The sequence below is a fragment of the Acidovorax delafieldii genome (genome assembly GCF_007993815.1).
GTDB lineage: Bacteria > Pseudomonadota > Gammaproteobacteria > Burkholderiales > Burkholderiaceae_C > Acidovorax > Acidovorax delafieldii.
On the sequence record NZ_VJWE01000013.1, the window covers coordinates 227,815 to 284,602 of the forward strand.

Below are 56,788 nucleotides of genomic sequence, written 5' to 3' on the forward strand. Positions count from 1 at the left end.
CCAGGCCCCACTGCAGGATGCCCTGCCCTCAGCCACCCTGCAGACAGCCGCCCGACTGACCCACTGGGTGTGCGAAAACGCCAAGAGCACGCGCGCCTACCTCAAGCGCATTGACGCGCTGCACCCCCTGGCCCTCTCTCTGCAGCAACAGCAGATCACTGAGTTGCCGCGTGAAGTGCACAAAAAAGGCGACCACGGCGACAAGGGCTCAGCGTCGTTCGACGCCCGCCCGCTACTGGCTGCGGCCCTGAACGGGCACGACATCGGCCTGGTCAGCGAAGCGGGCATGCCCGCAGTGGCTGACCCTGGCTCGTCGGTGGTGCGGGCTGCGCACGACCTGGGCCTGCGCGTGGTGCCGTTGGTAGGGCCGGTGTCGCTGCTGCTGGCCCTGGCCGCCAGTGGCCTCAATGGACAAAACTTCGCCTTCGTCGGCTATCTGCCACAAGACGGACAAGAGCGCACACAGCGCATCAAGGAGCTGGAAGGCATCGCGCTGCGCACGGGCCAGACCCAGCTGTTCATCGAGACCCCGTACCGCAACCCGGCCCTGTGGCAGGCACTGGTTCAGACCCTGCAGCCGCACACCCGGCTGGCGCTGGCCAGCGGGCTGACCCTGCCCGACGCGCGGGTGCAAAGCCAGCTGGTGCGCCAGTGGAAGCAGCAGCCCGCACCACCGGACAACCGCACCCCCGTGGTGTTTGCGCTGGGGCGTTGAGACAGCGACGGGGTAACACGCTACGGGCGAGGCGCCTGGAATGCTACATATTCAGGAGCATTCCAGGCATATTCCACTAGCGCAACCGCCCCAAAACACCCCCAAACCCCTCAGACCGCTGCACAACGGCCCCACACCGGCACCGCAGCACAGCGCAACCAGGCCCAACAAAAAAGCCCCGGCAGATACCTCTGCAGGGGCTTCGAATAGACATCTGCCGTCGATGCAAGGGCTTGCGCGGATGATCACGCCCCTGCCGACTCCGAGGCGAGTATCAGCGCAACTGTGGCCCCGATATGGCCAGTGACTTGACGGCGCCCATGCCCACCGCCGCGCCAAACCGCTTGGCCAGGCGCTCGGCCACGTTGTCGCGGCGGGTGTAGTCGATGATGTCTTCGGCCTTGACCACTTCGCGCGCGACATAGTCCAGGTTGCCCAGCTTGTCCGCCAGGCCCATTTCCACGGCCTGCTGGCCCGTCCAGAACAAGCCGCTGAAGGTATCGGGCGTGGTCTTGAGACGGTCACCGCGCCCTGCTTTCACCACGGCAATGAACTGTTGGTGGATCTGGTCGAGCATGGTCTGCGCGTAGGCGCGCTGCTTCTCGGTCTGCGGGCTGAAGGGGTCCAGAAAACCCTTGTTCTCGCCTGCGGTGAGCAGGCGGCGCTCCACGCCCACTTTTTCCATGACGCCGGTGAAGCCGAAGCCATCCATCAGCACCCCGATGCTGCCCACGATGCTGGCCTTGTCCACGTAGATATCGTCGGCGGCAGCTGCAATGTAGTAAGCAGCCGAGGCGCAGGTTTCTTCGACCACCGCGTAGATCGGCTTGTTGTGCTTGGCTTTCAGGCGCACGATCTCGTCGTTGATGATGCCGGCCTGCACCGGGCTGCCACCGGGCGAGTTGATGAGCAGCACCAGCGCTTGCGAGCCCTCATCCTCCAGCGCGCTGCGCATGGCGGCCACCACAAACTCGGCACTGGCCTCGGCGCCACTCGCGATCTCGCCCTTGATGTCCACCACGGCGGTGTGCGGCGTGCTTTTGCTGGTGCTGGGCGATGCCTGACGCAGGGCCACGAACGCAACAGCAGCAAACAACACCAGCCATATCAGGCGGAAAAAAATCTTCCAGCGGCGGGCGCTGCGTTGTTCGTTGAGGGCGGCAAAGGCCAGCTTTTCCAGCGTGGCGCGTTCCCACCCGGGTTCACGCGATGAATCGCTCACAGGGGCTCCTGAATTAGTAGCTGCTTGCGCCCACAGATCGGGGGCGGAATTGCTTTTGGGGTCAAAGCCCGACGAGGCGGGCTGCTGGGGGTCAGTCATGTCATGCGTCCTGGGCACTGCACCGCTGCGGCCCGCGCTTTGCGGTGGCCCACATCGGGCGGCAGCACATCAGGGTAATTCATCTGGATTTTCTAGAACTCTGCAGGCTGCAGGTTGTAGGCAGTATGCCAGCGCACCACACCATCGCTCTCCGACAGGGCAATTTTGACCAGCCCACCGCGGCAGGGACCGCCCGCACACTGGCCGGTATGGGGCAAGTAGGCCGCCCCGTGGGTGGCACACAACAGCCAGTTGCCTGTGTCATCAAAAAAGCGGTTGGGCTGGTAGTCCATCTCCATCGCCACATGGGTGCAGCGGTTGAGGTAAGCGTGCGGCAGGCCTCGGTAGCGAATCGCAAAGGCCCTGCACGTCTGGCCTGTGTACTGCACATCAAACGGCACGGCCAGGCCTCCATCGACAAGGTCGGCACTGTTGCACAGCGCGATAGGCTGATCAGTGGAGGGTATGGTCATGGGCTCGTCCCGCTCCGATACCCGCGTCAAGCGTTGTGCAGCAGCCAGTCGTGCAGCTCGCGCACCGAATGCACAACCGCCAGCGGCTGGAGAGCATGAAAGGCGTCGGGCTCGTGTGCGCCATAGCTCACCCCTACGCTCGCACAGCCCGCGTTGACCGCCATCTGCAGATCATGGGTGGTGTCGCCAATCATCAGCAGGCGCTCAGGCGCCACGTCAAATTCGGCCATCAGCTCCTGCAGCATCAGGGGGTGCGGCTTGCCAGCGGTCTGGTCGGCGGTGCGGGAGCCGTCGAACACGCCGCGCAAATCCACCGAATGCAGCGCCTCATCCAGCCCGCGCCGGCTTTTGCCCGTGGCCACGGCCAGCAGGTGCCCACGTTCACGCAGATCGCTCAGCAGCGGCAACACGCCATCGAACAGGCTCAGGTCGTCCTGGTGCTGGATGTAGTGGAAGCGGTAGCGGTTGCCCAGCTCGGTGTACTTTTCGGGCGGCACATCGGGGGCAGCATGGGCCAGCGCCTGCATCAGGCCCATGCCAATCACATAGGCGGCCTCCTTGTCTGTGGGTACCGTGCCGCCCACGTCGCGCACCGCTGCCTGGATGCAGCGCACGATGATGGCGGTGGAGTCGAACAGGGTTCCATCCCAATCAAAGGCGATGAGGTCGAAGCGGCGCGGACGGAAGTTTTTGGCAGACATGGAGGGGGTTCTTCGCGCAGGATCGTCAGGCAGGGGACACAAAATCGGCCAGCTCAGGGGGTAGCTCGGCAATCAGTTGCACACGCTCGCCCGACGCGGGGTGGTTGAACTGTAACCGCCATGCGTGCAGGAACATGCGCTTCATCGAGAGCTTCTGCAGGCGCTTGTTGAGGTCAAAGTCACCGTATTTGTCATCACCCACGATGGCGTGGCCCTGGCTGGCCAGGTGCACACGGATCTGATGGGTGCGGCCGGTCTTGATGGTCACCTCCAGCAGGGACATCGCCGGCAGGCCTTGAGCGGGGCGCGCGGGCACGGTGCTGCGCACCTTGACCAGCGTGATGGAGCGCATGCCATCCGGGTCATCGGCCGTGGTCACACGCACGCGGCGCTCGCCGTCGGCCTGCAGGTACTTGTGCAGTGGCAGGTCGATGACCTTTTTGTTGGCAGGCCAGGTGCCCGTGACGAGTGCCAGATAGGTCTTGCCTGTCTCGCGCTCACGGAACTGGTCTTGCAGGTGAGTGAGCGCTGACCGCTTCTTAGCCACCAGCAGGATGCCCGAGGTCTCGCGGTCCAGGCGGTGCACCAGTTCCAGGAACTTGGACGCCGGCCGCGCCTGGCGCAATTGCTCGATCACGCCAAAACTCACGCCGCTGCCGCCGTGCACCGCCACGCCCGCGGGCTTGTCCAGGGCGATCAGGTGCTCGTCTTCGAGCAGGATGGGAAATTCGCGCGCAGGCGCCGGACGCTCGGCCTTCTCGGCCACCTTGTCGGAGATGCGCACGGGCGGCAGGCGCACCACATCCCCTGCTTCCACGCGGGTGTCGGCACTCACGCGGCCTTTGTTGATGCGGACCTCACCGCTGCGGATGATGCGGTAGACATGCGTTTTTGGCACGCCTTTCAAGTGGCGTATCAAAAAGTTATCGAGCCGCTGGCCAGCGGAGTCAGCATCCACTTCCACCAGGCGGGCTGCGGGAAGCCCCGCAGGGGCTGTGGGCGGTTTGGCCCCTATAATGTGTTTCACCTGCGCGTTGTTATGTAAGTGGTTGATTTGTCTGGAGTTTAGTCCACACAGCCCTTGCCCCTCACGCAGGCAGGTCGATGCCACCGGGCGTCGTGCGCGCAGATTGCAGGCCAGATGCCTGTGGTGGCCAGCACGCCGTGCGGCGGGCTGACAGATTGAAACACTGATACGGAATCCCCCAAGCTGGCAGATGTTCCCTACCCGGGCGCAGCCTGTCAGCGGATCAAAGCGAGCATGTGGTTGTTGATGAGCTGGATGGTGACCTTGTGGCGGTGGCTGATGCCCCCGGCTGCACGCTCCAATTCAGCCCCAACGCCCAGCCAGCAAGCGCAATCAGCTACTCTTTTGCTAGCAAAACTGCGCTCCTACCACTCGCCCCCATCCACGCGCCCCTGCCTCACGATGCTGCGCTAGAGCGCGGCAGATCATTGGCATTCCCGGCAATTCCCTTCGTTTCGATGCGTCAGTCCAGGCATTCACAGCTCCTGTAGAGCTTGTTGTATTGGTTTGGAAACTGTGGGCAGCAGCCCGCGCAGCCCTCCCTGTGGGTCAGGTGGGCTGCACCGCTGCTGTCCGCGAAACACTGAAGGAATCGCATCATGAAGCGGATGCTCATCAACGCCACGCAGCCCGAAGAACGGCGCCTGGCCATCGTCGACGGACAAAAGCTCCTCGACTACGAAATCGAAATCGAAGGGCGTGAACAGCGCAAGGGCAACATCTACAAGGCCGTCGTCACCCGCGTCGAGCCTTCGCTGGAAGCCTGTTTTGTGGACTACGGCGAAGACCGCCACGGTTTCCTGCCGTTCAAGGAAATCTCGCGCAGCTATTTCACCCCCGGTGTCTCGCCCAGCCAGGCGCGCATCAATGAAGTGATCAAGGAAGGCCAGGAACTGCTGGTCCAGGTCGAAAAAGAAGAACGGGGCAACAAGGGCGCGGCCCTGACCACCTTCGTCTCGCTGGCCGGCCGCTATGTGGTGCTGATGCCCAACAACCCCCGTGGCGGTGGCGTTTCACGCCGCATCGAGGGCGAGGACCGCGCAGAGCTCAAGGAGGCGATGGACCAGCTGGAATACCCGAACGGCATGTCCATCATCGCGCGCACCGCTGGCATTGGCCGCACCGCGCCCGAGCTGCAGTGGGACCTGAATTACCTGCTCAAGCTGTGGAACGCTATCGACGGCGCCGCCAAGGGCGGCAAGGGCGCCTTCCTGATCTATCAGGAATCGAGCCTGGTGATCCGCGCGATCCGCGACTACTTCAACAATGACATCGGTGACATCCTCATCGATACCGACGACATCTACGAACAGGCACAGCAGTTCATGGCGCACGTCATGCCCGAGCATGCCGCCCGCGTGAAGCGCTACCGCGACGACGCCGCCCTGTTCAGCCGCTTCCAGATCGAGCACCAGATCGAATCGGCCTACGCCCGCACCGTGCAGCTGCCCTCGGGTGGCGCCATCGTGATCGACCACACCGAAGCGCTGGTCAGCGTGGACGTGAACTCGGCCCGCGCCATCAAGGGCGGCGACATCGAGGAAACCGCCACCCGCACCAACCTGGAAGCCGCCGACGAAGTGGCGCGCCAGATGCGCCTGCGCGACCTGGGCGGCCTGATCGTGATCGACTTCATCGACATGGAAGAGTCGAAGAACCGCCGCGAAGTGGAAAACCGCCTGCGCGACGCGCTGCGCCAGGACCGCGCCCGCGTGCAATTCGGCACCATCAGCAAGTTCGGCCTGATGGAAATGAGCCGCCAGCGCCTCAAGCCCGCCTTGAGCGAAGGCTCGTCCATCCCCTGCCCACGCTGCGGCGGCTCGGGCCACATCCGCGACACCGAATCGTCGGCCCTGCAGATCCTGCGGATCATTCAGGAAGAGTCGATGAAGGACAACACGGCCGCTGTGCACTGCCAAGTGCCGGTGGAAGTGGCTTCGTTCCTGCTGAACGAGAAGCGCACCGAGATCGCCAAGATCGAACTCAAGCAACGCGTGGCCGTGCTGATGGTGCCCAACAAGACGCTGGAAACCCCCAACTACCGCCTGGAACGCCTCAAGCACGACGACCCGCGCCTGGACCACATCGAAGCCAGCTATAAGCTCGCCGAAGAAGTGGAAGACCCCACCGCCGTGACGCGCCGCTCGCAAGAGCCCACCAACAAGCAGACCCCGGTGATCAAGGGCGTGCTACCTGACGCACCCGCCCCCGTGGCAGAGCCCCGCCCCGAAGGCGCCGCACGCCCACCCCGTGGTGGCCAACGCCCTGCAGCCGCTGCCACCCCTGCACCGGCACCAGTAGCCGCTCCAGCACCCGCCCCAGCCGCACCGCAAGAGCAAGGCTTCTTCGCCTGGCTCAAGAGCCTGTTTGGCTTTGGCAGCGCGCCGGCAGCCCCCACCCCGGTCACAACGGCATCGCCCGCTGCCGCACCTGCCGCTGCCGAAACCACCAGCCGTGGCGAACCGCGCCGCGAAGGCCGCAACGGTGAAAGCCGTGGCCGCCGTGGCGGCCGCGATGGCAACCGGGACGGTCAGCGCGAAGGCGCACCACGTGATGGCAACCGCGAAGGCAGCTCTGGCGAAGGCCGTGGCCGCCGTGGCGAACGCTCGGCCGAAGGCCGCGCTCCCCGCGATGCAGACAGCCGTCCACCCCGCGACGCAGAGCGCCGTCCCGAAGGCGAAGGCCGTGAAGGGGGCCGCAACGGACGTGGCGAAGGCCGTGAAGGGGGCCGTGGCCGCCGCGACAGCGAGCCGCGCAACCTGAACGCTGGCGTGAATGGTGACAACACCAACGCTGCAACCACTCCGGTGGAAGGCCCCAACGCAGGCAACACCGGTGGCGCAGAAGGCCAGCCGGCGCAGCAACCCCGTGGCGAGCGCGGTCCGCGCCGCGAACGTGGTGATCGCGGTGGCAACCGTGGTGAACGCGGTGAACGCGCTCCTCGCGCGGTCGAGGCCCAGGAGGCAAGCGCCACGGCCGCCGCTGGTGACTTTGCGGACACCGCTCCACTGGCATCGCTGCCGGACCTGGACCTGAGCGGCAATGACGCACCCGCCAACGGCAATGGCGCCACCGAAGAGCAGCGCCGCGAGCGCCGCTCCCGCGACCGCTATGGCCGTGACCGCCGCGAACGTGGCGAGCGTGGCCCGCGCGACAACAACGGCAACGCCGAAGCAGCTGCGCCAGCGATGCTGGACTTTGACCCCACCCAGGCCGAGCCCACACCGGCACAGGACGAGGCGCCGCGCCGCAGCTACTTCAGCAACGCACCCGCCGCCGAGCCCGTGGCACCGGTGGCAACCCCTGTCGCAGCTCCTGTGGCAGCCCCAGCCGCTTCAGCCACTGAGCCAGCCGCAGCGCCTGTTACCGCGGCAGCTGTTGCAGCGCCCGTTGCAAACCCTGCAGCCGCCCCGGTGGCTGCACCGGCGCCTGTCGCAGTACCCGCACCGGCGGTAGCCGCCCAGGCACCCGTAGCAACAGCTGCGCAAGCCAAGGGACTGCCCCGCGTTCAGGCGTTCACGCTGCCCATCGATGAACTGCAGCAAGTGGCTGCCGCATCGGGCCTGCAGTGGGTGAACTCTGACGCGGACAAGATCGCTGCCGTGCAGGCCGCCATCGCTGCCGAGCCCAAGCCCATCCGCGTGCCCCGTGAGCGCCCCCCTGCGGTGGTGCTGGACGAAGGTCCGCTGGTGCTGGTGGAAACCCGCCGCGACCTGTCGGCCATGGCGCTGCCGTTTGAGCAGCCCCCAGCAGCCTGATGCGCTGCAATGGCTGCTGCCCTCAGGGCCGCAGCCCACGCAAAGAAGGCGGCTCAGGCCGCCTTCTTTTTTTTGGGCAACTGAGCAAGCACCGTGCTGGGCGCCAATACCCGCAAGCGACAGAAGACGGTCGTCCAGCAGGTACCATTTCAGGCCGCTGGCGCAGCCAGCAACCCGCGCTTTCCAGGCCACACTTCACCCCCGAGATCCACGGACCCTTTGCCCCCATGCTGTTCCTGCTGTCTCCCGCCAAATCGCTCGACTACGACACGCCCGTTCCCGAAGGCCTGCCGCACACCACGCCCCAGTTTGTGCCGCAGTCCACGGCCCTGATCGAAGTCCTGCGGGAGCAGTCGCCGCAGCAGATCGCGTCGCTGATGGAACTGAGCGACACGCTCGCGGCGCTGAACGTGGCGCGTTACCAGGCCTGGCGCCCCCGCTTCACGGCCCACAACTCGCGCCAGGCGGTGCTGGCCTTCAATGGCGACGTGTACGAGGGGCTGCAAGCCCGCAGCCTGAGCGCTGACGACCTGGACTGGGCCCAGAGCCATGTCGCCATCCTCAGTGGCCTGTATGGCGTGCTGCGGCCGCTGGACCGCATGCAGCCCTATCGCCTGGAGATGGGCACGCGCCTGGCCACCGAGGCAGGCAGCAACCTGTACCAGTTCTGGGGCCGCCAGATTGCCGAGCACCTGAACACCCGGCTGCGCGCCGACACCACGCCGGTGGTGATCAACCTCGCCTCGCAGGAATACTTCAAGGCCGTGGACCGCAAGGCACTCAAGGCCCGCGTGATCGAATGCGTGTTCGAGGACTGGAAGGGCGGCAACTACAAGATCATCAGCTTCTTTGCCAAGCGCGCACGCGGCCTGATGGCTCGCTATGCCATCACCCACCGCCTTGCCACGCCCCACCAGCTCGAAGGGTTTGACCTGGACGGCTATGCCTTTGCCCCGGCATCATCCGAGCCCGAGCGCCTGGTCTTCCGGCGCAAGACTCCGCCCTCCGCATAAATCCGCCCACCACCCTGCTCTTGTTGAAGGACCGCCATGGCATCGCGTTCTGACCAGCACCCGGACAGCACCACCACCCAGCACGCCAGCGCAGCGCGGCAGGCCATCACCCCCGAGTTGCGCCGCTGGATCATCGAGCAGGCCCAGGCGGGCTACGCTGCGCCCGTGGTGCTGCAGTCCATGCGTGACGCAGGCTGGGACGAAGACGTGGCGGCGGATGCGCTGGAGATCACGCTGCAGGAGCACCTGAACGACCTGGCTGTGCAGCAGGGCCTGCCCTCGGCCGTGCGGGTGCCCGAGCCCCGGCTGGATGAATCCCCCGCCCAGGTGGACTGCGGAGACCGCACCGTGAATGTGCTGCTGGCCATGGCACAGCCGCGCATCGTGGTGTTTGGCAACCTGCTGTCGCCTGAGGAGTGCGATGCACTGATAGCCGCTGCAGAGCCCCGCATGGCACGCTCGCTCACCGTGGCCACCAAGACCGGGGGCGAAGAGATCAATGCCGACCGCACCAGCGACGGCATGTTCTTCCAGCGCGGGCAAAGTCCCCTGATCCAGCGCATCGAGGAGCGCATTGCGCGCCTGCTCCACTGGCCCATCGAAAACGGCGAAGGCCTGCAGGTGCTGCACTACCGCCCCGGCGCCGAATACAAGCCGCACTACGACTACTTCGACCCCGCCGAGCCCGGCACGCCCAGCATCATCCAGCGCGGCGGCCAGCGCGTGGGCACGCTGGTGATGTACCTGAACACACCTGACAAAGGCGGCGGCACCACCTTCCCCGACGTGCACCTGGAGGTGGCGCCGCAGCGTGGCAACGCGGTGTTCTTCAGCTACGAGCGCCCGCACCCGTCCACCCGCACCCTGCATGGCGGCGCCCCCGTGATCGCCGGGGACAAATGGATTGCCACCAAATGGCTGCGTGAGCGGGAATTTCGGTAAAAACCCCGGCATGCGCTAGTCGAACACGCGCCAGCAGCTATAAAAATAGTAGCAATAGCACAGACCCCCTTGGAACCCACACACCCGAAAGACCAGGCCATGAACACGCCAGAACAATCCCAACTCGGCAAGGCATCGGCCTACGTGGACCAGTACGACGCCTCGCTGCTGTTCCCCATCCCCCGCGCGGGCAAGCGGGCCGAGATCGGCATCACCGGCTCGGCGCCCTTCTTCGGGGCCGACCTGTGGACGGCGTTCGAGCTGTCCTGGCTGAATGCGCGTGGCAAGCCGCAGGTGGCGCTGGCGCACATCACCGTGCCCTGCGAGACGCCCAACATCGTCGAGAGCAAGTCGTTCAAGCTGTATCTCAACAGCTTCAACAACACCCGCTTTGCCGATGCGGCCGAGGTGCAGGCCCGCATCCGCGCCGACATCAGCGAAGCCGTATGGCGTGGCGCCGACCACCCCGCCACCGTGGGCGTGAAGCTCATCGCACCCGAGCTGTTCGACCAGGAGCCCGTGCATGAGCTGGATGGCCTGAGCCTGGACCGGCTGGACGTGGAATGCACGCGCTACCAGCCCGCGCCCGACCTGCTGACGGCCACATTCAACGAAGCGCCCGTGACCGAAACCCTCACCAGCAACCTGCTCAAGAGCAACTGCCTGGTGACCGGCCAGCCCGACTGGGGCAGCGTGCAGATCAGCTACAGCGGCCCGCAGATCAACCAGGAAGGGCTGCTGCAGTACCTGGTGAGCTTTCGCAACCACAACGAGTTCCATGAGCAGTGTGTGGAGCGCATCTTCATGGACGTGTGGACACGCTGCAAACCCATCAAGCTCACGGTGTATGCGCGCTACACGCGCCGGGGCGGGCTGGACATCAACCCCCTGCGCACCAGCCACCCGCAGGCCCTGCCGCGCAACGTGCGCACTGCCCGGCAGTAGGCCTGCCCCCGCCACCCGTCAACCGACCGCATCCGTCAGTTGCGCGCATCGATCCAGTCGCACCGCAGGGTGTGGCGCAGGTGCGCGCGGGTACGCCAGGCAACGTACAGGCTGGGGACAAAAATGCCGATCAGGCAGACCGGCGCGGCGCAGGGCTCGCCAAAAGCGCAGATGGGAAACCAGCCCACCCAGCCCAGCATCCAGACCGTCAGCACCAGGTCCCACAGGTGGTATTCGAGCGGGTGGTCGGCCTTGTGCGCCACATGCCACTGCTTGATGCGCTGCAGCTCGTCGAGGGTCATGGTGATCTCCCGGAAAACGGGAAAATCACTGTAAGTTACGAGTAAGAATTCGTCAAGGTGCGAGTATTCCTTGGCGGCTCGTTGCAGCGCCGCTCACCCCAGCCGGAACACATCCACCGAGCGGCCCAGCGACACCGCGCTTTCCTTGAGGCCCTGGGCGGCGGCGGCCGACTCCTCCACCAGCGCGGCGTTCTGCTGCGTCACGGTGTCGAGCTGCGTCACCGCCTCGTTGACCTGGGCAATGCCCTGCGACTGCTCCTTGGTGGCGCTGCTGATCTGCTGGACCAGCGTGCTCACGCGCTCCACGGCGTGCACGACGCCCTCGATGGTGGTGCCCGCATGGTCCATCTGCTGCGCGCCGCTGGCGATCTGGTTCACCGTGACGCCGATCAGGCCGCTGATCTCCTTGGCCGAGCTGGCGCTGCGTTGCGCCAGGGCCCGCACCTCGCCCGCCACCACCGCAAAGCCCCGGCCCTGCTCGCCTGCACGGGCCGCCTCCACGGCGGCATTGAGCGCCAGCAGGTTGGTCTGGAAGGCAATGCCCTCGATCACGCCCACGATCTCGCTGATCTTGGTGGACGACAGCTTCATCTGCTGCATGGCCGCCCCCACCTCCTGCACCGCCTGGCCACCGCGCGTGGCGATGTCGCTGCTCTGTGCGCTCTCGTGCGACACCTTGGCCGCTGTCTCCGACGTCTGCAGCACCGTGCTGGCCAGTTGCTCCATCGCAGCGGCAGTTTCTTCCAGGCTGCTTGCCTGCGACTCGGTGCGGGCCGACAGGTCCATGCCGCCGCGTGCGATTTCGTCGGCCGATTCGATGAAATTGCGCACCTCGGTGCGCACGTCGCCCACCACGGCGCGCAGGTTGACCTGGGTCTGCTGCAGGCGCTGCATCAGCGCGCCCAGGGGTTGGGGGTAGTCGGTGCCCACCGACGTGGCAAGGTTGCAGGCCGAGATGTCGGACGCGAAGCGGGTGGCATCGTGCACGCCCTGAAGCACCGTGGCCTGAAAGCGCCACAGCGTCCACCCCGCCCCCAGCAACAGCAGCACCAGGCGGGCCACCCAGGCGGTGGTGCCTTGCAGCCCCATCACGTCGGGCAACAAGGCCAGCAGCACCGTCATCAGCAGCAGGATCGCCATGCGGGGCAGCAGCGCCATCTGCGCCAGGCGCTGCTGCCAGCCACGCACTCCCCGGTAGCGCACGTTGCCCGAGTCCAGGTAGAAGCTGCTTGCGCCCGAAGCCGCCTCGCTGCGCATCTGGGCATACAGGGCCTCGGCGGCCACCATCTCGGCCGCACTGGGCTTGGTGCGCACCGACATATAAGCGCGTGGCTTGCCGCCCTCCATGATGGGGGTGACGTTGGCTCGCACCCAGTAGTGGTCGCCGTTCTTGCGGCGGTTCTTGACCAAGCCCGTCCAGGGCTCGCCCCGGCCAATGGTGCGCCACATGTCCTTGTAGGCCTCGGCCGGCATGTCGGGGTGGCGAATGATGTTGTGCGGCTGGCCGATGAGCTCGTCGTAGCTGTAGCCACTGACGCGCACAAACGCCGGGTTGCAGTGCGTGATCTCGCCCTTGGTGTTGGTGCTGGACACCAGCAGCTCATCACCGGGGTAGTCAAAATTCTGCTGGGTCACTGGCAGGTTGATGCGCATTCGAGGCTCCTGAAGGGCCTGCGGCAGGGGCAGGCGGCGCGGCTTTTTCTGGCGTGTTGTATGTAACCGCTTGATACGAATCAAGTCTAACTGCTCCCTCCCCTGCTTTGCCCCAAAAAGGTGCCTCCCCACGCCCCTCAAAGCGCAAACACTGAAAGCCTGCTCACCGCCTTTTGGAAATCCGCAGCCTCAATCAAAAAAGCTGCCCGGTTTCCATGGTCGCCTCTGCCCGAGGCCCGCGCCGACGCCCCTCTGCGGCCGCTGTGGCACGCGGCTCTGGCGCTGGTTCTTCCCCCCGCCGCGCCAGTGTGCTGGCCCGCACGCCGAGCAGCCGCAGGCGCTTGTCCAGCGGCACGCGCTTGAGGCATTGCCCGGCCAGCTGCCGGATGGTCGCCCCGTCGGCGGTGTAGCTGTTGGCGGTATGGTCACGCGTCGCGATCTTGAAGTCGTCATAGCGCAGCTTGATACCGATGGTGCGCGCCACATAGCCCTTGCGCTGCAGATCTTCGGCCAGCCGCATGCACAGGTCGGTAAAAATGGTGCCCAGCTCGGCCCGGTCACGCACCGCATGCAGGTCGCGGTCGAAGGTGGTCTCGCGGCTCATGCTCACTGGCTCGCTCTCGGTCACCACCGGGCTGTCGTCGCGGCCCCAGGCCACGCGGTGCATCCAGGCGCCGGTGGATTTGCCAAAGTGGCCCATCAGCCACTGCTCATCCTGCGCGGCAAGCTGTCCGATGGTTTCAATGCCCAGCCGCGCCAGCTTCTCGCCCGCCTTGGGACCGATGCCGTTGATCTTGCGCACGTTCAGAGGCCAGATCTTGCTCTGCAGGTCTTCCTCGTAAACGATGGAGATGCCGTTGGGCTTGTTGAACTCGCTGGCCATCTTGGCCAGCAGCCGGTTGGGCGCCACGCCGATCGAGCAGGTCAGCCCGGTCCTATCAAAGATGCTTTTCTGGATGAGCCGCGCCAGCACCCGCCCGCCTTCGCGCTGGCCGCCGGGCACGTCGGTGAAGTCGATGTACACCTCGTCCACCCCCCGGTCCTGCATCACCGGTGCGATCTCGGTGATGGTGCTCTTGAACAGGCGCGAAAAGCGTCGCACCTCGTCAAAATCCACCGGCAGCACGATGGCCTGCGGGCACAGCTTGGCGGCCTTCATCATGCCCATGGCCGAGCCCACGCCGAACTGCCGTGCGGGGTAAGTGGCCGTGGTGATCACGCCCCGGCCCACGTAGTCCTTGAGCAGCGGAAAGTCTTCCACCGGTATGAAGCGCCGCTCGCGCTCCTCGGTGCCGTCTGGCCCGCGCAGCAGCAGCTCGTCCACCTTGCGCCGCCCGCCACCGATCACCACAGGCAAGCCTTTGAGTTGCGGGTAGCGCAGCAACTCCACGGACGCAAAGAACGCGTCCATGTCCAGGTGCGCGATGCGGCGCAACGACATCATGTGATCCATCTCAGTGCTTGATCGTCGATAGCACAGAGAAGGACGGCCATGGCTGCACAACGGCGATCATCACTTGCACACCTGCCAATAAATCAGGCAGCGCCTGCAACCTGGAGCCGAATCCGAAGCCGCGCCAACATCTCGTCTGACGGCAGTTGAACGTCGGTCAGAGTCGCGTCATGCAATCCATGATCGGGAATCGGTAACCCCGCCTGCTGATAATCGTAGCTCCAGTTGGATTCGTAAAGCACCGTCCAGCGGCCAGTCCATTCCATTCGCAAACGATGCGCACGAACAAGGTCGAACATGAGCCGGTCGCACTTGGGCGTTGCAGCGCGTGGAATCATCCCCCAAAGGGTCCACACGAATGCGGCTGAACGATGAAAGGACATGCAGCTGGTATCGACATGCTGCCGCGAAACATCCTCTTGCGACACCAAGCGCAAGTGTTCATGCCCCGGCAAAAAAATGTACCGGGACCCAAAAACGGCATCGAGTGGAACGCCATCATCTATCGCACGCTGATAGGCAGACACTAGGCTTTCCAGGTGCTCGGGCTCGAACAAGTTATCTGCGTCGAGAAAGCAAGCCACGTCCGCCCCTTCGTTCAGTGCCAGCAAAGCGCCTACGCTTCGCGGAGTGCACCCATAGTCTGCATGCGCACTGGGCAAATTAACTGCCACTACGCGCTCATACCCCTCCATCACCTCAGGCCTGGGATGACCATCGGCCACCATGTAGTGCACAAAATTTCGATAGGTTTGCCTCTGCACGCTGTCCATTCCGCGACGCAATACCGCCTCAGACTCTTTGAAATAAGGCGTGATGACAGCAACTTTCATGACGCACCTTCCTCACGCATTACTTGAACAACGCCATCCACAGAAGTGGTTGAGGTGGCTGACAAAAGTTGCCGAAAATAGTCCACCGTCTTTTCCAACCCAACGGACAGAGGCACTGTGGGCTCCCAACCCAGTACGTGCTTGGCGCGCGTAATGTCCGGACGCCTCTGGCGGGGATCATCTTGGGGCAAAGGACGAAAGTCCACCGCGGTGCACGCCCCCGTCAACGTCAGTACACGATCCGCAAGCTCACACATGGAAAGCTCGGTGGGATTGCCCAGATTGATGGGTCCGGTTACCTCCAGCGGGCTTGCCATCAATGCGAGCAGCCCTTCGATCAGGTCATCAACGTAGCAAAACGATCGCGTCTGCGAGCCATCACCGTACACCGTTAGGGAATCGCCACGCAACGCTTGCACGATGAAGTTGCTCACCACTCTCCCGTCATCTGGCTGCATGCGAGGTCCATACGTGTTGAAGATTCTCGCTACCTTGATGGCCACTCCGTGACGGCGATGGAAATCGAAAAACAGGGTTTCAGCGCAGCGCTTTCCCTCGTCGTAACAAGCCCTTGGCCCCAAGGGATTGACATGGCCCCAGTACGCCTCGGTCTGTGGACTGACCTCAGGATCACCATAGACCTCGCTGGTAGACGCTTGCAAAATGCGCGCGCCACACCGCTGGGCGAGTTCGAGCAGATGGATAGCCCCGTACACGGAGGTTTTGACGGTATGCAACGGATCGGCCTGGTAATGCGGAGGCGATGCCGGACAAGCAAGGTTGTAAATTTCATCAACCTCCATCCCGGCTGGCAACGGTTGTGCGATGTCGTGCGTTATCAGTGCAAAGTTCCGGTGCGCCAAAAATGAGGCGACATTCGCATGCGATCCCGTCAGGAACGAATCCATGCAGAGGACGTGACACCCAGAACGCAGCAATCGCTCACACAAGTGGGAACCCAAAAAGCCAGCACCACCAGTAACAAGAATGCGTTTGGAGACCATGGAAACCTTGCAGGAACGAAGGCGGAATGCAATGAGCAAGTGAACTGCATAATTATCAGTGCCTACCGTTGCTGGGATCTACATGATGATGGATACCGACGCGCAGGCAACGGACAACAAAATCTTCGCTGCGCTGAGGTAAGGACACCTGCAGCGCACTCTGCGGGTACTACCCACCCGGGTACATCCTCCGCCTCTCAAGGTCCCATGAAAATAGCTGTCGCTGGAATCGGGTATGTTGGTCTTTCCGTGGCCGTGTTGCTTGCGCAACACCACGATGTTGTATTGATCGATATCGCACCAGACAAAGTACAGCAAGTTTCTGACCGGATATCGCCCTTCTGCGACCCCGATATCCAACAGTATTTGAGCGACACGTCGTTGCGCCTAGAGGCCACACTAAGCCAGCAAGCAGCCTATGAGCGAGCAGACTATGTGATCGTGGCAACGCCCACAGACTTTGATCAGAAGACCGGCACTTTCGACACTGCCTCTGTGGATGCTGTCATACAGAGCGTATTGGCGATCCAACCCAATGCGGTGATCGTGATTCGCTCAACCGTGCCAGTAGGATTTACTGAGAACGCAAAGACCCGTTGGGGTACCAATCAGCTGGTTTTCTGTCCAGAGTTTCTGCGGGAGGGCCAAGCTCTGCATGACACGCTCAACCCCTCACGTATCGTTGTGGGTGAGCGCTCGGAACGAGCACAGACTCTTGCAGGTCTTCTATTGGAAGGCGCGCGCTCCAAAGAAGTCCCCGTGTTGTTCACCAACGCCAGAGAAGCAGAGTCGATCAAGCTTTTTGCCAATGCCTATTTGGCGATGCGTGTGGCGTACTTCAATGAACTTGACAGTTTTGCTGAAACCCACGAGCTCAACACGCGGCAGATCGTCGAAGGCGTGTGCGCCGACCCTCGCATTGGCGGGCACTACAACAACCCATCGTTTGGCTACGGCGGGTACTGCCTGCCTAAAGACACCCAACAGCTGCAGGCCCAATTCGACGGTATCCCTCAACACCTGATCAGTGCCATCGTACGCTCCAATGTTGCACGGCAACATTTCATTGCTGAGCGCATCATGCAACGCGACCCGCAGAGGGTGGGAATATTTCGGCTGATCCACAAGCAAGGATCGGGAAACTTCCGCACATCCAGCATCCAAGGGGTAATGATGCATTTACAGGATCGAGGAGTTGAAATACTTGTCTACGAACCGAACTTGAATGCAGCAGACTTCCTTCATTTCCGAGTGGAGCATGATCTCGACACCTTCAAGCGCTGCTGCGATGTCATCCTCGCCAATCGAATTACAGATGTCCTCAACGACGTGGTGCACAAGGTCTACACCCGAGACCTCTTTGGCCGAGACTAGCGCCACCAGTTCGCCAACAATAACTGCTAGCTCCCAATCCACTCTATGGGTAGCAGATGTGGGCTATGGACCTCGCCCAAGCTTCTGACCAAAACCCATAGAAATCAGCATCAGCACCATCCCCCCCAGCTGCCAACCGCCCAAGGTGTGCTGAAAGTACAACCAGTCCACCACGATGGCGACCGTGGGGTAAGCAAACTGCAGTACCGCCACCCGGGCCGTCGCCAGACGGGACATGCCTGCGTACATCAAGGTATACGCCAAGCCGGTGTGGATCAGGCCCAGCCCAGCCAGCCATGCCCAGGAGACACCCCAGGCAGGCCAACCGTGCCCTACGGGGGCCACCCACAGCACGGCCGCACCCAGCGCACATTGCCACCACGCCAAGGTCCCCAGCGGCAACACCCCCAAGCGCTTGGCGACCACGGTGACGGTGGCTGTGCACAGCGCACCGATCAGGCACAGGCCCACGCCCACCCAGTAGCCTGGCGCGTGGCTACCGCCCGATGGAGTCAACCCCTCCGCAACCCCCGTGGCCAGGACCAGCCCCACCATGGCGACCAGCACCGACACCACGCGCTGCCCGGGCACGGACTCTTTCAACCACCAAGCCCCCAGCAGCAACACCCACAGCGGTTGCACATGGAACAGCACCACCGCCACCCCGGTGGGCACCTGCTGGATCGCGGTGAAAAACAGCCACCAGCTCGCCAACATGAGCCCGCTGAGAAGCAACACCCACGGCAAAGCAGCCCAGCCCACCCAGAGCCCCCGCCGAAGTGCCGACCAAGACTGGTTGCGCCAGGCCATCCACAACGTGAGCCCGATGAGGCCAAACGCGCACCGGAACCACGTCACCGTCAACGGCGCCGCCTGCGCCTCGTGCACAAACACGCCGATGGTGCCCAGCAGCGCGTTGCCCAGCACGAAGGCGACCCAGCCATCCAGCCGGCGGGCATCCGGCAGCACGTGGGCAACAGCCACAGGTGAAGCGGACGCTGGAACCACGGGTGCGGATGTGCCTGAAACGGTAGAGGAAGACTGCTGCATGCCCGCAGTGTGGCTGCCAGTCTTTGCAATCCAAAGCGCATAATTTACACACCAACCATTCGATCATCGAATACATCATCACTGGGGCAATCCATGAGCTACCGCGATTTGCAATTCGATTGGCTTCAGTGTCTGGTGGCTGTGGTGGATGCAGGCTCGCTCTCCGGCGCGGCGGCCGAGGTGCACCGGTCCCAGTCGGCGGTCAGCATGCAGCTCAAGAAGCTCGAAGACGCTGTAGGCCACCGCCTGCTGGAGCGCGATGCCCGCAAGCAGCACCTCACGCCCGAGGGTGAAACCCTGCTGGGCTATGCGCGCCGCATTCTGGAACTGCACGCAGAAGCACATGACGCACTGAACGGCGACGCCCTCACAGGCCGGGTGCGGCTGGGGGTGCCGGATGACTACGCAGCGCGCTACCTCACGCCCGTGCTCAAGCGCTTTGCGCCCCGTCACAGTGCGGTGGAGATTGAGCTGGACTGCGAGCAGTCCACCGCACTCATCCCGCGTGTAGCCAATGGCGACCTGGACCTGGCCCTGATCTCGCGCGATCACGCACGCCGGGGCACGCTGCTGTTCCATGAGCCCATGGTGTGGGTGGGGTCGGCGCAGTTCGAGTTGTGGAGGCGTGACCCGCTGCCGATTGCGGTGTACGAATCGGCCAGCCTGGCGCGGCGCGGCGCCATCCACGCGCTGGCGCAGCAGGGGCGCCGCTACAAGGTGGTCTATCACAGCTCCAGCCTGGCCGGGCAAATTGCAGCGGTGGAATGGCCTGGCCGTGGCCGCCCTCACCCACTGCAGCGTGCCATCGCAGCTGCAGGTGCTCGGCACCGAGCAAGGCCTGGGGCCACTGGCCCCTATGGAGGTGGCCGTGTACCGCAGCCGCGCATCGCGCGGCTCCAAGGCGGTGGACAGCCTGCAGAACCTGCTGGTGCAGACCCTGCGGCAGTCGGGCGGCGCCCGCGTGACCGGCTGAGCGCCTAAGTACGAGACGGTGGCCTACTTCTTGGAGAGTGCTGCACTGCGAATGCCCTGCAGCGTGCCGGTGGGCGTGATCGCCTCGGGGTCGATCAGGCAGTGCAGCACGCTGGGCAGGCCGCTGGCACGGGCGCGGGAGAGTGCAGGGGCGAAGTCTTCGGTGCGCTCCACCCGCTCGCCGTGGCCCCCAAAGGCCTGCGCGTAGGCCTTGAAGTCAGGATTCTTGAGCTGCGTGGCGCTGATGCGGCCGGGGTACTCGCGCTCTTGGTGCATGCGGATGGTGCCGTACATGGCGTTGTCCAGCAGCACCACGAGGATGGGCAGGCCGTACTGCACGGCGGTTGCAAACTCCTGACCGTGCATTAGGAAGTCTCCGTCACCCGCAAAGATCACCACCTCGCGCTGCGGCCACAAGCGCTTGCCGCCCACGCCTGCGGGCAGACCGTAGCCCATTGACCCGCTGGTGGGCGCCAGCTGGCTCGCGTAGGTGGTGAAGGGCCAGAAGCGGTGAATCCACGTGGCAAAGTTGCCTGCGCCGTTGCAGAAGATCGTATCGGCGGGAAGCACTTCCTTGAGGTGCTGCATCACCTGGCCCATTTGCAGGTTGCCAGGGATGCGGATGGGCGCCGTGTCGCTCCAGGCCAGGTACTCGGCATGGGCCGCTTCAGCGTGCGCCTTCCAGGGCACTGCCGCCGTGGGCCGCACAGAATTCAATGCAGCTGTGAAAGCCTGTGGCGTGGCGTGGATGGCCTGGGTGGGGCGATACAGCTTGCCCAGTTCATCCGCATCGGCATGCACATGCACCAGGGGCTGCGCGGGGGTGGGAATGTCGAACAGCTCATAGCCCTGCGAGGGTACTTCAGACAGACGCCCGCCCACCACCAGCACCAGGTCCGACGCCTTGATGCGCGCCAGCAGCTTGGGGTTGACGCCCAGGCCCAGGTCACCGCCGTAGCAGGCATGTGTGGCCGGGAACAGCATCTGGCGGCGGAACGAGCAGTACACGGGAATCGACCACGCTTCGGCAAACGCGGTGAACTCGCGCACCGCCTGCTCGGACCAGCGGCTGCCACCCAGGATGGCCACGGGATTTTTGGCGGCTTGCAGGCGCTGTGCCAGCTCGGCCATTTGCGCAGTGCCAGGGTGGGTCTCCGTCACCTGGTAGGGCAATGCATCGGCCACAGTGGCGGCCTCGGTCAGCATGTCCTCGGGCAGCGCCACCACCACGGGGCCAGGGCGGCCCGAGGTGGCGACATGGAAGGCGCGCGAGATCAGCTCCGGCACGCGCGCCGGGTCGTCAATCTGCACCACCCACTTGGCCATGGTGCCGAACACCGCGCTGTAGTCCAGCTCCTGAAACGCCTCGCGCCCCACGGCACCGCGTGCCACCTGGCCTACGAACAGGATCATGGGGGTCGAATCCTGGTGGGCAATGTGCACACCGGCCGATGCATTGGTGGCGCCGGGCCCGCGCGTCACAAAGCAGATGCCGGGCTGGCCGGTGAGCTTGCCCTGCGCCTCGGCCATCATGGCCGCCCCGCCCTCCTGACGGCACACGGTCACGCCGATGTCGGCATCGTGCAGGGCATCGAGCACGGCCAGGTAGCTTTCGCCGGGCACGCAAAAGAGCTGCTTCACACCATGGGTGATGAGCTGCTGCACCAGGATCTGGCCGCCGGTGCGGGGGGTGAGGGAGGTCGTGTTCATATCAACGGTATCGGATCAAAAATTCAGAACAGGGCCTGGCATGCGCGCTGGATGCGTGCGCAGGCCTCTTGCAAATCGGCGGTAGAGGCGGCGTACGAGATGCGGAAGTATGGCGCCAGCCCCAGCACCCCGCCAGGCACCACGGCGACATGGTGTTCGCGCAGAAGGTAGGCGCAGAAGTCGGCATCGGTGCGCAGCAGCATGCCGCCCGGCGTGGTGCGGCCCAGCACACCTTCGCAGCTGGCAAAGGTGTAGAACGCGCCCTCCGGCACACGGCAGCGCAGGCCGGGCGATGCATTGAGTGCGGCCACCACCAGGTCACGCCGGTCCTGGAACGCTTGGCAGCGCTCGCGCACCACGTCTTGCGGCCCCGTCAGCGCCGCCACGGCAGCCGCCTGGCTGATGGACGACGGGCAGGACGTGGCCTGGCTCTGCACCACGGCCATGGCTGCAATCAGTGCCTTGGGGCCTGCGCCGTAGCCCAGGCGCCAGCCCGTCATGGCATACGACTTGGAGACACCGTTCACCGTCAGCGTGCGATCGCGCAGCGAGGGCAGCACGGCGGCGGGCGTGGCAAAAGCGCGGCCGTCGTACAGGATGTGTTCGTAGATGTCGTCCGCCAGCAGCCACACCTGCGGGTGGCGCTCCACCACTTCCAGCACGGGCAGCAGCTGCTCGGCACTGTAGGCGGCCCCGCTGGGGTTGGAGGGCGAGTTGATGAACACCCAGCGCGTGCGCGGCGTGATGGCCGCCTCCAGCTGCTCGGGCGTGATACGAAAGCCGTTGGCCTCGGTGCAGGGCACCACCACGGGTACACCGCCTGCAATCAGCACCATGTCGGCATACGAGGTCCAGTACGGCGCGGGCAGGATCACCTCGTCGCCAGGGTTCACCGAGGCCATCAGCGCGTTGTAGAGGATCTGCTTGGCACCCGCGCCTGCGGTGATCTCGTTGAGCTGAAAGTCCAGCCCGTTGTCGTGCTTGAACTTGTGCTGGATGGCGGCTTTCAGCTCAGCCGTGCCGTCCAGCACCGTGTAGTGCGTCTCCCCCCGCGCCATGGCCTGCTGCGCGGCCTCCAGGATGTGCGCGGGCGTGTTGAAGTCGGGCTCGCCCAGGCCCAGCACGATCACGGGCTGGCCCTGGCGCTTGAGCTGGTTGGCCTCTTGCGTCAGGCGCACGATTTCCGAGACGCCGATGGCGCCGAGGCGGTCGGCCGCGCGGAAGGCCGTGGCGGGGATGGGAGCGTTCATTGCTGGTAAGTCTCCAGGGGCTTGTCGTTGGGGGTGGCGAACAGCTGGCGCAGCGTGGTGCCCAGTGGAAGGTTCAGGCTCATGTTCTTGGGCGGGATGGGGTTTACAAACCACTTGGTGTAGATCTTTTCCATCTCGCCGCTTTGCATCAGCTTGGTCAGCACACCATCCACCGCAGCCTTGAAGGTCGGGTCGTCCTTGCGGAACAGCAGTGCAATCGGCTCGGCGCCCAAGGGCTCGCCCACGATGCGGTAGGCCGAGGGGTCTTTGGAGTTGGCAATCATCCCGGCCAGCAGGTTGTCATCGAGCACAAAAGCGTCGGCGCGGCCTGTTTCGAGCAGCAAGAAGCTCTCATGGTGGTCCTTGCCCAGCACAGTCTTGATGGGCGCGCCACCCAGCGCGCGCTCTTGCTTGCGCAGCAGCTGCACGGCGGTGGTGCCGGTGGATGCCGCAATGGTGCGGCCTGCGAGCTGGCTGATGGACTTCAGGTCCGAATCCTTGCGCACCGCCATGCGTACTTCGCTCACGTAGGTGGTCACCGCAAACGCTACCTGCTGCTGGCGCGCAGTGTTGTTGGTGGTGGGGCCGCAGCCGATGTCCAGCGTGCCGTTTTGCACCAGCGGCAGGGTGTTTTGCGCCGTCACAGCCATGTATTCGAGCTTGGCGTCGGGCGCGATCTCCTTGAGCACGCGCTCGCACAGCTCGACGTGGTAGCCCACGTATTTTTCATTCGCGCCCAGCGCATAGGCCATGGGCGGCGAGGTCTCGCGCACGCCCAGCACGGCCTTGCCGCTGGCCTTGATCTTCTCCAGCGTGGGCTGGGTGACCGTCTGCGCCTGCGCGGGGGCGGTGGCCATGCAGGCCAGGGCCAAGCCTGCAGCGATCGCAGTGAAGGTCTTGCGGGAAATTGCCATGTCGTTGTCTCCGTATGTTTTGTGGTTGGCGGGTTGAGAAAGGGGTGAGGAAAAACTGGCGGTACCGATGGTGCTCAGATCACGTTCTTTTCGAGCAGTGGTGCGTTGCGTGCAATGCGCTCGATGGACAGCGGCGACAGGTCCAGGCTTTGGTAGCTGCCCGTAAGCAACAGCTCGGCCACGCCTCGGCCCACGGCAGGGCACTGCTGCAGCCCGTGACCCGAAAAGCCGTTGGCAAACACCAGGTTGTCGCACGCCGGGTGCAGGCCCACGATGGCGTTGTGGTCAAAGGTGTTCATCTCGTAGTAGCCCGCCCAGGCGCCCTGCATGCGCAGCGCTTCAAAGCCAGGAATGCGATCGGCCAGCGTGGGCCAGATGAGGTTGTCAAACGCGTCGTACTCGGGCTCGAGCGGGGCAAAGTCGGCGTCGTTGTCCGCATCGGGCGCAAAGCCACAGATGAAGCCTTTGCCCTCGGGCCGCAGCCAGATGCCACTGGTGTCGATGAGCAGTGGGCAGCCCAGCAGCGCTGCCGGGCTGGCGAGGTTGAAGACCGTGCGGCGCTTGCCCAGAACGGGCAAATCAATTCCGGCCCAGCCCGCAATGGCTGCCGCCCAGGGGCCACCGGCGTTCACAGCGTAGCGGCAAGGCAGCACGGCGCCGCTTTGCAGGCGTACTGCGTTCACATGCAACACGCCGTCGCTGGCCGCAGTGTCCAGCCCCACAGCCTCATCGGCCACATAGCGCACGCCCTGGCTCTGCGCCTTTTTGCGCAGCGCCGTCAGCAGCAGGTAGCCATCAAACCAGCCCTCGCCCGACAGGCCCAGCGAGCCCAGCGCCACATCCTGCAGTGCCAGCCACGAGAAGCGCTCGGCCAGCTGCTGCGGGCTGAGCAGCGCCACATCGGCACCGTACTGCTTTTGCAGTGCATGGTTCTCGCGCAGCGTGGCCTCGCCCGCCTGGGTGGCCAAGTACAGGTAGCCGCCTTCGTGCAAACCGATGTCGGGCACATCGCCGTTGCAGGCCAGCAGCGTGCCCACGTTGCGCAGAAAGCCGATGCCAAAGGCCGAGATCTGGATGTTGATGTCCGTCGAGAACTGCTGGCGGATGGAGCTGGCCGACAGCGCCGACGATGCACGTGCATAGGTCGGATCGCGCTCGACCACCACCACCTCGCAGTCCGGCTGCTGCAGCGTGAGAAAGTACGCAATGGCACTGCCGATGACACCACCGCCAATGATGACGATGGGGTGTGATTCCTTAGCGATCAACATGAGCAGGGCAACCAGCGCGTGGGTTACACGTCAAACGTCACGCCCTGCGCCAGCGGCAGTGCAGTGGAGTAGTTGATGGTGTTGGTCGCCCGGCGCATGTAGGCCTTCCAGCTGTCTGAGCCCGCTTCGCGCCCGCCGCCCGTTTCCTTCTCACCGCCAAACGCGCCGCCAATTTCGGCGCCGCTGGGGCCAATGTTCACGTTGGCAATGCCGCAGTCCGAGCCTGCTGCCGACATGAACAATTCGGCCTCGCGCACGTTGAGCGTGAAGATGGACGAAGACAGGCCAGCACCCACGGCGTTGTTCATGGCAATGGCTTCGTCAATGGTGCTGTAGCGCACCACGTACAGGATGGGCGCAAAGGTTTCGTGCAGCGCGGGCCCTTCATGTTTTTGCAGCTCCACCAGTGCGGGGCGCACGTAATACGCTTCGCCACCACCGATGCCTTCCACGCGGCCTCCGCCGTGCACCGTGGCACCCAGCGCACGGCTTTGCTCCAGCGCCTTTTGCATGCCGTCAAAAGCCATGCGGTCGATCAGCGGGCCCACCAGCGTGCCCGGGGTGCGCGGATCGCCCACCTGCACGTTGGCGTACACCTTGGCCAACTGGGGCACCAGTTGGTCATAAATGCTTTCGTGCACAAACAGGCGGCGCAGCGTGGTGCAGCGCTGGCCCGCCGTGCCCATAGCGGCAAAGGCAATGCCGCGCAGTGCCAGGTCCAAATCAGCCGTGGGAGCCACGATGGCCGCGTTGTTGCCGCCCAGCTCCAGAATGCCGCGCGCAAACCGCGCTGCCAGGCGCGGGCCCACGGCGCGGCCCATGGCGGTGGAGCCGGTGGCTGACAGCACGGGCACGCGGGCGTCATCCACCAGCACCTCGCCAATGTCGCGCTGGCCCACGATCAGCTCCAGCAGGCCTTCGGGTGCGTCGGTGCCAAAGCGTGCAATAGCGCGCTGTGCAATCGCATGCGTGGCCAGGGCGGTGAGCGGGGTCTTTTCCGACGGCTTCCACACCACCGAATCTCCGCACACCAGTGCCAGCGCGGCGTTCCACGACCACACGGCCACAGGGAAGTTGAAGGCCGAGATCACGCCGCACACGCCCAGCGGGTGCCACGTTTCCATCATGCGATGGCCGGGGCGCTCGGTGGCAATCGTCAGGCCGTACAGCTGGCGCGACAGGCCCACGGCAAAGTCGCAGATGTCGATCATCTCCTGCACCTCGCCCAAGCCTTCGGACGGGATCTTGCCCGCCTCGATGGTCACCAGCAGCCCGAGGTCGGCCTTGGCGGCACGGAGCTCTTCGCCCAGCAGGCGCACCAGCTCGCCCCGGCGCGGCGCGGGCACATTGCGCCACGCCAAAAAGGCCGCATGCGCGCGGCCGATGGCGGCCGTGGCATCGGCCGCGCTTTGCTGCGGCACCTGGGCCAGCACCTCGCCCGTGATGGGCGAGCGCGCCGCCAGCGTGCCGCCCGTGTACGCAGCGCGGGGCACGCCCAGGCGTTGCAGCAGTTGATCGACTTCGGACACAAGGGGGGTGGCGGCAGGGGTGGCAGACATGGCGGCTCGCAAAGGTGAGTGGAGGCGAATAGAAGGAAGCAGCGTGGGAGAAAACGCGCGATCAATGCGCCAATATCCGCCAATCGCGCCGTGCTGGATAGCAAAAAAATGGAACTACTTGATCACAAATCAGCATGAAGTGCCTGAAAATTGCAGAGCTACCAACGCTTGATGTACTAGCGCCACAGTCCAAAACCACGCACAACCTGACAGAGCTGCTCATTCCCCCTGCGCATGATTGACCCCATTTGCCACCATGACCCTGCTGCGCCGCGCCTTCCTTCCCTCCACTGCCGACCTGCTGGCCTTTGAGGCTGCTGCCCGGCACCAAAGCGTGTCACGCGCGGCCGAAGAGCTGCACCTCACCCAAAGTGCCGTGTCGCGCCAGATCCGCCAGTTGGAGGAGCAGATCGGCACCGCCCTCTTCCACCGTGTGCGCCAGCGTGTGGTGCTGACGGATGCAGGCCGCGTCTACGCAGCCGACGTGCAAAACGTGCTGCAGCAACTGTCGGCCAGCACACAAAAAGCCATGGCGTTTTCCAGCACCGACGGCCTGCTCAACCTGGCCGTGCTGCCCACGCTGGGCACACGCTGGCTCATCCCGCGCTTAGGACGCTTCATGGCGCTGCACCCCGAGGCCATGGTCAACTTCTCGGCCCGCACCGAGCCGTTTGACTTTGCAGGCACACCGTTCGACGCAGCGATCCACTTCGGCACCCCGCACTGGGCGGGCGCCGTGTGCGAATACCTGATGCATGAAGAAACCGTGCCCGTGTGCAGCCCCACCTACCGCGACCGCCAACACATCCACACCCCGCAAGACCTAACCCGTGTGGTGCTGCTGCAGCAAAGCACCCGCCCCACGCAGTGGGCCGAATGGTTTGAGCTGGTGGGCGCCCCCACCGCCCTGGCCCTGCGCGGCCCCCAGTCCGAACACTTCGCCATGATTGCGCAGGCTGCTGTGTCGCACCTGGGCGCGGCGCTACTGCCGCGCTTTTTGATCGAGCAGGAGCTGGCAGCCGGGAGCCTGGTGGAGCTGTCAGACCATGTGCTGACCAGCACCGATGCGTATTACCTTGTGTACCCGGAAGCGCGGGCGCAGACGCCGCTGGTGAAGGCGTTCAGGAATTGGGTGGTGGGGGAGTGCGCAGTGCAGAGGTAGGGGAAAGGATGACGGCGGCAGCGACCACCAGCATGTCGAATTCGTTCAAGACGCCGCACCCGGGGCCAGGGCACCATCCCGCGTCATGCAACTTGAATCCCTCGACACCCATCTCTGGCACGCCACCCACGCCTTCAAGGCCAACGGACTTCCCATCACCACGCGCATGACGGTGGTGCGGCTGCCAGGAGAGCAGCTTCTCGTCCACTCACCAATTCCAATGCCCCCAGGCAGTTCACTGCTGGAGCAGCTGCAGGCACTTGGCACGGTGGCTTTCATCGTGGCACCGAACAAGATGCACCACCTGTTTCTGGCGCCTTGCACCCAGACCTTTCCGAACGCCAGGGTGTATGGCCCCAAAGGACTGGGCCAGAAGCGGCCAGACCTGGCAGCCAGGAGACTGCGCGAACTGCCCGCAGCCGATGTGCCCGAATGGCTGCCAGACCTGGAGCACCTGGCTTTTGAGGGCATTCCTGCAGGCAATGAGTCGGTATGGTTCCACCGACCTTCGGCCACGCTCATCGTGACGGACCTGCTGCAGTGGATGGCGGGGGACCTGCCTTGGTCCACGCGTGCCTATGCCACGCTGACCGGGGTGCGGCGCCAACTGGCCGTCCCGCTCACTGTGCGCGCGCTGGTGCGTGACCGTCGTGCCGCAGCCCGCAGTGCAGAGCGCGTATTACGCTGGCCCTTTGAGCGGGTCGTGACGGCCCACAACCAGGTGCTGGACAACCATGCCTACGCACAGGTCAAACAGGCGCTCGCAGTGCTCTGACCGAAACAATCACCCCATCATCTGCGGAACGCCGTGGGCCTCACCGCCGCGCCACCACCCCGTACCCCTCAAAGATGTCGGAGCACATACCCCAACCCGGTATTGGCCAAAAGCCCCACCAGCACCAGCCCACCGGCCACCCCGGCCGCGTGTACCTTGCCGAGGGCTGCGCGCTCGCGCACCCAGTGCCATTCGGCGATACAAAACCACAGCAGCGCCAGCAGAAACAGCCCCACGCCGACAGCAGACAGCACCCCGCCCACCAGGGCCAGCGACGTGCTGATCGACACGGCCAGCGCAAAGGGTGCGACCAGGTAGCACTGCTCGTAAAACGGGTTGCGCAGGTTGAGACGGTGAATGGGTTGGCGGCTATGGCGCAGATACCACACAGCCCCGGCCAGCGACCAGATGCCAAAAGCCATGGCGCGATACAGCAGCAGGTTCTCCTCGGACTTCAGCAACGCGCCCGCGAGCGTGCCCATCGCAGGCGCTGCCTGCTTGCGCAGAGCCAGATCGAGCACATGAGCCACCAGCACGCACAGGATGAGCAAAAGCGGCGGGCTGATCGCATCGCCGTAGCGGTCATCGCCTTCGCGGTCTTGCTCCGCCTGCACATAAGTGACCATCTGGCGCGGGCGCCGCACGATGCGCCACAAGGTCTTGGGCAACAACACCAGCCAGATCAGGGCTTCATACACAAAGTCTTCAAACGACTTGAGGATTTTGAGAAAGTCCACAAACAACTCCTTGAGGCCTTGGGCCCATCCAGTCAGGGGCCCATGCTGCGTGAAAAGGCCAGCGCAAAGGCCATGATCGCCCAGTCGTTAGCGATGTGAGCGATGGTGCTGGCCCACAGATTGCGGGTGTAGAGAAATACCGCAGTCAGCACCAGGCGCGCGGTGCCGATGACCAGCAAGGCCTGGCCGACATGCCATTGGTAGGTGGGCAGGTGCAGCGCACCAAACAGCAACGCCGTGGCCACCCACGCCACAGCAATTGCCCAGCGGGCAGGCATGCCGACGCGGTGCAGCAAGGCGACGGTGGCCAGCAGCGGGAGAATAGTGACCAGCTCCTCACCCAGCAATTGCACAGCCACCAGCGCAAACAGCGCTACCAGTTGTGCAGATGTCAGGCCCGCAACGGCATCCACACTGGCGTTGGCACTGAGGTGCGACATGCCAAGCCCATACACAGCCACCAGCCCAGACAAGCCCAACACCAGTGGCACGGCAGCCAATGCCAACGCCACGTCGCGCCAGCGGGGGCGTCTGAACAGGGCAACCCAGTCTGGGCCCACGGCGACGCGCAATCCTGCCCACTGCACGCCCACAAACAGCACTGCTGCCAACGCCCCGGTCCACGGGCTCGGGTCCCAGCCCGGCATCGTCAACAACAACACGAAAGCGAGGGCACTAGCGACGCACAACGTCATGCAGCCGTTGGTGGACAGAGATACGGGATGGCCAAAACAGTAGGGCAAGTCCGGCTTAGCTGATAAGGAGGTTGGTGCGGGTGATGTATGCGGCAAGGTGGTTCCATGGGTATGCGCTGCATCCCTCCCAAAGGATGCGGCTCTGGCCCTAGGTTACCTGTGGATCAAGAAGACGGCCATGGGCCGCTGGGGCCTGCCCCTCACCGAATCTCGCATAGAAGAGGTGCGACTCGCAGTACCACACCCCAGGCCCCCCAGGCCGAGATTCAGGCCGCCTACTTCTGCTCCTGTCCCGCGGGCTGAATGGCCTGGTCGGGGCGCACGCTCGACAGGCTTTGTGCCGGCCGCCGCAGCGTCACATCAAACGGATTGATCTTGGGCCCCACTGCCAAAGCTTCGCGCTTGAGCAGTTCCACCACGGTGGGCAGCCGGTCGTCATTGAGCCGCGCAGAAATGGTGCCCACGCTCAGCGCCGCCACCGCGCGCCCTTCGCGGTCCAGAATGGGTACGGCCACGCCAGCCATGCCTTCCAGCAACCCAGTATTGCGGCCCGCATAGCCCAGTTGGCGCACACGCTCGATTTCGGTGCGCAGATAGACCTCGTCAAACACGCCGTATTCGCGAACACGCGACAGGTTGAAGCGGATGACCTCTTCGCGCTCTGCCTCGGGCAAAAACGCCAGGATGGCCAGTGCGCCCTGCCCCACGCCCAGCGCCACGCGGCCACCAATGTCGCCGGTGAACGAGCGGATGGGGAACGGGCCTTCGCTGCGGTCTAGACACACGGCATCGAACCCGCTGCGCACCAAGAGAAAGATGCTGTCGCCCAGGCTTGCGCACAGGCGCAGCAGCGCGGGGCGGCACAGGGTGCGCAGGTCGCCTGGGTTGCCCGCTTTGGCGGCCAGGGCGAAGAAGTCCATGCTCAGGCGGTAGAGCTTGCTGCGCTCGTCCTGCTCGACCATGCCCTCTGCCACCAGCGATTGCAGCAAACGGTGCGTGGTGCCTTGCGTCAGGCCCACGGCACGCGCCAATTGGGTGACTCGCCCGCCCTCGGCCTGCACGGCCGACAGGGCCCGGATGACGGCAAACACTCGGGGTACGCCGCCGGTGGCGGTGGATGCGGCTTCCATACCTCGCTCCTGTGGAATTCGTTGATCAAACTGAAGGCATCATATTTCATTGAACGGAATAAATTCAATAAAAATTCTGATTAATGGAATACCCGAAGCATTCTGGTTTGTTTATTGCAATAGATTCAATTGAATCGAGCGGTTGTTCCATCCTTTGTGCGGCACTTGCACCACCCCGGTGCAAGCACACCAAAGGCCCGCAGCCCATCCATGCAACTCCACAGCAGGTGACACGCACAGCCCCGAGGCAACCCGTGCGATGCCACCACCGGAAAGGCTTTCGCCATGTCGTTTCTCAAGCTCACGGATGTGACCAAGTTCTATGGCAGCACCTGCGCGGTGCAGTCCATGAACCTCACGGTGCAAAAGGGTGAATTTGTGTCGTTGCTGGGCCCGTCGGGCTGCGGCAAGACGACCACGCTGCAGATGGTGGCGGGGTTCGAGGCTGTGACCAGCGGGCGCATCGAGCTCGATGGCAAGGACATCACCCGCGCCAAGGCCAACACGCGCGGGCTGGGCATCGTGTTCCAGAGCTATGCGCTGTTCCCGCACATGACGGTGGCGGCCAACGTGAGCTTTGGGCTGGAGATGCGCAAGGTGCCCAAGGCCGAGCGCGCCGAGCGCGTGGCCCAGGCGCTGGCCCTGGTGCACCTGGAAAAGCATGCCACGCGCTACCCGCGTGAGCTGTCCGGCGGCCAGCGCCAGCGGGTGGCACTGGCACGCGCGCTGGTGATCGAGCCGCCCGTGCTGCTGCTGGACGAGCCCCTGTCCAACCTCGACGCCAAGCTGCGTGAGGAGATGCAGTTTGAGCTGCGGCAGATTCAGCGCAAGGTGGGCACCACCACCATCATGGTCACGCACGACCAGAGCGAGGCCATGTCCATCAGCGACCGCGTGGTGGTGATGGAGGCCGGCCGCGCCACGCAGATCGACCACCCGCACCGCGTGTACGAGCACCCGCGCACGCGCTTCATCTCCACCTTTGTGGGCAAGGCCAACCTGCTGCCCGGTCAGGTGACGCATGCCAATGGCACGCAGACGCAGGTGAAGGTGAGCGCCCTCACGATGGAGGTGGACGGTGCCCGCTACCGCCCCGGCGCCGCCGTGCTGCTGAGCGTGCGGCCTGAAAAAGTGCAACTGGTGCCCGCCGTGCAGGGCCGGATGGATGGTCAGGTGTGCGAGCGGTTCTTCCTGGGCAGCCAGTGGCTGTACCGTGTGGGCACCCCCGTGGGCGACCTGATGGTGCTGGTGCCCAATGACGGCCGCGCTGCGCTGGCCGAGGGCGAGCGCACGGGCGTGGACTGGCCCGACCACTGCATGCGCCTGCTGCCCGCCGATGAAACCGCCATGGCCGAGCTGGAGGCCGAAGACGCCGCCGCCGAGGTGGCGCCATGAGCCTGGCCACCACCTTGCTGCACAAAAAGGCCGCGCCCTGGTGGCTGTCGGGCCCGGCGCTGCTGCTGTTCACGGTGCTGCTGCTGGTGCCATTGGCCCTGACTGCCGTGCTGTCGTTCAACGCGTTTGACCCGGCCACAGGGGTGAAGGCAGGCGAGTTCACGCTGGAGCACTACGCCCATGTGTTCACCGATTCGTACTACCACACGATCTTCTGGCGCACGTTCTGGATTGCGGGGCTGGTCACGCTGATCTGCGTGCTGATCGGCGCACCCGAGGCCTACATCCTGAGCCGCATGGGCAACCCGTGGCGCTCCATCCTGCTGCTGGTGGTGCTCGCGCCGCTGCTGGTGTCGGTGGTGGTGCGGGCTTTTGGCTGGAGCATGCTGCTGGGCCCCGAGGGGCTGGTGAATGGCGCGCTGCAACTCGTTGGCATCGGCCCGGTGAAGATGCTCTACACCGAGATCGCGGTGGTCATCGCCCTGGTGCATGTGATGCTGCCCTTCATGGTGATCCCCGTGTGGACCTCGCTGCAGAAGCTGGACCCCGGTGTGGAAAACGCGGCGCTGTCGCTGCAGGCCTCGCCTTTCACCACGCTGCGGCGCATTGTGTTGCCGCAGGTGCTGCCTGGCATCCTGTCCGGCAGCCTCATCGTGTTCGGCCTGGCGGCCAGCTCGTTTGCCATTCCCGGCCTGCTGGGCGGGCGGCGGCTGAAGATGGTGGCCACGGTGGTGTACGACGAGTACCTGCACGAGCTGAACTGGCCCCTGGGCGCCGCCATTGCGCTGACGCTGCTGGTGGCCAACCTCGTGGTCATGCTGAGCTACAACCGCTTGGTTGAAGGCCGCTACAAGAAAGCGTTGGGCTGAAACTATGCAGAAGAACGGACCTTTAGCCCTCGCGTTCAACACGCTGGTCATCATCTTCATGCTCGCCCCCTTGCTGGTGGTGTGCATCGTGGCGTTCACGCCGCACAACACGCTGACGCTGCCCACCACCGAGTTCTCGCTGCGCTGGTTCAAGGCGGTGTTCGAGCATTCGGACTTTGTGCAGTCGTTCTGGAACAGCCTGTGGTTGGCGCTGGCATCGGCCACGCTAGCCACGGTGCTGGCCGTGCCAGCGGGCATTGCCATCACGCGCTACGAATTTGCGGGGCGCGGCTTTTTGAACGGCCTTTTTCTGTCGCCACTGATCATTCCGCATCTGGTGCTGGGCGTGGCCCTGCTGCGCCTGTTTGCGCTGCTGGGCGGTACGGGCAGCTTTGGCTGGCTGGTGTTTGCGCATGCGCTCATCGTCACGCCTTACACCTTGCGGCTGGTGGTGGCTGCGCTGGTGGGGTTTGACCGCAGTGCCGAGCATGCAGCCCTGTCGCTGGGCGCCAGCCAGGCCACAGTGTTCGCGCGCATCACGCTGCCGATGATCCTGCCCGGCGTGACGGGCGGGTGGATGCTGGCTTTCATCAACAGCTTTGACGAGGTGACCATGTCGATCTTTGTCACCTCGCCCAGCACGGTGACGCTGCCGGTGCGCATGTACATGTACGCCACCGAGTCGATTGACCCGCTGATGGCTGCGGTGTCGGCACTGATGGTGGCCCTGACGGCCTGCGCGATGGTGATTCTCGACCGGGTGTACGGCCTGGACCGCGTGCTCGTAGGGCGCAAATAAATGGGCACGACTTCCATGACTGTGAACACAGCCCTGCTCCACCGCGTGGCCGAAAAAGACCGCGCGCCCGTGCCCTTCGTGCTCGATGGCGAACCCGCCACCGCGCTTGAAGGCGACACGGTGCTCACGGCCATCCTCACCCACCGCGCCCAATTGCGCCGCAACGAGTTCAGCCACGAGCCGCGCGCAGGCTTTTGCCTGATGGGCGCGTGCCAGGACTGCTGGGTGATGACGGCTACCGGCGAACGCCTACGGTCTTGCGCCACCTTCATCCAGACGGGCATGCAGCTGACTACCGGAGGGGCCGCATGACCGCCCCCATCTTGCAACCCGTGATCGTGGGCGCAGGCCCTGCGGGCATTCGTGCTGCGCAAACGCTGGTGGCGCATGGCGTGCGGCCTGTGGTGATTGACGAGTCTGCACGCAGCGGTGGGCAGATTTACCGCCGCCCGCCCGCCCACTTTGCCCGCAGCGCACAAACGCTGTACGGCACCGAGGCATCACGCGCCACGGCGCTGCACAGCACCTTTGATGGGCTGCGCGCGCACATCGACAACCAACCTGACAGCCTGGTGTGGAACGCCCAGGGCGGCCAGCTCGATGTGCTGCACAGCCCCACACAGACCACGCGCACGGTGCCCTACGGCCAGATCATCGTGGCCAGCGGCGCCACCGACCGCGTGCTGCCCGTGCCGGGCTGGACGCTGCCTGGCGTGTACACGCTGGGGGGAGCGCAGGTGGCGCTCAAGTTCCAGGGCTGCACCATCGGCCGCAACGTGGTGCTGATGGGCACCGGGCCGCTGCTGTACCTGGTGGCGTATCAATATGCCAAGGCTGGCGTGAAGGTGGCTGCAGTGCTAGACACCGCCCGATTTGCCGACCAACTGGCCGCCCTGCCCGGCATGCTGACGCAGCCAGCCGTGCTGGCCAAAGGGATGTACTACGTGGGCTGGCTGCGCGCGCACGGCGTGGCGGTGCACACCGGCGTGCGGCCCGTGCGCGTGGAAGGCGACACGCGGGCGAACGCCGTGGTGTGGAGCGACGGCCAGACAGAGCACACCGTGCCCTGCGATGCCGTGGGCTTTGGTTACGCCCTGCGGTCCGAGACCCAGCTGGCCGACCTGCTGGGCTGCCGCTTTGCCTGGGCCCCGATGCACCGCGCCCACCTGCCCGAGCGCGACAGCGCAGGGCGCACCAGCGTGGCCGGCGTGTACCTGGCGGGCGATGGCGCAGGCATCATGGGCGCCGATGCGGCCGAGTGGGCGGGCGAGCGCGCTGCGCTGGCGCTGCTGGCAGACCATGGAGTGAAGGTGGACGCAGCACGCGCCGCAGAGCTGGAACGCAAGCTGACGAAGCTGATGCCGTTTCGCCAAGGGCTGGAGCGCGCGTTTCCCTTCCCCACCGATTGGGCGACCCACGCACCCGATGCGCTGGTGGTGTGCCGCTGCGAGAACATCACAGCCGGCGAGCTGCGCGCCTGTGCCCGCGACGCGGGCGCAGACGAGATGAACCGTCTTAAAGCCCTGACCCGCGTGGGCATGGGCCGCTGCCAAGGCCGCATGTGCGGTGTGGCCGCTGCAGAAATTCTGGCCCACGCCACAGGCAAGCCGATTGACACGGTAGGACGGCTGCGCGGACAGGCGCCGATCAAGCCGATTCCCATCCACCTGCAACGCCAGGCGGAGGCCAGCGCATGACCGCCACCCCAACGATTGACACCGACGTCGCCATTGTGGGCGGCGGCATCATGGGCGCATCGGCCGCACTGGCACTGCGCCGCAAAGGTGTGGCGGTGGTGCTGCTGGAGCGCGACCTGTGCGGCTCGCGCTCCAGCGGCGTGAACTACGGCGGCGTGCGCCGCCAGGGCCGTCCTGTGAGTCAGCTGCCGCTGGCGCAGCGCGCTCACCAGGTGTGGGCCGACCTGCCCGCGCTGATTGGCACCGATGGCGAATACCAGCGCAGCGGGCACTTCAAGATCGGGCGCAGCGAGGCGGACATGGCTTCGCTGGAAGCCTATGCCCACTTGAGCCGCGATTTTGACCTGGGCATCCAGCTCATCTCGGGCACCACGCTGCGCGAGCGCTGCCCCTGGCTGGGCGGGCGCGCCGTGGGTGGCTCGCTGTGCCCCGATGACGGCCAGGCCAACCCGCGCTTGGTGTCGCCCGCATTTGCACTGGCTGCACGGCGTGCAGGTGCGCAGATTCTGGAACGCACACCGATGACCTCGGTGGAGCACGACGGGCAGCTGTTCACCGTGCGCTCGGGCACCACCGTGGCAGTGCGTGCGCCCGTGCTCATCAACTGCGCTGGTGCCTGGGCCGGTGCGCTGGCCGCGCAGTTTGGCGAGGCCGTGCCCATTCACTCCGGCCATCCGGCCATGGCGGTGACCGAGCCCCTGCCCTTTTTCATGCACTGGAGCCTGGGTGTGGAGGGCGGCGGCATCTACTGCCGACAGGTGGCGCGCGGCAATCTGGTGCTGGGCGGCGGCGCAGGTGTGGCGCTGGATGCCGACCGCGCCCGCTCCGAGCGCAGCGCCATCGCGACCCTGGCAGTGCAGGCGGTGGAGCTGCTGCCCGCCCTCAAGAGCGCGCACTTCATTCGCACCTGGAGCGGCACCGAAGGCTATCTGCCTGACCGCCAGCCGGTGCTGGGCAAGAGCCACACCACGCCTGGCCTGATCCATGGCTTTGGCTTTGCGGGTGCGGGCTTTCAGATTGGCCCCGGCGTGGGCGAGGTGCTGGCCGAGCTGGCCCGCGATGGCCGCAGCACCACGCCGATTGATGCCTTTGCGATTGAGCGATTTCACCCAACGACGGTGGCTGACGTGGCCAGCACTGCCGCTGCCCACTGACCCCGTTTGCCACCGACAAAACTCCCCTCCCCACCAGAAAGGAAACCACCATGACCTTCTCCCCCCGCTTTGCCAGCCGCACCCGCCGCGCCCTTGTGACGGCCGCTGCACTGACCGCCGTGGCCGCCGCAGGCACCGCCACCGCGCAGACCAAAACGCTGTACATCGGCATGAATGGCGGCACGATGGAGAAGGCGTACACGCAGTACGTGTTCCCGGCGTTTGAAAAGCTGCATGGCGTGAAGGTGGTGGTGGTGCCTGGCACGTCCTCGGACATCCTGGCCAAGGCCCAGGCCAACAAGGACAAGCCGCAGATGCACGTGATGTTTCTGGACGACGGCATCATGGTGCGTGCCATGGGCATGGGCCTGTGCGAAAAGCAAAAGCCCAACCCGCACCTGAACGACATCTACCCCGCCGCGCGCTTCAAGGACGACCTGGCCAGCGGCGTGAGCCTGGGCATGACCGGCATCGCCTACAACACCAAGATGTTTGCCGAAAAGGGCTGGGCCGCGCCTACGTCGTGGATGGACTTTGCCGACCCCAAGTACAAGGGCAAGGTGGTGTTCCAGTCCATGCCGTCGTCGTCGTTCGGGCTGCACGGCTTTTTGATGTTCAACCGCATACAGGGTGGCAACGACAAGAACGTGGAGCCAGGCTTCAACAACTGGGCCAAGACCATCGGCCCCAACGTGCTGGAGTACATCCCCAGCTCGGCCAAGATTTCAGAGATGGTGCAGACGGGCGAAGCGGCGATCTTCCCGCTCACGCCGACCAGTGTGGCGGCCTTGAAGGCCAAGGGCATTCCGGTGGAATACGCACAGCCCAAGGAGGGCTCGGTAGTGCTGATGACCGGCCAATGCGTGGTCGCCAAGAACAGCGAACCCGAACTGGCGCAAAAGCTGGCCGAGTTTCTGCTGAGCCCGCTGGCACAGGCCAACGTGCTGCAGTTTGGCGCGCAGATTCCCACCAACCCCAAGGCGCCTGCCGTGGGTGAAGGTGCCGCCCAGGTCGCGCAGATCAGCCAGTGGATGAAAAACGCCGTGACGCTGGACTGGGACAGCGTGAACGCCAACCGCCCTGCGTGGAACGCGCGCTGGAACAAGACTATCGAGCGCTGAGAGGATATGGAGCGCGTGTGAACAGGCTACACCTGCTCACACTGGCGGGCCGTTTGTGACAAATGTCACCGGCCCCGCCATACCCTGCGGTGGTGGGGTGCCACAAACCGCTTCTTCGACTTCAGAATCCGGCGCCTGGGCATGCTGATTCGTTCAGCCCGTCCGCCACCATTCGAAGAAGAGGGATACCACCATGAAACGCTGGATCAAATGGACCGCAGGCAGCGCGCTGCTGCTGGGCGTGATCGTTGTCGCCACCGCCGCCAGCGGCCTGTACCTGGCCGAGCAAAAACGCAACCGCTACATCGACATCAAACCCCGCCCCGTGGCCTACACCACCGATGCGCAGACCATCGAACGTGGGCGCTATCTGTATGCATCGCGTGGCTGCACCGACTGCCATGGCGCACAAGGCACGGGCCGCGAGTTCGTCAACGATGGCAAGGGCACGCGCATCGTAGGGCCCAACATCACGCCGGCTGGCGTGGTGGCGCGCTACCAGCCCGAGGACTGGAACAGCGTGATCCGCCACGGCGTCAAGCCCAATGGCCGCCCGGTGCTGGTCATGCCCAGCGAGGACTACAACCGCTTCACCAACGAAGACCTGAACGCCCTGGCGTCGTATGTGCGCCAGTTCCCCCCCAAGGAGGGCACGCAGGCCGTGATCGATCTGCCGCACCCTGCCTGGGTGCTGTATGGGCTGGGTGCGATTCCCGACGCGGCCTCGCGCATTGACCACCAGCTGGCCCCCTCGCGGCCGACGGCTGCCGGAGTGACGCTGGCCAACGGCCAGTACGTGGCCAACATGTGCATCGGCTGCCATGGTGCCGACCTGTCTGGCGGCAAAATCCCCGGCGGCCCGCCTGACTGGCCTGCGGCGGCAGACATCCGCCCTGGCACACACAGTGCCGACAGCGCCCTGACACGCTACCCCAACGCCGCAAGCTTTGTGGCCATGCTGCGCACAGGCAAGCGGCCTGACGGCACACCCATCCAGGTGATGCCCTTCGAGTCGCTGGGTCAGTTGAGCGATGTGGATGCGCAGGCGCTGTACCTGTACCTGAACGCACCCCCTGGCAGCGTGAAGCAGGACGTGGGCAGTGCAACGGCCGGCAGCCAAAAGAGCAGCGCCAACACCGTGCCCTCCGGACCGGGCGGGCTCAAGCTGCCAGGTTGATGGGAGCCTGTGGACGACCCAGCAGGGGGATGCCCGCAGAAACTCAGACGAAAGAGCGGGCGACGGACCACGCACTCAAAAATCGCTGCCCTGCTGACCCGCCCCCTTTGGACCACCCGCTGTGGTGGCGGGTCAGCTGCCCGGGTGCTGATGTGCCTGGGGAGGCGAGACGGGCGCCTGGCTGTAAGACCCCATGGGCCCACCGGGGCTGTTGGTAGGGCCGGTGGGCGCAGCCGGCGGTGCGCGGCGCACCCGTGGCACCACGCTGAGCTGCACGGTATCCAGCACCGGGCCGGGCACCACATTCAGCGCCTTGCGCGGCAGGTCCACCAGTTGCTCGGCGTGCCACACGCGCACCTGTGCGGCGCCATCCGGCACGCTGGCAAATCGGGCAATGCCATCGTTGTCGGTCTTGAGTGTCCAGGCCGAATCGGTCACAAACACGTGGCCGCGCATGGAACCGTGCAGGTGGCAGCCCAGCAGCACCACGCCAGGGGTGTCGAGTTTGACGTCCGCAAAGTTGGCGGGCTTGCCGTCGGCCTTGCCGGCCAGGCGCAGCTCAAAATTGGAACCAGGCGCAGCAGGGGCCGCTGCAGCGGCTACGCCTGTAGGGTTGCCGCGCACATGGTGATCCCAGCGGTCCTGGTTGGTAAAACGCACGGTGGTGCCGGGCATCACCACGGTGACGGCAGGCACAAAACGCATGCGCTCCTGCTCAATGGTGGGGCTGGGCTGCAGCAGGCTGGGGGCCGCGCCCGCAGTGGCCCCGGGGTACACCACCACCACGGCGTCGGGCACCGGCTTGCCCTCGCGGTCCAGCACCTGAATTTGAACATTTCCGGCCCAAGCGCTAGTGAATATTGCGCTAGCAGCTATTAAAAATATAGCATTTTTCATTGTCTTACCGCTTGGTGATCACGTCACGGTGCATGGGCGCCAACAACGCCAGCAGGCGGTTTTGTTGAGCGAACGGTATGCCCTGGGCATCCATGGCGCTTTGCAGCACCTCCACCAGAGCGTTGAAGTGGCCCTTGTTGATGTCCATGTCGGCATGGGCCGATTTCATGTCAGCGCCTTCATATTTGCAAGGGCCCCCGCTCAACTGGCAAAACTGGTCGGTCAGGCTCTCCTTGAGGGCGGCTGGTTTGGTGTCCTTGAAGTGGCTGCCGATGCGTGGGTCCTTGACCACACGGTTCACAAAATCGTCCACCAGGCGGGTGATGCCAGGCTTTTCGCCCAGGGCCTGGTACAGGCCGGCAGGGGCTGCAGTGTTCGCCACCGGAGCCGCAGCGGTCTGCGCAAAGGCCGGGGCAGCCAGCAAGCCGCTCAGGGCGATGGCCAGGGCGATGAGGTTTTTGGAGTGGGTCATGAAAATCTCCTCAGAAAGCGACTTGGGCCGACAGGTAGTAGCCCGTCTGGCGGCGGTTTTGGGTGATGCCGGGCACGATGCGGCCCAGGTCCACATAGGCCAGCGTGAGCGATACGTTCTTGCTGGGCGCCCAGGCCACGAAGATGTCCTTCCAGTCGTCTTCGCGCAGCGCAGCGCCCAGGCCGGCCGCAGCGCCCAGCGCCTGCAGGTTGTTGGGCTTGAAGCGGTATTCGGCGCCCACCGCCAGGTTCTTGTTGATCAGGTACGCCACCGAGAACTCGGGCTGCAGGCTGCGGCTGTTCTTGCCAGGCGCGGCCGAGCCAAAGCCCAGCAGGCCGTTCTGGTTGGCGTTGGTGTAGCGCAGCGTGCCGTTGACCAGCACGCTTTGCGCCAGCAGCAGCTTGGTGGCGCTCACGTACACATCGGTGCCGCTGGTTTTGGTGCCCAGAAAGTCCAGCACCGACCTGATGGAGCCCGGGTGCACCTGCTTGTGCTCCAGCCCCACCGCAATCTGGGGCATCCAGCTGTCGCTGTTGAGCACCGCGTCGCCCGCCACCTTGAGCTTGATGCCGAGCACATCCATCTTGATGTGCTGGCCGGGTGTCACGCCAAACGGCGCAATGCCGTTGAGCGCGATCGCGGGCGAGGCATCAAAGTCCTGGCGCGCCAGCGACAGCTCCAGGCGGTCGTGCAGGCCCAGGGCCACGCCATAGCCGTTCAGGCTGTAATCCTGGGTCGCAGCACGGGTGGCATAGGCGCTGACACCCACCTCGCCCTCGGTGGCATTGCTGCCAATCACTGCCCAGGGGGTCAGCCCGCCGCCCGCCGATCCGGCGATGGTGCTGACACCACCGGTGAGCAGCAGCTTGCCGGTATCGGCCTGGGCCGCACTGCAGGCCAGTGCAACGCCAGCCAGCACGGCGATGGAAAGGGGACTCTTCATGGGGCGCTCCTCGTGTTTGTAAATAATTGCTACGACAGCGTCATTACGCACACGGGCGACGTCCAGATGTGAATCCAGAGTACCGCAAAGGGTCTTTAGCGCCTGATCAGGGTCCGGCCCCCACGACGGACTGGCCACCGTTCTCGTCAGCCAGCGAAGGCAAGGCGCTGCACGGTCCAGTACAGCGACAGCACCAGCAACGCGACGGAGCCCCCATGCACCACCACCGAGCGGTACCACGCCCTGCGCGCCAGTGCCACCGAGACCGCGCACCACAGGGCGACCACCATCAGTTGGCCCACTTCGACCCCCAGGTTGAACCCCGCCAGGGCCCACAACAGCGAAGCCCCCGCCACGCCCGCTTCAACCAGCACCCCGGAAAAACCCAGCCCGTGCACCAGCCCAAAGCCCAGAGCAAGCCAGCTACTGCGCAGGCCTTGGACGGGAAACAGGTTCAGCAACGCCGAGATGCCGATGCTGATGGCAATGGCGGGCTCCACCCAGTTGCCCGACACGGTGACCCAGCCCAGGCCTGCCAGTGCCAGCGTGATGGAATGGCCCACGGTGAAACAGGTCACCGTGAGCAGGAGCGCCTTGATCCCGGCGAAGCGGTCCCTGGCGCCGGAGGCCGGGGTGTCAGCGATCGGTGTGGTGCCGGACTCCGTGTGCAATGGCAGATCGCGGTGGCGGGGCTGCGGCCGCGCCAGGGAGATGGGCAGCAACAGTGCCAGCAAAAAGGCCAGGTGGTCGTAGCCAGACAGGATGTGGTGCACCCCCTCGGTCACAAAGTGCAGCAGCGTGGCCAACCCGCCGCGTGGGGCGCCGGGCTCTGTTGCGTCCGCACCTTGAGCCCCTTCCGCACCGTCTGCCCCCGCTTGTCCTGCGCGGCTGCCCGCAGAGCGCAGGTCGGTGCCCGAGCGCCCGTCAGGGGCCAGCACGGCTGCCAGCGTCTGGCCGCTCAACGCGCCGCCCACCAGCAGGCGGTGTGTGGGGTCGATGCCCTGCATCAGGCCGTAGCGCAGAGTGACCGCCTGGGCTGGCGCACAGGGCAGCGTGGCAGCCAGCCGCGCGTAACGCCCATCGGTGCGCTGCTCCAACGCTTCAAAGCGCCAGGCAGGCACCGTCGCCGTTCCGTCGCACTGCCACAACATGCCCTGGCCCACCCACTGGACGATGGCGGGCATGGACTGTCGCACCTCGCCCCATGTGAGCTGACGGTCGCCATCGGCATCGAGCTGCTCCAGTGCGGCATCCACATCCTTCAAGGCCACCGACAGCACAAGGCCTATCGATGCGCCCGCCCCTGCAGTGCCCAGGGATGCCGGCGCATCCGCCACCCGCAGATAGGCGTCGCTGGCCTTGTGGGCCCAGGCGCTGGGCGCCAGTGCTGCGGCAGTCAACGCGACAGCCACCATGGCCCGCGGGGAACGCCCGTGTGGGCGCAGGAGGCCCATTAACCAGTGCATGCAGCGCATCATTGGGCTCCCCGGGTCTGCCAGCGCGCCAGGCGCAGGTCTTGCAGTCCTGCTTGCTGCAGGGCCTGCCGCACGGCCTGGTGGGCAGCAGCGTCGCCCGACTGCTCAGAGGTCTGCAGTGCAAGCCACCAGTCGAGGGGCTCTTTTTGCAGGGCAAGGTTGGTGCGGGCCGCCTTCCATGCGGCGGCGGGTTGCCCCTGCAACCACAGCGCCAGCAAGGCACGCTCCCGGGCGTGGGCGTCCAGCCCCTCACCGCGCGCCGCGATGGCGGCAAAACGCGCTTCCAGGTCGCGCACCAGGGGCTGCCACGCGGCGTCCCCCATCAGCCGCAGGGCCTGCGCGCGCCGCAGCAGCACGGAGTCGCTGTCGGGCTGGTGCCGGAGCACCTCCAGTGCGGCGCTCGCACGATTGCGGCGCAACAGCTGGTCGGCATAGGCCAGCGCGGTGTAGCCGTCGGGGGCATCGGCCAGGCTGCGGCGGTAGGCCGCGTCGGCAGCGTCATCGCGCCCTGCGCGCTCTTCGCTCTCGGCCAGCAGCGACCCGATCCAGGCCCGCTGGGCAGCATCCCCCGCAACCTGCTGCCGCAGGGCGGTGAAGCCATTGCGTGCGGCATCGTGCTGGCCTTGCAGTGAACGGGTTTCGAGCAGGCAGGCGGTGGCATACAGCGCAGCACCGTGGCGGGCTACGTTGCGGCAGGCGGCCTCGGCGGCCTCATAGCGCGCGGCCACACGCTCCAGCGTGGCCAACGTGAGCCAGCCCTGCACCTGTGCGGGGTTGGTTTGCAAGGCGCGCTCCAGCGTGGCGCGCGCTGCTGAAAATTCATGGCGCCCTTGCTCTACGGTGGCCTGCAACACCAGCAGATCGGCCGGGGCGTCCGACTGGCCCCACCAGCGTGCCAGGGCCGCCTGTGCCCGGCCCAGGTAACGCGGGTCCGCCGTCTCGCGTGACAGCGTGATCCAGCGCCGGGCCGTGGCGGCAGCGGCCTGGGGCGTGGCGGGGGCTGCGCTCACACGCTCGGGCAGACGCTCGACCACATCGGCATCGAGGCCGGGTGGCAAGTCCTGCGGCAAGGCCGCCAGGGCCGTGCCCGCCCATAGCACCAGGCACAAGGCCACGCACACACAGTGATGAGGTTTCTTCATGGGATCGTGACAACAGCGGATATCGAAAGAGACACAATCACCCACGCACGCCCTGGCCACACCCCTTCAGGGCGCAGTCAGGACATCGCGCGAGGGTCAGAGCCGCGAATCGGGCTCTTCAGCCTCGGTGCTGGACAGCACCAGCTGGTCCACCGCCTGAGGCTCGGCGGTGTCCGATGCGCCGCTGGCCACAATGGGCTGCACATACGCGAACGCGTTCACCATCACGGGGCCCCCATTGCCAGGGTCTGCCGTGTTGTCGCCGCTACCGCCCCCGCCGCAACCGGTGATGGCCAATGCCGCCACCGAAGTGAGGGCCAGGTGCTGAATCCGAAGGTTCTTTTGCATGGTGTGGCTCCTTCGGATCAGAAGTTCTTGGCACCAGGCAGCGGTGGGTTCACATACGGAAACGCCGTACGGTAGTCCGTCGCCTTGGTGCGCGAGCCGTCCACAAACGCTACCCCTCCTGCCGGGGCATCACCCGGCTTGCAGCCCACCTTGAGCGTGTCCGTGGCACCCGTCACCGTGCACAGCGCACCCATGGCCACGCGCAGCGATACGTCCACCACGTCGTCGCCCAAGCGGCGGCCGTTCGGGAAGCCGGCCGCATCCCCTGCCACCACCCCCAGCGAGTTCTGCGCAGCCGCAGCCGTGGCGGCAATGCCCGTGTTCAAGCGCAGCATTTCGGCCAGGGGGCCGCCGGCACCCAGGCCGGTGACGTTGCCGGGGCGATTGACGGTGGGCAGCCCCGTGAGGAAGGCCGTCATCAGGTCGGTACGCGGGAAATTCGTGGGGGCCTTTGCGCCAAACAGCGTCTCGACCAGCGCGGGCAGCGTGGGGTGCGTCACGTAGTCCGCAAAGTTGGCCGCATCATCCTTGGGCTTGGATGCGTTGAACTTGTCCTTGTCCTTGAGGCCAATCACCACCTCGTTGACCAGCGGCATGCCCAGGCGCGAGACCTGCGTCCATGCGCCACCGGCCTTCTCGCTGGCCTGCAGGCCCGAGTCTGGCTTGCCATTGAGCAAGCGGGCCTGGCGCAGGCTGGCAGTGGTCCAGCCGCCGATGACCTTCTCGCCCGATTCCGCCGTGAGGCAGTTGATGGGCACTTCAACCGCGAGCGACGTCACGTTCTTGTTGGCAATCTGGCCCGCGCCGAAGGCCGCAGCATTCGACTCGCTGGTGATGACGGCGGCAGGTGCATTCACCAGATCAAAGATGGTGCCCAACGACACCGGGAACGGGTCCTGCCGCTGGCCCACAAACACCTTGCCGGGGGTGGAGCAGCCGGGGATGTTGATGCCATACACATACTTGCCGGCATAGGCGTCGTAGGCGGCCGCATTGCCCAGCGATTTTTCACCGATGTAGTCGATGGGCTTGGTAAAGGTGGTGCCCCCACCGGCCATGGTGATCTGCTCGCGCTTGCCGGTACGGCGGTCACCGCGCACGATGAACATCTCGTACTCTTCGCGGTAGGCCAGCGGGTCGCCCGCTGCGCCGCTGATGCCACCGGCGTTGCGCAGCGGAATGGCCACCTTCTTGCGGGCACCATCAGGACCGATATCGAGCGTGATGCCGTTGCCACCATTGTTCAGTGTGTTCTTGAAGCGGAACTGAAAGGTGATGTCCTCCGCTGCGTCGCCGTTGTTGTCGATGTGGATTTCGTACAGCGCATTCGAGTCCAGGCTGAAGTAGTTGGGGCCGCCATAGGCATCCTGCAGCGGCAGGTAGTTGGCGATCATGGTGACAAAACCCGCTCGACCCGGTTCGTAGCTGTTGAACAGGTAGAAGTCACTGCCGTCAACCTTGGGCTGGGTCGTGATGAACGGCGCCTCGCGGTGGCTGGACGCCAGACTGACGCCCGCTGCGCTGGCAGCCAGAACAGCCAGCACGGCCAGACTGATTTTTTTCAATGGCATGGGGATCTCCTCGTAGGTGGATGGTGGGGTGCCAAGCACCCCACCTTGAATACGACGAAGAGAAACCCGTGGATTCAACGGTGGCGACTATTCTTTTCTTTTGCCACCGGTTCTTTCAGACCTGTACGCTACTGCCTGAAACCCGGGTGTCAGGTGGCCTTGCGGATCAGAGCGCCCTTGAACAGCACCGGCCCTGTGGGGCCCGTGGCGCTGGGCACACCCCCCTTGGGCTCCAGACTGATGGCCAGCGTGGGGACTTCTTTCACATCGCCCTCCTGGGCCACCAGCTTGAGCAGCTTGTCCTGCCCCAGCACGCCCAATGAGCGCGGGCCGCCAGCGGGCGGCAGCGCCCACAGTTGCAAGGACTTGTCCGTCCCCTCCTGGAAACCGCCCACGCGCTGCAGCACGAGCTGGTTGTTCTTGGGGTCGAACGTCACCAGCATCGACGCGTCGGCCTTGTCATCGGCCAACACCGCCACGTACTGGATCTGGGGCGTGGCTTGCAGTTGTTGCTGCAGTGCGGCGATCTGCGCGCCCGTGGTGGCACGCAGGCCTCCATTGACCTGCACGCCCACCACCACAGCCGCCAGCGTGGCGATGGCGCCCGCAGCCGCCGCACCGCGCCACACCAGCAGGTTGCGCCACCAGCCGCTGGGGGCCTCTGCGGCCTGGTGCACACGGGCAGCCTGCATGGCGGACGCAGCCCGGTCGGCCTGCACCAGGTTGTCGATGCGCGTCCACACGGCGGGCGCGGGGTGGATGGCGGGCTGCAGCTCGGTCAGGCCGGACCAGCGGGTCTGCCAGACCAGCGCGGCAGCGCGCACGGTGGCGTGTTCGCGGGCCAGGCTTTCAAATCGGCGGCGGGCGCCGCCACGCAGTGTGCCCAGGGCGTAGCTGGCAGCCAGGCGGTCGAGCAGTTCGGGGTGTCGGGTAATGTTCATGGCAACCTCACGCAAAACGCGCCATGCAGGTGCGCAGCTGTTCCAGGCCCCGGCGGATCCAGGTCTTGACGGTGCCAAGCGGCAGCTTGAGTTGCTCGGCCAGCTCGCCGTGGCTCTGGTCGCGCAGGTAGGCCAGGCTCACTACCTCGCGCTGCTTGTGATCGAGCTTTCCCAGACAGTGGTGCAGCGCAAAGGCCTGCTCGCTGGCATCGGCGGCGTCCATAGGGTTGGGCATGTCGCCCTCCAGCGTCTGCGCCATCTCGTCATCCAGCTCGTTCATCAGATCGGACCGGTCGGTGGTGCGCTTGCGCAGGGCATCCAGCGCCCGGCTGCGCACGATCAAACCCATCCAGGCCATGGGCGGACTCAGCGATGCGCGGTAGTTGCCCGCGCCGCGCCAGATGGTCAAAAACGCCTCCTGCAGCACATCCTCCGCCGCGTCGCGGTTGCGGACGATGCGCAGGGCCAGGCCAAAAAGCTGCGACGCGGTGCGCTCGTACAGCTTTTTCAGCGCGGAGTCGTCCTGCGCGGCGATGCGGTCTAGGAGGTCCATCAGTTCACTGTCTGGGTGGAGGGTGCTCATGCGCCCATTCTCGGGGATTGGTTGGGTGGGAGGTGCCTGCGGGGCTTTGCTGTGTGTGAATACGCCACTGCGGGCACTTTGGATGCGGCCGGGCACAAAAACAGGGCCCTGGCTCGGCAAATTGGTGTAGTCGGGGTATCGGGCACCCCAACCGCAACGGGCATGAATCCAGGCGGCGGGATCGTCCGTACTGCAAGAGTCACCTCTGCCCACAACGCTCGCGCTTTCCACCCCATGCTCCCCGCCATGCCTCTGCCTCGCCCACTGTTCCCTGTTCATTGGGTTGCCGTTGCGGCCACCTTGGTGTGGGGGGCCCACAGCCCCGTTGCGGCCCAGTCGGTGGAGCGTGGCGCTGCGCTGTACGCGGCGCATTGCAGCAGCTGCCACAGCCCGGACCAGCATGGAGACGGCCCGGCGCACCGGGGCGTGGTGGGGCGCCGCGCGGGCGCACTGAAGGATTTTGACTACTCGCCCGCGCTGCGCGCAAGCAAGCTGCTGTGGACGCGTGCCACGCTCAAGGCCTGGCTGACCGACCCCGAGGCGCTGATCCCCGGCCAGGGCATGGACTACCAGCTCGACGACGCACAGGGCCGCGAGGACGTGGTGGCCTACCTGGCCACGCTCAAACGCCTGCCGGCGCCGACGACGGCCGCGCGGTAAAGGGCTTTCAGCCGCTCAGGCCGTGGGAAAGGTACCGGGCAGCAGGATCGACGAATCAACGTTGTTGATGTTGGTATGGCCACAGAACGCCATGGTGATGTCCAGCTCTTTCTGGATGATCTGCAGCGCACGCGTCACGCCCGCCTCGCCGTAGGCCCCCAGGCCGTACAAGAAGCTGCGGCCGATCAGCGTGCCCTGCGCGCCCAAAGCGCGGGCTTTGAGCACGTCCTGCCCGCTGCGGATGCCGCCGTCCATCCACACCTCGATGTTCTTGCCCGCTGCTGCGGCAATGCCTGGCAGTGCGGCAATGGAGGATGGCGCGCCATCGAGCTGGCGCCCACCGTGGTTGCTGACGATCAGTGCGTCGGCACCGCTGTTGACGGCCAGGCGCGCATCTTCGGCGTCCATGATGCCTTTGAGGATCAGCTTGCCGCCCCAGCGCTTCTTGATCCACTCCACATCGCCCCAGTTGAGCTGCGGGTCGAACTGTTCGGCCGTCCACGACGACAGCGACGACAGGTCGCCCACACCCTTGGCGTGGCCCACGATGTTGCCGAAGCTTCGGCGTTTTGTGCCCAGCATGCCCATGCACCAGCGCGGCTTGGTGGCCAGGTTGATGAGGTTGGCGATGGTGGGCTTGGGCGGGGCCGAGAGGCCGTTCTTGATGTCCTTGTGGCGCTGGCCCAGGATCTGCAGATCGAGCGTGAGCTGCAGCGCCGAGCAGTTGGCCGCCTTGGCGCGGTCGATCAGGCGTTCGATGAAGTCGCGGTCCCGCATCACATACACCTGGAACCAGAACGGGTGGCGGCCCGTGTGTTCGGCCACGTCTTCGATGGAGCAGATGCTCATGGTCGAGAGGGTGAACGGGATGCCAAACGCCTTGGCCGCCTTGGCGCCCAAAATTTCGCCATCGGCATGCTGCATGCCGGTGAGGCCGGTGGGCGCTATGGCCACGGGCATGGCCACATCCTGCCCCACCATGGTGGTGCGGGTCGTGCGGCCTTCCATGTTCACGGCCACGCGCTGGCGCAGCTTGATGCGCTGGAAGTCGCTCTCGTTGGCGCGGTAGGTGCCCTCGGTGTACGAGCCCGAATCGGCGTAGTCATAGAACATGCGCGGCACGCGGCGCTGGGCAATGACACGCAGGTCTTCGATGCAGGTGATTTTGGACAGATTGGGCACGCAGGCTCTCCAGGATGGGGAATGCGCCGAATGGTAGGCGGTGGCGCGGGGGCCAGCCATCAAAATTTTTTCGACGGCTTACAACAAATTTCCAGTGACGGACAGCGCCATGCCACCAGGACGCCCGACTTCAGCAGATGGACTACTGGGCCGCGGCCACTTGAGAGGACTCGGGCAACACCACCTCGGGATCGGCATCCGGGCCCTGGTACAGCATGAAGCGCATGCGCCCGCCGCGTTTGGCCGCATACATGGCGCCGTCAGCATGGCGCGACAGCTCATCGAACGTGCTGCCGTGCTGCGGGAACAGCGCAATGCCGCCGCTCACACCCACTCGCGCGGGCTGCCCAGCCAGACCAAACGGCGCGTCACAGGCCGCCAGGATCTTGCGCGCCACCAGGCAGGCGGGCTCCACCCCATCCAGCCCCGGCAGCAGCACCACAAACTCATCGCCCCCTTGCCGGCACACCGTGTCGGACGCACGCACCGCCGCCTGCAAGCGCTGGGCAAACTGCACCAGCAGAATGTCTCCGACATCGTGGCCCAGGCTGTCGTTGATTTCCTTGAAGCCATCGAGGTCCAGGTACATCACCGCCAGCGACTTGCCATCGCGCCGCGCCTGCGCCATGGCCAGTTGGGCACGGTCCTGCAGCAGCACGCGGTTGGGCAGGTCGGTCAGCGCGTCGTACTGGGCCAGGTGGGCCATGCGCTCTGCCATGGCCACGGCCTCGGTCACGTCACGCAGCACGGCCACAGCACCCGTCACCGCGCCATGGCGGTCGGTGACGGCACTGGCCGTCTCCTCCACCTGGAAGCGCTGGCCGCTGGCGCGGTGTACCAGCACGCCCCGCACCGGGTCTGTGGCCGCGCCTTGCTGAATCGCCGTGCGCAAGGTGTTGGGCAAGGGTTCGTCGTTGTCAGGACAACGCAGGCTGACCACTTCGTCCACGTTGTGCCCGGCAGCGTCAAACGCCTGCCAGCCCGTGAGGCGCTCGGCCACGGGGTTGAGGTAGGTCACCATGCCTTTGGCGTCCGAGCAGACCACGGCATCGCCGATGGATTGCAGGGTGAGGCGCACGCGCTCTTTCTCGTCGAACAGCTCGTTCTCCATGCGCTTGCGCTCGGTGATGTCCGTCACCTGCACAAAGAGCCCGGTGACCACGCCGCGCTCGTCAGTGTCAGGCAGATAAGACACGATGCTGTGGCGTGGCATGCCCTGGGGATCCTTGTCCGTGCGCTCAAACCGCTGCGGCGCACCCGCCAGCGCCAAGTCGTAATAGGGCTTGCTGGCCGCGTAGCGGCTCTCGCTCAGCAACTCGCTGATGTGGCGGCCCCGCACCGGCGCTGGGTAAGTGCCGAATTCCTCCAGTGTGGCGCGGTTGGCAAAGCGGTTGCGCATGCCGGCATCCCAGTAGGCAATCATCGAGGGCACGTTGTCGAGGGTGGTGCGCAGGTCATGCTCGGCCTCGGTCAGGCGCGCCGATACCTGCTGGCGCAGCACCAGCTCCCGCACAAACACCATGGCCAGCCCCAGGCAGCCCAGCATCAGCAGCACGGCAAAGCCCCCCAGCACCCAGGCGCTGCTTCGCCACTTGGCAAGGATGGTGCCGGTGGACTGGGCCACATTCAGGATCAGCGGGTAGTTGCCCACGGTCCGGAACGAATACAGCCGCTCCACACCGTCGAGTGCGGCCTTGCCCACAAACGAGCCGGTGCCCTCGGCTTGAAAACGCAACAGGTTGGGCGTGCCGGCAATGGTCTTGCCCACATCGGCATCGCCGTACGGAAAGCGGGAAATCACCACACCGTCCTGCCGGAACATGTTGACCCCGCTGTTGTAGCCCAGGTCTAGTGAGCCAAACAGCTCGTTGAAATAGCTCAGACGGATGGCACCCACCACCACCCCGGCAAAGCTACCGTCTTCGTTGTAATAGCCGCGCGAGATGGGCAGGATGTTCAGGCCCGTCACCCGCGAAGGCACGGGCTTGCCGAAGAACAGCCCTTGTTCGCCCCGGTCGCGGAACGCCAGAAAGTAGTCGCGGTCGGCAAAGTTGGCGCGGCGAGGCACGAGAGAACCCGAGTCCAGAACGACGTTGCCCTGCGCGTCCAGCACCAGCACATCGCCCGCGCCGCGTGCGCGCAGGGAGTTGTCAAACACCACCCGTGCGCGCAGGTCGGGCGACAGCGCCCACACTTCGGGCCGGGCCACCTCGCGGGCTACGCCCTCCAGGGATTTATCGAACGAGTCCAGCGACCACGCCAGGCCTTGCTCCAGGGTGCGGGCCAGGTTGGCGTTGGTCTGCTCCGCGTAGCTCCACTCGTCGTTGCGAATGGTCCAGATGGTGCGCGCAAACAGCGTACCAATGCCCAAAGCCACCAGCAAAGCCAGCCAGATCAGGCGGTGGGAGAAAAACTGGCGGAGCGAGGACATATAGATAGTTTGTAACTATTCTAAACAGCGACCTTAACGGCACATTACTACCAAGTCACACCGTATTCCTCGGATTTGTCAGCGTCAATGCGCACCTGCCCGGGTGGGCGAGGCCACCACACCGGCACCACGCACCTCCAGCCGGACTTCGTCCAGCACCTTGCCCTGGGCATCCGTGATCTGCACGACATGCCGCCCAGGCCACGGCATCCAGGCCACCCGAGGCCCCCGGCCCAGGGTTTTGCCGTCCAGCCGCCACTGCACGGCATCGCCCGTGGCGGTGAACTGCAGGCGCTGGCGCATCGGCGGGATGTCCGGGTCCAGCGCGATCACCGTGCCGGACGCCGGGGCGGTGATGCGGGCAGAGGCACCGGCAGGAGGCGCCGTAGGGGTCGAGGCAGCGTTTTTGGAGAATTTTTGGCCGGATGCGCTAGTGGAATATGGCTCGGAAGCTATCGAATCAATAGCAAACAAAGACTGCTGCGTGCCAGGCACAAACCATTCGTCGCGCGCAGCCTCCAGTGGCTGGGGCACGCCTGCAGAGGGCGGCTGGCCCGGACCAAACCGCACAGCCGCCCTGACCAGGCCCCCAGGGGCCTTGGGGGCCCGGCTGGGCTCGCGGGCGTGCAGAAAGCCCATCACCGCTGCCCAGATGGGCGCTGCACCACTGGTGCCGCTGACCTCGTGCATGGCCGCGCCACTGGCATTGCCCACCCACACACCCACCGTGTAGCGCTCGGACCAGCCCACCGCCCAGTTGTCGCGCATGTCCTTGCTGGTGCCGGTTTTCACGGCCGTCCAGAAGCGGGTGGCCAACACGCTGTCGGTGCCGAAGGTGCGGGCGCGTGCATTGCCGTCGGACAGGATGTCACCCACGATAAAGGCGGCGCGTGGGTCGGTGGCTGGAGTAAAGCGGGGCTTGGCATCGGCCGGGGCTACGCTGCCCTGTCGCCCGCCGTTGGCGAGCGTGACTGCAACAGGACTGGCACGCCCGCCGTTGGCGAGCGTGCGATAGGCATTGGTCAGGTGCAGCAGCGGTACCTCGGGGCTACCCAGTGCCAGGCTGTAGCCAAAGTAGTCGCCACTTTCGCGCAGCGGCAATCCCATGGCCCCGAGCTGCCGGTGGAACGCGTCAGGCGTGACCATGACCAGCGTGCGCACGGCGGGCACGTTGAGCGACGCCGCCAGTGCCGTGCGCACCGACACCCAGCCCTTGAACTGGCGGTCGTAGTTTTGCGGAATGTAGAGCCCGCCCGCCGTGGTGATCTGCGCGGGCGAGTCCTCCACCAGCGAGGCCGCCGTGAGCCGCCGTTCGGCAATCGCCTGGGCGTACAAGAACGGCTTGAGCGTGGAGCCCGGCTGGCGCAGCGCCAACACCCCATCGACCTCGCTGGCCTGGCTGAGCTGGCCGGATGACCCCACCCAGGCCAGCACCGCGCCCGTGGCGTTGTCCAGCACCAGTACCGCGCCGTCTTCCACATGGCGCCCGCGCAACTCGCGCAGGTGCTGCTGCAGGCTCTGCATCGCAAAACGCTGCAACGGCGCGCGCAGGGTGGTGGCCACCCGCTCGGGCACAGCGCTGTCCTTGTCCCGCTGGCGCAGCAGGTAGCGTGCAAAGTGTGGCGCCACACCCTCGCTGGCATCGAAGGCGCGGCGTTGTAATGCGGCCGTGGTGAACAGGTCCAGCGCATCGCAGTCCACGCGCACCGCCGGTGCAGCGGGCGAGGCGGGGGTGGAAGGGCGCTGCTGCATGTCGCGCAGCACGCCGCAGGCACGCTGAGCCACCAGCACAGGCCGTGCGTTGGGCGCGCGCACCAGGGCCGCTGCCACCGCGGCTTCGCGGTCGTCCAGACCGTGTGCCGCCTTGCCAAACAGGGTGCGGCTCAGGGCATCGATGCCCACCAGCTCGCTGCGAAACGGCACCAGGTTGAGGTAGGCCTCCAGGATCTGGTCCTTGCGCCAGCGCCGGTCCAGCACCTGGGCGGCCACGGTCTGACCGACCTTCTGCACCACCGTGCGCCCTCCGGGGCCCTGGCGCCAGTCCCCGTCCAGCAGACCCGCGAGCTGCATGGTGATGGTGCTGGCCCCGCGTGTACGCTGGTTCCACAGGTTGCCCCAGGCGGCGGCCGAGGCCGCACGCCAGTCCACGCCGCTGTGTTCAAAAAACCGCTTGTCTTCGCTGAGCACGAGCGCCTGGCGCAGCGCGGGCGACACATCGGCCAGTGGCACCCACTGGCCACGCCGCACGGTGGCGTCGGTGCGCAAGCGCTGCAGCACCTCGCCTTCGCGCGAGAGGATCAGGGTGTCCGAGGGCTTGAAGTCCGCCCGCACCTCGTCAAACGTGGGAATGGCCCAGGCGCCCGAGGCGCAGGCCGCCAGCACCAGAGCGATGGCCTGTGTGCGCATGCGCAAGGTGACGAAGGAAGCGAAGGGAATGAACACAAACGCGCAGAAATGAAAGCACTATCAGCGCGCCGCGCGCAGGCGCACGGCGTCGCACCAGCGCTGCGCCACGCCCGGCACGGTGACACACACCGCGTCGTGCGTGGCGGTGGTCACAGCGCGCTCCAGCAGCTGGATGTCGGCCTCGTGCTGGCGCGCCACATGCGGGTCCTCAAAAAAAACGGCGCGGTGGCAACGACGCTCCAGCACCAGGTCGGCAATCTGCGCATCGCCACCCAGCGGCCCGCTGTTAAAACGCTGCACCCAGGGCTGCCCTTCGGGCCAGCCCTTGCTCCACGCCAGGGCGTTCAGTCGCTGGCCCGTGGTGCCGGTGGCCACCCGATGGCGAAACTGCGACAGCACATCAAAGTTGCGATCCGCAAAGTCGAGCATGGCCTGCTTGCACGCGTCGTGCGCAATCAGGGCCAGCGTCTGGGTGCCATGGTCATGAAACCGGTCGGCCTGTGGATCGGGCGGCAACCCGGCGTGGATGCGCTCCATCTCGATCCAGTCGCGCGCGCTGGCCACGGTGGAGAGAAACGGCTTGCCGTGGATCACACACTGCCGCTTGAGGGCCAGCGCCTCGGGGAAGATGGAAGAAGGGTCCACGGGGTCGGTGAGGTAGATCGCGCCATCGAGCGTGCGCCCTTCCCCCATGCCCACCACCTCTGCCACCACTTTCATCAGCCCACCGTCGCGCCCGTAGGGATAGCGCACCAGCGGCCGGTACCCCTGCAGCATGCCCGCAGCGACGATGGCATCGTGCGTGCGGCCCACGGCGTGCAGCCCCAGCTGCAGTTCCCGGATGCCCGCCTCGCAGGCGCGCAGCCAGGAAAAGAGCGCCGCATCTTCGGTGTGGTGGTGCAAGCGGTTGGCAGCGAGACCCAGGATCATGGTGGGTTGACTTTCTGAAAGCGAAGGGATCTGAACATCGTAAGCGCCTCACGACTCAACGATCGGAGTGCTCCCGGTCAAACCGCCCCTCGGCCTCGGTCAGGTGGCGCAGCAGCACATGCGAGATCAGGTTGACGCCGATACCGCCGAACACCACCGGCAGCAGGTACAGCGCAATCGTCAGCTCGGAACTGAACCACACATCGTCGGCCAGCGACGGCGTGCTCTTGGCCTGTGCTGCCATGGACTGCAGCAGGTACACATCCACCCCCGCGATCAGCACCAGGGCCACCCCAAACCCCAGCACCGCCCAGCGCGAGATCGACCGCGTGACCAGCAGCAGCGCATAAATGCCCACCGGCAGCACCAGCGAGAACCCCACCAGCAGCCAGAACCGTAGCTCCAGGAAGACGCTGAGGCTCATGGCATGCGTACCTGGGGTGGGCAATGGGCAAAGCTGTGCACGGCTGCGTTATGACGAAGTGGCGTTGGGGCGTCGCAGCTTATTTGGCCACCTGCACCTTTACCCGTGCGTTGGGCGACTCGCCAAACATCTCGGGCGCATACATGGCCTCGACCCGGCTCGGTGGCAGCGCAAAGTCGCCCGCGTTGTTCAGGCGCACGGTGTACTCCATCTTGACGATGCCCTTGGGCAGGTACTCGTAGTAGCTGCGGAAGGACTCAAAACTGCGCTCCTCGAACGCGGGCCAGCCGGCGCCGCTCTTCTTTTCGCCCTGCGTGGCGATCTCGGAATCGCGGCCCAGGCCGCTGCCCAGGATGGTGGCGCCACCCGGGATGGGGTCGGTGATGGCCACCCAGGTCATGTCGGCCGTGGCGTTGACCTCCAGCGTCACCCGCAGCACGTCGCCCCGCGTGTACTGGCCGGCGGGCAGCGACTTGTTGGCCTGCTCCACCGGGGTGATGGTCTTCTTGATCGCATAGCCCGCCGCGAACGGGGCCTTGAGATCAATGGCCGCCACCGACTGCAGCGTGAGCCAGGGCTTGCCCGGGCCCTGGTGCGTGACGGCCAGCTGCTCCTTGCCGCCCGCCTTGCCCGCAGCACTTGCCCAAGGCAGGAACATGCCGTTGTTCTTGAGGTTGCCGGGCGATGCGGGTGCACCAAACCAGGTGATCTGGTTGGGAGCGCCGGTGGCGTCCGACGCCTTCACGCGATCAACCTTGCTCCAGTCCACGCTGGCGGTGTTGCCACCCATGCTGGCCTTGGTGGTGCCCGACACGGGTGTGGCCTCGAACTTGGCGCTGAATTTTTCCAGCGCCAGGCCGCCCCACAGGTTGGCGGTGGTGGTGTGCCAGGCGCCTGCCTGCTGGCGGCTGATAAAACCGTTGGCCAGGCGGCCCATGTCGTCCTTCCAGGCCGGGTCGTCCATCACGGCCAGCATCAGGCGGGCAGTGTTCACGTCGCCGTTCTGCATCAGCCACCACCAGTAGTCGTCCTGCTCGTTGCTGAAGATGAGCTTGGTGCCCTGGAACGACAGGCGGCCGCGCAGGATCTGCATCGCCTCGGCCAGGCGCTTGTCGCGCTCGGGCACATCGGCCACGCGCTTCAAGACATTGACCCAGTCGATCACCGTGTGGGTGGGCCACTGGTTGGGCGCGATGGTGATGCTGCTTACCATGCGGCCCTGGGCCTTGCCGTAGCGCGACAGCGCTTCGAGCGCAGCCACCTTGCGCATGTCCAGGTCCTTGCGCGGGCTCCAGAAGTTGCGCTGGATGCGGCCTTCCACAAACGCGATCAGGCCACGCTCCATGGGCGCGCGGGCCTCGTCGGGCAGTGCAAACGCGGGGTTGATGCTGGCGGCCTCGTGCGTGGCGGCCAGCACATAGGCCGTCAGGGT

At 65.4% G+C, this 56,788-nt stretch carries 50 protein-coding genes and 1 pseudogene (2 of these 51 running past the window's edge); 18 read left to right on the forward strand and 33 right to left on the reverse strand.

Annotated elements, in window-relative coordinates:
- Nucleotides 1–715, forward strand: partial view of an SAM-dependent methyltransferase gene (locus tag ATF69_RS13145; RefSeq protein WP_146871245.1) — the 3' portion only. Its footprint begins 62 nt before the window's first position; the window shows 715 of its 777 coding nt (coding positions 63–777); its start codon lies off the left edge, out of view; the stop codon is at nt 713–715.
- A 274-nt stretch (nt 716–989) separates the two neighbouring features.
- Here the strand turns inward: ATF69_RS13145 and ATF69_RS13150 are convergent, their stop codons facing one another.
- The 4 genes from ATF69_RS13150 to ATF69_RS13165 form a co-directional block, all read right to left on the reverse strand.
- Nucleotides 990–2,036 (reverse strand): S49 family peptidase, encoded by a 1,047-nt coding sequence (locus tag ATF69_RS13150; protein WP_146871246.1) that lies wholly within the window; start codon nt 2,034–2,036, stop codon nt 990–992.
- Nucleotides 2,037–2,128: 92 nt separating this feature from the next.
- Nucleotides 2,129–2,509 (reverse strand): Rieske (2Fe-2S) protein, encoded by a 381-nt coding sequence (locus tag ATF69_RS13155; RefSeq protein ID WP_146871247.1) that lies wholly within the window; start codon nt 2,507–2,509, stop codon nt 2,129–2,131.
- 26 nt (nt 2,510–2,535) lie between these two features.
- Nucleotides 2,536–3,210 (reverse strand): HAD family hydrolase, encoded by a 675-nt coding sequence (locus tag ATF69_RS13160; protein ID WP_108497127.1) that lies wholly within the window; start codon nt 3,208–3,210, stop codon nt 2,536–2,538.
- Nucleotides 3,211–3,235: 25 nt separating this feature from the next.
- Nucleotides 3,236–4,237 carry an RluA family pseudouridine synthase gene (locus ATF69_RS13165; RefSeq protein WP_146871248.1) on the reverse strand — a complete coding sequence of 334 codons (1,002 nt, stop codon included), beginning with the start codon at nt 4,235–4,237 and terminating at the stop codon, nt 3,236–3,238.
- A gap of 599 nt (nt 4,238–4,836) precedes the next feature.
- On the opposite strand from ATF69_RS13165, the gene ATF69_RS13170 reads away from it, so the two are divergent.
- From ATF69_RS13170 to queF, 4 genes are all read left to right on the forward strand, one after another.
- On the forward strand, nt 4,837–7,995 hold the full coding sequence (locus ATF69_RS13170; RefSeq protein ID WP_146871249.1) for an Rne/Rng family ribonuclease: 3,159 nt from the start codon (nt 4,837–4,839) through the stop codon (nt 7,993–7,995).
- 227 nt (nt 7,996–8,222) lie between these two features.
- The gene (gene yaaA / locus ATF69_RS13175) at nt 8,223–9,008 is read left to right on the forward strand and encodes a peroxide stress protein YaaA (protein WP_146871250.1); all 786 of its coding nucleotides are present in this window, start codon (nt 8,223–8,225) and stop codon (nt 9,006–9,008) included.
- A gap of 36 nt (nt 9,009–9,044) precedes the next feature.
- Nucleotides 9,045–9,950: a 2OG-Fe(II) oxygenase gene (locus tag ATF69_RS13180; protein ID WP_146871251.1), complete on the forward strand. Its 906-nt coding sequence runs from the start codon at nt 9,045–9,047 to the stop codon at nt 9,948–9,950.
- Nucleotides 9,951–10,049: 99 nt separating this feature from the next.
- Nucleotides 10,050–10,895, forward strand: coding sequence for an NADPH-dependent 7-cyano-7-deazaguanine reductase QueF (queF, locus tag ATF69_RS13185; protein WP_056061310.1), 846 nt, complete (start codon nt 10,050–10,052; stop codon nt 10,893–10,895).
- Nucleotides 10,896–10,930: 35 nt separating this feature from the next.
- Here queF and ATF69_RS13190 read toward each other — a convergent pair whose 3' ends face one another.
- The 5 genes from ATF69_RS13190 to ATF69_RS13210 all read right to left on the reverse strand — a co-directional run bounded on the left by ATF69_RS13190 (nt 10,931) and on the right by ATF69_RS13210 (nt 16,140).
- Nucleotides 10,931–11,197 (reverse strand): hypothetical protein, encoded by a 267-nt coding sequence (locus tag ATF69_RS13190; protein WP_056061307.1) that lies wholly within the window; start codon nt 11,195–11,197, stop codon nt 10,931–10,933.
- Between the two features lie 93 nt (nt 11,198–11,290).
- Nucleotides 11,291–12,850 carry a methyl-accepting chemotaxis protein gene (locus ATF69_RS13195; protein WP_146871252.1) on the reverse strand — a complete coding sequence of 520 codons (1,560 nt, stop codon included), beginning with the start codon at nt 12,848–12,850 and terminating at the stop codon, nt 11,291–11,293.
- Nucleotides 12,851–13,043: 193 nt separating this feature from the next.
- Nucleotides 13,044–14,291, reverse strand: a complete 1,248-nt coding sequence (locus tag ATF69_RS13200; RefSeq protein WP_244303725.1) for a Y-family DNA polymerase — start codon at nt 14,289–14,291, stop codon at nt 13,044–13,046.
- Nucleotides 14,292–14,386: 95 nt separating this feature from the next.
- Entirely contained in the window at nt 14,387–15,136 is a 750-nt protein-coding gene (locus ATF69_RS13205) for a glycosyltransferase family 2 protein (RefSeq protein WP_146871254.1), read from the reverse strand.
- Nucleotides 15,133–16,140 carry a UDP-glucuronic acid decarboxylase family protein gene (locus tag ATF69_RS13210; RefSeq protein ID WP_146871255.1) on the reverse strand — a complete coding sequence of 336 codons (1,008 nt, stop codon included), beginning with the start codon at nt 16,138–16,140 and terminating at the stop codon, nt 15,133–15,135. The genes ATF69_RS13205 and ATF69_RS13210 overlap by 4 nt, the downstream gene beginning before the upstream one ends.
- Nucleotides 16,141–16,347: 207 nt before the next feature.
- Here ATF69_RS13210 and ATF69_RS13215 point away from each other — a divergent pair, with 207 nt between their 5' ends.
- Entirely contained in the window at nt 16,348–17,514 is a 1,167-nt protein-coding gene (locus ATF69_RS13215) for a nucleotide sugar dehydrogenase (protein ID WP_146871256.1), read from the forward strand.
- 63 nt (nt 17,515–17,577) lie between these two features.
- On the opposite strand, the gene ATF69_RS13220 is transcribed toward ATF69_RS13215, so the two are convergent.
- The gene (locus ATF69_RS13220; protein ID WP_244303730.1) at nt 17,578–18,522 is read right to left on the reverse strand and encodes a DMT family transporter; all 945 of its coding nucleotides are present in this window, start codon (nt 18,520–18,522) and stop codon (nt 17,578–17,580) included.
- A gap of 135 nt (nt 18,523–18,657) precedes the next feature.
- Between ATF69_RS13220 and ATF69_RS13225 the strand changes: the two are divergent.
- Nucleotides 18,658–19,537: pseudogene (locus tag ATF69_RS13225) on the forward strand (LysR family transcriptional regulator).
- A gap of 23 nt (nt 19,538–19,560) precedes the next feature.
- Here the strand turns inward: ATF69_RS13225 and ATF69_RS13230 are convergent.
- From ATF69_RS13230 to amaB, 5 genes are all read right to left on the reverse strand, one after another.
- Nucleotides 19,561–21,246, reverse strand: coding sequence for a thiamine pyrophosphate-binding protein (locus tag ATF69_RS13230; RefSeq protein ID WP_146871258.1), 1,686 nt, complete (start codon nt 21,244–21,246; stop codon nt 19,561–19,563).
- Between the two features lie 23 nt (nt 21,247–21,269).
- A complete protein-coding gene (locus ATF69_RS13235; protein ID WP_146871259.1) occupies nt 21,270–22,496 on the reverse strand; it encodes a pyridoxal phosphate-dependent aminotransferase in 1,227 nt (408 codons plus the stop codon).
- The gene (locus ATF69_RS13240; RefSeq protein WP_146871260.1) at nt 22,493–23,410 is read right to left on the reverse strand and encodes an amino acid ABC transporter substrate-binding protein; all 918 of its coding nucleotides are present in this window, start codon (nt 23,408–23,410) and stop codon (nt 22,493–22,495) included. Before ATF69_RS13240 ends, ATF69_RS13235 begins: the two co-directional genes overlap by 4 nt.
- A 74-nt stretch (nt 23,411–23,484) precedes the next feature.
- A complete protein-coding gene (locus ATF69_RS13245) occupies nt 23,485–24,681 on the reverse strand; it encodes an NAD(P)/FAD-dependent oxidoreductase (protein ID WP_146871261.1) in 1,197 nt (398 codons plus the stop codon).
- Between the two features lie 23 nt (nt 24,682–24,704).
- Nucleotides 24,705–26,240 carry an L-piperidine-6-carboxylate dehydrogenase gene (gene amaB / locus ATF69_RS13250; protein WP_146871262.1) on the reverse strand — a complete coding sequence of 512 codons (1,536 nt, stop codon included), beginning with the start codon at nt 26,238–26,240 and terminating at the stop codon, nt 24,705–24,707.
- A gap of 256 nt (nt 26,241–26,496) precedes the next feature.
- Between amaB and ATF69_RS13255 the strand changes: the two genes are divergently transcribed.
- Together ATF69_RS13255 and ATF69_RS13260 are read left to right on the forward strand one after the other, a co-directional pair.
- Nucleotides 26,497–27,402, forward strand: a complete 906-nt coding sequence (locus ATF69_RS13255) for a LysR family transcriptional regulator (RefSeq protein ID WP_208758727.1) — start codon at nt 26,497–26,499, stop codon at nt 27,400–27,402.
- A gap of 85 nt (nt 27,403–27,487) precedes the next feature.
- Nucleotides 27,488–28,177, forward strand: a complete 690-nt coding sequence (locus ATF69_RS13260; protein ID WP_099729667.1) for a DUF4336 domain-containing protein — start codon at nt 27,488–27,490, stop codon at nt 28,175–28,177.
- Nucleotides 28,178–28,245: 68 nt separating this feature from the next.
- On the opposite strand, the gene ATF69_RS13265 is transcribed toward ATF69_RS13260, so the two are convergent.
- From ATF69_RS13265 to ATF69_RS13275, 3 genes are all read right to left on the reverse strand, one after another.
- Nucleotides 28,246–28,914, reverse strand: a complete 669-nt coding sequence (locus tag ATF69_RS13265) for a hypothetical protein (protein ID WP_143227248.1) — start codon at nt 28,912–28,914, stop codon at nt 28,246–28,248.
- Nucleotides 28,915–28,946: 32 nt separating this feature from the next.
- Nucleotides 28,947–29,609 (reverse strand): CPBP family intramembrane glutamic endopeptidase, encoded by a 663-nt coding sequence (locus ATF69_RS13270; RefSeq protein WP_146871263.1) that lies wholly within the window; start codon nt 29,607–29,609, stop codon nt 28,947–28,949.
- Between the two features lie 275 nt (nt 29,610–29,884).
- Nucleotides 29,885–30,739, reverse strand: coding sequence for an IclR family transcriptional regulator (locus ATF69_RS13275; protein ID WP_056061269.1), 855 nt, complete (start codon nt 30,737–30,739; stop codon nt 29,885–29,887).
- Nucleotides 30,740–31,024: 285 nt separating this feature from the next.
- Here ATF69_RS13275 and ATF69_RS13280 point away from each other — a divergent pair, with 285 nt between their 5' ends.
- The 8 genes from ATF69_RS13280 to ATF69_RS13315 all read left to right on the forward strand — a co-directional run bounded on the left by ATF69_RS13280 (nt 31,025) and on the right by ATF69_RS13315 (nt 38,951).
- Nucleotides 31,025–32,134, forward strand: coding sequence for an ABC transporter ATP-binding protein (locus ATF69_RS13280; protein ID WP_146871264.1), 1,110 nt, complete (start codon nt 31,025–31,027; stop codon nt 32,132–32,134).
- A complete protein-coding gene (locus tag ATF69_RS13285) occupies nt 32,131–33,003 on the forward strand; it encodes an ABC transporter permease (RefSeq protein ID WP_146871265.1) in 873 nt (290 codons plus the stop codon). The genes ATF69_RS13280 and ATF69_RS13285 overlap by 4 nt, the downstream gene beginning before the upstream one ends.
- Nucleotides 33,004–33,007: 4 nt before the next feature.
- Complete coding sequence (locus ATF69_RS13290) at nt 33,008–33,802, forward strand: ABC transporter permease (protein WP_146871266.1); 795 nt, start codon at nt 33,008–33,010, stop codon at nt 33,800–33,802.
- Between the two features lie 15 nt (nt 33,803–33,817).
- Nucleotides 33,818–34,114, forward strand: a complete 297-nt coding sequence (locus ATF69_RS13295; protein WP_233574535.1) for a (2Fe-2S)-binding protein — start codon at nt 33,818–33,820, stop codon at nt 34,112–34,114.
- Entirely contained in the window at nt 34,111–35,499 is a 1,389-nt protein-coding gene (locus ATF69_RS13300) for an FAD/NAD(P)-dependent oxidoreductase (RefSeq protein WP_146871267.1), read from the forward strand. The genes ATF69_RS13295 and ATF69_RS13300 overlap by 4 nt, the downstream gene beginning before the upstream one ends.
- Nucleotides 35,496–36,653, forward strand: a complete 1,158-nt coding sequence (locus tag ATF69_RS13305) for an NAD(P)/FAD-dependent oxidoreductase (protein ID WP_146871268.1) — start codon at nt 35,496–35,498, stop codon at nt 36,651–36,653. Before ATF69_RS13300 ends, ATF69_RS13305 begins: the two co-directional genes overlap by 4 nt.
- A gap of 50 nt (nt 36,654–36,703) precedes the next feature.
- A complete protein-coding gene (locus ATF69_RS13310; RefSeq protein WP_056061247.1) occupies nt 36,704–37,774 on the forward strand; it encodes an ABC transporter substrate-binding protein in 1,071 nt (356 codons plus the stop codon).
- Between the two features lie 193 nt (nt 37,775–37,967).
- On the forward strand, nt 37,968–38,951 hold the full coding sequence (locus tag ATF69_RS13315; RefSeq protein ID WP_056061245.1) for a c-type cytochrome: 984 nt from the start codon (nt 37,968–37,970) through the stop codon (nt 38,949–38,951).
- A gap of 132 nt (nt 38,952–39,083) precedes the next feature.
- Here the strand turns inward: ATF69_RS13315 and ATF69_RS13320 are convergent, their stop codons facing one another.
- From ATF69_RS13320 to ATF69_RS13360, 9 genes are all read right to left on the reverse strand, one after another.
- Nucleotides 39,084–39,773, reverse strand: a complete 690-nt coding sequence (locus tag ATF69_RS13320; protein ID WP_056747530.1) for a cupredoxin domain-containing protein — start codon at nt 39,771–39,773, stop codon at nt 39,084–39,086.
- 79 nt (nt 39,774–39,852) lie between these two features.
- The gene (locus tag ATF69_RS13325; protein ID WP_056061238.1) at nt 39,853–40,320 is read right to left on the reverse strand and encodes a group I truncated hemoglobin; all 468 of its coding nucleotides are present in this window, start codon (nt 40,318–40,320) and stop codon (nt 39,853–39,855) included.
- Nucleotides 40,321–40,330: 10 nt separating this feature from the next.
- Nucleotides 40,331–41,263 carry a DUF3034 family protein gene (locus ATF69_RS13330; RefSeq protein WP_146871269.1) on the reverse strand — a complete coding sequence of 311 codons (933 nt, stop codon included), beginning with the start codon at nt 41,261–41,263 and terminating at the stop codon, nt 40,331–40,333.
- Nucleotides 41,264–41,409: 146 nt separating this feature from the next.
- Complete coding sequence (locus ATF69_RS13335) at nt 41,410–42,678, reverse strand: HupE/UreJ family protein (protein WP_158641486.1); 1,269 nt, start codon at nt 42,676–42,678, stop codon at nt 41,410–41,412.
- A gap of 59 nt (nt 42,679–42,737) precedes the next feature.
- Complete coding sequence (locus tag ATF69_RS13340) at nt 42,738–43,880, reverse strand: hypothetical protein (protein ID WP_146871271.1); 1,143 nt, start codon at nt 43,878–43,880, stop codon at nt 42,738–42,740.
- Nucleotides 43,881–43,976: 96 nt separating this feature from the next.
- On the reverse strand, nt 43,977–44,228 hold the full coding sequence (locus ATF69_RS13345) for a hypothetical protein (protein WP_108499985.1): 252 nt from the start codon (nt 44,226–44,228) through the stop codon (nt 43,977–43,979).
- Nucleotides 44,229–44,245: 17 nt separating this feature from the next.
- On the reverse strand, nt 44,246–45,799 hold the full coding sequence (locus ATF69_RS13350; protein ID WP_146871272.1) for a DUF4331 domain-containing protein: 1,554 nt from the start codon (nt 45,797–45,799) through the stop codon (nt 44,246–44,248).
- 149 nt (nt 45,800–45,948) lie between these two features.
- The gene (locus tag ATF69_RS13355) at nt 45,949–46,740 is read right to left on the reverse strand and encodes an anti-sigma factor (RefSeq protein ID WP_146871273.1); all 792 of its coding nucleotides are present in this window, start codon (nt 46,738–46,740) and stop codon (nt 45,949–45,951) included.
- Between the two features lie 7 nt (nt 46,741–46,747).
- Nucleotides 46,748–47,323 (reverse strand): RNA polymerase sigma factor, encoded by a 576-nt coding sequence (locus ATF69_RS13360; protein ID WP_056061217.1) that lies wholly within the window; start codon nt 47,321–47,323, stop codon nt 46,748–46,750.
- 246 nt (nt 47,324–47,569) lie between these two features.
- On the opposite strand from ATF69_RS13360, the gene ATF69_RS13365 reads away from it, so the two are divergent.
- The gene (locus ATF69_RS13365; RefSeq protein WP_056062123.1) at nt 47,570–47,983 is read left to right on the forward strand and encodes a c-type cytochrome; all 414 of its coding nucleotides are present in this window, start codon (nt 47,570–47,572) and stop codon (nt 47,981–47,983) included.
- 15 nt (nt 47,984–47,998) lie between these two features.
- Here the strand turns inward: ATF69_RS13365 and ATF69_RS13370 are convergent, their stop codons facing one another.
- From ATF69_RS13370 to ATF69_RS13395, 6 genes are all read right to left on the reverse strand, one after another.
- Complete coding sequence (locus ATF69_RS13370; RefSeq protein ID WP_108499988.1) at nt 47,999–49,165, reverse strand: alpha-hydroxy acid oxidase; 1,167 nt, start codon at nt 49,163–49,165, stop codon at nt 47,999–48,001.
- 142 nt (nt 49,166–49,307) lie between these two features.
- Nucleotides 49,308–51,596 (reverse strand): sensor domain-containing diguanylate cyclase, encoded by a 2,289-nt coding sequence (locus tag ATF69_RS13375; RefSeq protein ID WP_146871274.1) that lies wholly within the window; start codon nt 51,594–51,596, stop codon nt 49,308–49,310.
- Between the two features lie 84 nt (nt 51,597–51,680).
- Nucleotides 51,681–54,002, reverse strand: a complete 2,322-nt coding sequence (gene pbpC, locus ATF69_RS13380) for a penicillin-binding protein 1C (RefSeq protein WP_146871336.1) — start codon at nt 54,000–54,002, stop codon at nt 51,681–51,683.
- Nucleotides 54,003–54,062: 60 nt separating this feature from the next.
- Nucleotides 54,063–54,932, reverse strand: a complete 870-nt coding sequence (locus ATF69_RS13385; protein ID WP_146871275.1) for a methylglyoxal synthase — start codon at nt 54,930–54,932, stop codon at nt 54,063–54,065.
- Between the two features lie 55 nt (nt 54,933–54,987).
- Nucleotides 54,988–55,356 (reverse strand): hypothetical protein, encoded by a 369-nt coding sequence (locus tag ATF69_RS13390; RefSeq protein ID WP_056747520.1) that lies wholly within the window; start codon nt 55,354–55,356, stop codon nt 54,988–54,990.
- Nucleotides 55,357–55,435: 79 nt separating this feature from the next.
- Nucleotides 55,436–56,788, reverse strand: partial view of an alpha-2-macroglobulin family protein gene (locus ATF69_RS13395; protein ID WP_146871337.1) — the final stretch only. Its footprint extends 4,632 nt past the window's final position; the window shows 1,353 of its 5,985 coding nt (coding positions 4,633–5,985); its start codon lies off the right edge, out of view — the gene reads right to left on this strand; its stop codon occupies nt 55,436–55,438.

Excerpts from the sequence above, each read along its gene's own strand:
- ATF69_RS13285 (WP_146871265.1), top strand. The coding sequence starts at position 32,131 with ATGAGCCTGGCCACCACCTTGCTGCACAAAAAGGCCGCGCCCTGGTGG.
- ATF69_RS13275 (WP_056061269.1), bottom strand. The coding sequence starts at position 30,739 with ATGGAAGCCGCATCCACCGCCACCGGCGGCGTACCCCGAGTGTTTGCC.
- ATF69_RS13350 (WP_146871272.1), bottom strand. The coding sequence starts at position 45,799 with ATGCCATTGAAAAAAATCAGTCTGGCCGTGCTGGCTGTTCTGGCTGCC.
- ATF69_RS13325 (WP_056061238.1), bottom strand. The coding sequence starts at position 40,320 with ATGACCCACTCCAAAAACCTCATCGCCCTGGCCATCGCCCTGAGCGGC.
- ATF69_RS13205 (WP_146871254.1), bottom strand. The coding sequence starts at position 15,136 with ATGAAAGTTGCTGTCATCACGCCTTATTTCAAAGAGTCTGAGGCGGTA.
- ATF69_RS13195 (WP_146871252.1), bottom strand. The coding sequence starts at position 12,850 with ATGCGCATCAACCTGCCAGTGACCCAGCAGAATTTTGACTACCCCGGT.
- amaB (WP_146871262.1), bottom strand. The coding sequence starts at position 26,240 with ATGTCTGCCACCCCTGCCGCCACCCCCCTTGTGTCCGAAGTCGATCAA.
- ATF69_RS13180 (WP_146871251.1), top strand. The coding sequence starts at position 9,045 with ATGGCATCGCGTTCTGACCAGCACCCGGACAGCACCACCACCCAGCAC.
- ATF69_RS13155 (WP_146871247.1), bottom strand. The coding sequence starts at position 2,509 with ATGACCATACCCTCCACTGATCAGCCTATCGCGCTGTGCAACAGTGCC.
- ATF69_RS13335 (WP_158641486.1), bottom strand. The coding sequence starts at position 42,678 with ATGGTGGCTGTCGCGTTGACTGCCGCAGCACTGGCGCCCAGCGCCTGG.
- ATF69_RS13310 (WP_056061247.1), top strand. The coding sequence starts at position 36,704 with ATGACCTTCTCCCCCCGCTTTGCCAGCCGCACCCGCCGCGCCCTTGTG.
- ATF69_RS13365 (WP_056062123.1), top strand. The coding sequence starts at position 47,570 with ATGCCTCTGCCTCGCCCACTGTTCCCTGTTCATTGGGTTGCCGTTGCG.
- ATF69_RS13190 (WP_056061307.1), bottom strand. The coding sequence starts at position 11,197 with ATGACCCTCGACGAGCTGCAGCGCATCAAGCAGTGGCATGTGGCGCAC.
- ATF69_RS13340 (WP_146871271.1), bottom strand. The coding sequence starts at position 43,880 with ATGAAGAAACCTCATCACTGTGTGTGCGTGGCCTTGTGCCTGGTGCTA.
- ATF69_RS13305 (WP_146871268.1), top strand. The coding sequence starts at position 35,496 with ATGACCGCCACCCCAACGATTGACACCGACGTCGCCATTGTGGGCGGC.
- queF (WP_056061310.1), top strand. The coding sequence starts at position 10,050 with ATGAACACGCCAGAACAATCCCAACTCGGCAAGGCATCGGCCTACGTG.
- yaaA (WP_146871250.1), top strand. The coding sequence starts at position 8,223 with ATGCTGTTCCTGCTGTCTCCCGCCAAATCGCTCGACTACGACACGCCC.
- ATF69_RS13150 (WP_146871246.1), bottom strand. The coding sequence starts at position 2,036 with ATGACTGACCCCCAGCAGCCCGCCTCGTCGGGCTTTGACCCCAAAAGC.
- ATF69_RS13255 (WP_208758727.1), top strand. The coding sequence starts at position 26,497 with ATGACCCTGCTGCGCCGCGCCTTCCTTCCCTCCACTGCCGACCTGCTG.
- ATF69_RS13345 (WP_108499985.1), bottom strand. The coding sequence starts at position 44,228 with ATGCAAAAGAACCTTCGGATTCAGCACCTGGCCCTCACTTCGGTGGCG.
- ATF69_RS13230 (WP_146871258.1), bottom strand. The coding sequence starts at position 21,246 with ATGAACACGACCTCCCTCACCCCCCGCACCGGCGGCCAGATCCTGGTG.
- ATF69_RS13235 (WP_146871259.1), bottom strand. The coding sequence starts at position 22,496 with ATGAACGCTCCCATCCCCGCCACGGCCTTCCGCGCGGCCGACCGCCTC.
- ATF69_RS13215 (WP_146871256.1), top strand. The coding sequence starts at position 16,348 with ATGAAAATAGCTGTCGCTGGAATCGGGTATGTTGGTCTTTCCGTGGCC.
- ATF69_RS13200 (WP_244303725.1), bottom strand. The coding sequence starts at position 14,291 with ATGTCGTTGCGCCGCATCGCGCACCTGGACATGGACGCGTTCTTTGCG.
- ATF69_RS13300 (WP_146871267.1), top strand. The coding sequence starts at position 34,111 with ATGACCGCCCCCATCTTGCAACCCGTGATCGTGGGCGCAGGCCCTGCG.
- ATF69_RS13390 (WP_056747520.1), bottom strand. The coding sequence starts at position 55,356 with ATGAGCCTCAGCGTCTTCCTGGAGCTACGGTTCTGGCTGCTGGTGGGG.
- ATF69_RS13245 (WP_146871261.1), bottom strand. The coding sequence starts at position 24,681 with ATGTTGATCGCTAAGGAATCACACCCCATCGTCATCATTGGCGGTGGT.
- ATF69_RS13360 (WP_056061217.1), bottom strand. The coding sequence starts at position 47,323 with ATGAGCACCCTCCACCCAGACAGTGAACTGATGGACCTCCTAGACCGC.
- ATF69_RS13355 (WP_146871273.1), bottom strand. The coding sequence starts at position 46,740 with ATGAACATTACCCGACACCCCGAACTGCTCGACCGCCTGGCTGCCAGC.
- ATF69_RS13210 (WP_146871255.1), bottom strand. The coding sequence starts at position 16,140 with ATGGTCTCCAAACGCATTCTTGTTACTGGTGGTGCTGGCTTTTTGGGT.
- ATF69_RS13170 (WP_146871249.1), top strand. The coding sequence starts at position 4,837 with ATGAAGCGGATGCTCATCAACGCCACGCAGCCCGAAGAACGGCGCCTG.
- ATF69_RS13260 (WP_099729667.1), top strand. The coding sequence starts at position 27,488 with ATGCAACTTGAATCCCTCGACACCCATCTCTGGCACGCCACCCACGCC.
- ATF69_RS13315 (WP_056061245.1), top strand. The coding sequence starts at position 37,968 with ATGAAACGCTGGATCAAATGGACCGCAGGCAGCGCGCTGCTGCTGGGC.
- ATF69_RS13385 (WP_146871275.1), bottom strand. The coding sequence starts at position 54,932 with ATGATCCTGGGTCTCGCTGCCAACCGCTTGCACCACCACACCGAAGAT.
- pbpC (WP_146871336.1), bottom strand. The coding sequence starts at position 54,002 with ATGCGCACACAGGCCATCGCTCTGGTGCTGGCGGCCTGCGCCTCGGGC.
- ATF69_RS13330 (WP_146871269.1), bottom strand. The coding sequence starts at position 41,263 with ATGAAGAGTCCCCTTTCCATCGCCGTGCTGGCTGGCGTTGCACTGGCC.
- ATF69_RS13280 (WP_146871264.1), top strand. The coding sequence starts at position 31,025 with ATGTCGTTTCTCAAGCTCACGGATGTGACCAAGTTCTATGGCAGCACC.
- ATF69_RS13375 (WP_146871274.1), bottom strand. The coding sequence starts at position 51,596 with ATGTCCTCGCTCCGCCAGTTTTTCTCCCACCGCCTGATCTGGCTGGCT.
- ATF69_RS13290 (WP_146871266.1), top strand. The coding sequence starts at position 33,008 with ATGCAGAAGAACGGACCTTTAGCCCTCGCGTTCAACACGCTGGTCATC.
- ATF69_RS13295 (WP_233574535.1), top strand. The coding sequence starts at position 33,818 with ATGACTGTGAACACAGCCCTGCTCCACCGCGTGGCCGAAAAAGACCGC.
- ATF69_RS13160 (WP_108497127.1), bottom strand. The coding sequence starts at position 3,210 with ATGTCTGCCAAAAACTTCCGTCCGCGCCGCTTCGACCTCATCGCCTTT.
- ATF69_RS13240 (WP_146871260.1), bottom strand. The coding sequence starts at position 23,410 with ATGGCAATTTCCCGCAAGACCTTCACTGCGATCGCTGCAGGCTTGGCC.
- ATF69_RS13270 (WP_146871263.1), bottom strand. The coding sequence starts at position 29,609 with ATGACGTTGTGCGTCGCTAGTGCCCTCGCTTTCGTGTTGTTGTTGACG.